This is a genomic window from Streptomyces sp. CNT360, assembly GCF_000424785.1.
In genome coordinates, this window is sequence record NZ_KE384246.1 from 46644 (window position 1) to 104314 (window position 57671).

Consider the following 57671-nt stretch of genomic DNA (forward strand, 5'->3'; position numbering starts at 1 on the left):
GCGGGGTGAGGTGGCCGAGGCGTTGGCGTCGGTGTCTGCGGAGCATCCGGTGCGGGCGGTCGTGCATGCGGCGGGTGTACTCGACGACGCCCTGATCACCTCCCTCACCCCGGACCGCGTCGACGACGTCCTCCGCGCGAAGGCCGACGCGGCATGGCACCTGCACGAGCTGACCCGTGACCTCGACCTGACCGCGTTCGTCCTGTTCTCCTCGGCGGCCGGCACCCTGGGCAGCGCCGGTCAGGGCAACTACGCGGCGGCCAACGTGTTCCTGGACGCCCTGGCGCAGCACCGCAGGGCGCACGGGCTGCCCGCACACTCGCTCGCCTGGGGGCTGTGGGCGGACCGGTCCGCGCTCACCGGTCAGCTCGACGACCACGAGCGGCAGCGGGTGTCCCGCAGCGGCATCCGCCCGCTGTCCGCGGACGAGGGCCTCGCCATGTTCGACGACGCCCTGGCCCGCGACGAGGCGCTGATCGTGCCGGTGGCCTTCACGGGCGCCGGGCTCCGTGACCGGGGCCGCGGCCCCGTCCCACCGCTGCTGCGCGGACTGATCCGTACGCCGGAACGCCGCACCGTCGACACCGCGGCCACCGGCGGGGACCCGCTGCGCGACAGGCTGGCGGGGCTCGGGGACAGGGACCGCCGCGAAACCGTCCTGGACCTGGTGCGGGCCCACGTGGGCGTCGTCCTGGGCCACGCCACCCCGGAAGCGGTGTCCGCCGAACGGTCCTTCACCGACCTGGGCTTCAGCTCGCTGTCCGCGGTGGAGCTGCGCAACCGGATCAGCTCGGCGACCGGCCTCACCCTGCCCGCCACGCTGGTCTTCGACCACCCCAGCGTCGCAGCGCTCACCGACTTCCTGCTGACGGAACTCGCCGACGACCGTACCCTGTCGTCCCGTTCGGCACCGACGGCCGTGCCGGCGTCCGCCGCGGGCCGCACCACGGCGGACGAACCGATCGCCATCGTGGCGATGAGCTGCCGCTACCCGGGCGGCGTCCGCTCCCCGGAGGACCTGTGGCGGGTGGCGGCCAACGGTCAGGACGTCATCTCCGCCTTCCCCGCCGACCGCGGCTGGGACCTGAACCGCCTCTTCGACCCCGACCGCAGTGTCCGGTCCGCTGCACGGGAGGGCGGCTTCCTCTACGACGTCGCGGACTTCGACGCGGAGTTCTTCGGGATCTCGCCGCGTGAGGCGCTGGCGATGGATCCGCAGCAGCGGCTGCTGCTGGAGACCTCCTGGGAGGCCTTCGAGCGCGCCGGCATCGTGCCGGAAACGCTGCGCGGCAGCCGCACCGGTGTCTTCACGGGCGTGATGACACACGACTACGCGGCACGGCTCCAGGACGACGTGCCCGGCGACCTCGTGGGGTACCTCGGCAACGGCAGCGCAGGCAGCGTGGCCTCCGGGCGCCTGTCGTACACGTTCGGTCTTGAGGGTCCTGCGGTGACGGTGGATACGGCGTGTTCGTCGTCGTTGGTGGCGTTGCATCTGGCGGCGCAGTCGTTGCGTCAGGGGGAGTGTTCGCTGGCGTTGGTGGGTGGTGTGACGGTGATGTCGACGCCTGCTGCGTTTGTCGAGTTCAGTCGTCAGGGTGGGCTGGCGCATGACGGCCGCTGCAAGTCGTATGCGGCGGGTGCGGATGGTACGGGGTGGTCCGAGGGTGTGGGTGTGTTGTTGGTGGAGCGGTTGTCGGATGCGGAGCGCAACGGGCATCGGGTGCTGGCGGTGGTGCGGGGTTCGGCGGTCAACCAGGATGGTGCCTCCAACGGTCTGACCGCACCCAACGGTCCGTCGCAGCAGCGGGTGATCCGGCAGGCGTTGGCGAATGCGCGGGTGGCGGCGTCCGGGGTGGATGTGGTGGAGGGGCATGGTACGGGGACGCGGTTGGGTGATCCGATCGAGGCGCAGGCGTTGTTGGCGACCTATGGTGCGGAGCGGGCGGCGGAGCGCCCGTTGTGGCTGGGTTCGGTGAAGTCGAATCTGGGGCATACGCAGGCGGCTGCGGGTGTGGCGGGTGTCATCAAGATGGTGATGGCGATGCGGCATGGTGTGCTTCCGGCGTCGTTGCATGTGGATGAGCCGTCGCCGCAGGTGGACTGGTCGGCGGGTGGCGTGCGGGTGCTGACGGAGTCGGTGGAGTGGCCGGATGTGGGGCGTCCCCGCCGCGCGGGCGTGTCCTCCTTCGGGGTCAGCGGTACCAACGCCCACGTCATCCTCGAAGCGACCGCCCCCGACGAGAACGCCGCCACTGTGCAGGCCCACTCCGGCAGCGGCGCCCCGGCCATGCCCTGGTTCCTCTCCGCCCGCAGCAGTGCCGCACTACGGGACCGGGCCACCCAACTCCACGGCCTCCTCGACCGGAACCCGCTGGACCTCGCCTACTCCCTGGCGACCACGCGGCCCGCCCTGGAGCAGCGGGCGGCCGTCGTCGCACCGGACCCCGAGGTGCTGGCCGCCGGGCTCGCCGCGCTCGCCGCCGGCGAGGACGCCCCCGGCGTGCTCACCGGCACAGCGCTGCCCCACCACCGGCTGGCCTTCCTCTTCTCCGGGCAGGGCGCCCAGCACGTCGGCATGGGGCGCGCCCTCCACGAGGCCTGCCCCGCGTTCGCCGACGCCTTCGACGCGGCGTGCGCCCAGCTCGACGCGCACCTGGACGTGCCCCTGCACAGCGTCGTCTTCGACGGTGCAGCCGCACTGGACGACACGCTGTGGACCCAGCCCGCCCTGTTCGCCGTCGAGGTCGCGCTCGCCCGGCTCTTCGAGCACTGGGGCCTCACGCCGTCCCGGTTGATCGGGCACTCCGTCGGTGAGTTGGCCGCAGCGCACGTCGCCGGTGTCTTCACCCTGGCTGACGCCTGCGCGCTGGTCGCCGCTCGGGGCCGCCTCATGCAGGAGCTCCCGGCGGGCGGGGCGATGGTCTCGCTCCAGGCCGGGCCCGAGGAGGTGCTGGCCTCGCTCTCCGGCGTCGAACACCTGGTGGGGATCGCCGCCGTCAACGGGCCGTCGGCGACAGTCGTCTCCGGCGACGCCGAGGCGGTCGACCGGCTGGCGGCGCTGTGGGCGGAGCGGGGCAGGCGGACCAAGCGGCTGGCCGTCAGCCACGCGTTCCACTCACCGCTGATGGAGCCGATGCTGGCAGAGTTCGAGCAGGTCGTCCGGGGGCTGCGCCCCGCGGCTCCGACGACACCGCTCGTCTCCGCGGTGACCGGAGAGCTGCTGACCGACGACCAGGCGTGCTCCGTGGAGCACTGGGTCGACCACGTGCGCTCGCCCGTGCGGTTCCTCGACGGAATCCGCACTCTGCACGAGCAGGGGGTGACGACGTATCTGGAGATCGGGCCCGGCGGCGTCCTGACCCCGATGGCGCGGGAGTGCCTCGCCGAGCAGGCGGATGCCGCCGCCGTCGTCCCCACCCTGCGGTCCGGCCGGGACGAGGTCACCGCTGTCCGCACCGCCGTCGCGGCGCTGCACGTCCGGGGCGCCGAGGTGGACCACGCCGCGCTGTTCGCCGGTACCGGGGCGCGCCGCGTGGAACTGCCCACCTACCCGTTCCAGCGGCGGCGGTACTGGCTGGAGCCGGCACAGGCGTCCCGGGCGCCCGTGGCAGAAGGCGGCGTCGAGGACGCCGAGTTCTGGGCGGCGGTCGAGCGCGAGGACGTCACCTCGCTGGCCACGACGCTGCGCCTCGACGCCGAGGCGCTCACCGGGATCGTGCCCGCACTGGAGGCGTGGCGGCGCCGCCGCGACGAGCAGTCCGCGCTCGACGCGCTGCGCTACCAGGAGACCTGGCGCCCCCTGCCGGATGCGGCGTCCGTCACCCTCGGCGGAACGTGGCTCGTGGCCGGCCAGGCGGACACCGCGCTCACCGAGGCGCTGACCACCCACGGAGCGCGGGTGCGTACCGTCGCGCTCGACGACGACCTGGTGGCGCACCTGCGCGCGGCGGCGGACGGCGACGGGATCGCCGGAGTGCTCTGCCCGACGACGGCACCCGGACGTGAGCTGCCGGACCGGCAGCCGTCCCGCTCGCAGCCGGCCGACCGGCAGCATTCCCAGCAGGAGCCGTCGGGGCCGGAAGCACATCTGACGGTGGGCGCCGCGGCAATCCTGCGGTTGCTGGCCGGGCTCGTCGAGGCGGAGGTCAGGGCACCACTGTGGTGCCTGACCTCCGGCGGCGTGACCCTCCAGGCGGCGGGCGGCTCCGTCGACCCCGCGCAGGCCGGGATCTGGGGCCTGGGCCGCGTACTGGCGCTGGAGCACCCCGACCGCTGGGGCGGCCTCGTCGACCTCCCGGACGACGCGGACGAGCGCTGCCGCACGCGCCTGGCGAGCGTGCTCGCCCGGCGCGACGAGGACCAGGTCGCGCTCCGCCCCGCCGGGGCCTTCGCCCGCAGGCTGACCCGTGCCCTGCCCGCGCCCGGCGACGGCGAGCGGCGGCCGTGGAACCCGCACGGCACCGTACTGATCACCGGTGGCAGCGGCGCCCTCGCCGCGCACGTCGCCCGGTACCTCGCGGAACGCGGCGCGCACCACCTCCTGCTGGTCAGCCGCCGCGGCCCGGACGCACCCGGCGCCGAAGCGCTCACAGCCGAACTCACCGGCCTGGGCGCCGTGGTGACCACGGTCGCCTGCGACATCCGCGACCGGGACGCCCTCGGTGACGTCCTGGCATCGGTACCGGCGGAGCACCCCCTCACGGCCGTCGTGCACACCGCCGGTGTCAGCGAGGTGCGAGCGGCAGCCGAGACGGAGCCGTCCGACTTCGCCGCCGTCACCTCGGCGAAGACCGCGGGCGCCGCCCACCTCGACGAACTGCTCGGCGACCGGCCGCTGGACGCCTTCGTGCTGTTCTCCTCGATCGCCGCCACCTGGGGCGCGGGCGGGCAGAGCGCCTACGCGGCCGGCAACGCGTTCCTCGACGGACTCGCCCGGCGCCGGGCGTCCCGCGGCCTCGTCGCCACCTCCCTCGCCTGGGGCGCCTGGGACGGCGAGGGCATCGTCGACGCCGACGGCCTGACCCGGCGCGGCATCCTCCCGATGCCGCCCACCCTGGCGCTGGAGGCCATGACGCGGGCGGTGGAGCACGCCGAGACCACGGTCACCGTCGCCGACGTCGACTGGCACCGGTTCGCCCCGCTGTTCACCGCGGTGCGGCCCGCGCCGCTGCTGGCGGACCTGCCCGAGGTCCGTGCCGCTTCGGACACGGAGGAACCCGGAGCCGGGGCCGAGGCATCCGTCGGGACGGCCGCGGAGTTCGCGGGGCTCCCGGCAGCCCAGCGGCGCCGCGCCCTGCTCGACCTCGTACGGGCCGTGGCGGGCCGGGTCCTCGGACACCCGGACGCCGACTCCGTGGACGCCGGCCGCGCCTTCCAGGAGCTCGGGTTCGACTCGCTGACCGCCATGGAGCTGCGGGACGGTCTCGCGACGGCCACGGGGCTGCGGCTGCCGGCGACGCTGGTCTTCGACTACCCGACGCCCACCGCGCTCGCCGACCACCTGGCCGACCTGCTGGCGGGCGACGGCGGTCGTGCAGCGGGTGCGGACGACTCCGCCGGGGACCGGCCGACCGAGGGCGGGGCGCCCCACGGCGTCGCGGACGAACCGATCGCCATCGTGGGCATGGCCTGCCGCTTCCCCGGCGGCGTACGGTCGCCGGAAGAGCTGTGGCGCATGGTCCACGACGGCGTGGACGCGATCACCCCGTTCCCCGAGGACCGTGGCTGGGACCTGTCCTCGCTGCACGACCCGGACCCCGAGCGGCCGGGCACCTCGTACACGAAGGAGGGCGGATTCCTCACCGGGGCCGGGGACTTCGACGCCGACTTCTTCCGGATCAGTCCCCGCGAGGCGCTGGCGATGGACCCGCAGCAGCGGCTGCTGCTGGAGACCTCCTGGGAGGCCGTCGAGCGCGCCGGAGTCGCCCCCGACACACTGCGGGGCAGCCGCACCGGGGTGTTCGTCGGCACGAACGGGCAGGACTACACGCTGCTGCTGCACGCCTCGGACGAGGACCTGGGCGGTCACGTGGGGACCGGCAACGGCGCCGCCGCGGTCTCCGGACGCATCGCCTACACCTTCGGGCTGGAAGGCCCCGCGATCACCGTCGACACGGCCTGCTCCTCGTCACTGGTGTCGCTGCACCTGGCCTGCAAGGCACTTCAGCGCTCGGAGTGTTCGCTCGCCCTGGCCGGAGGTGCTGCCGTGATGGCGACGCCGGCGGCCTTCGTCGAGTTCAGCCGCCAGCGGGCCCTGGCACCCGACGGCCGCTGCAAGCCGTTCGCGGACGGTGCGGACGGCACCGGCTGGGGCGAGGGCGTGGGCATGCTCGTCCTGGAACGGCTGTCCGACGCGCGCCGCAACGGTCACCGGGTGCTGGCCGTGGTGCGCGGCAGCTCCGTCAACCAGGACGGGGCCAGCAGCGGCTTCTCGGCACCCAACGGGCCCGCCCAGCAGCGGGTGATCCGCAGCGCGCTCGCCGAAGCCGGACTCCGCGGCGGGGACGTGGACGCCGTGGAGGCGCACGGTACCGGCACCTCGCTGGGCGACCCCATCGAGGCCCAGGCGGTGCTGGCCACCTACGGGCAGCACCGTGAGGAGCCGCTGTGGCTCGGTTCGGTCAAGTCCAACATCGGGCACACGCAGGCCGCCGCGGGCGTCGCCGGGGTCATCAAGATGGTGGAGGCGATGCGGAACGGCGTCCTGCCCGCGACGCTCCACGTGGACGAGCCGTCCGCACACGTCGACTGGTCGGCCGGGGCGGTCCGGGTACTGACCGGCACCGTCGCGTGGCCCCGGAAGGACCGGGCACGTCGCGCGGGCGTCTCCGCGTTCGGCGTGACCGGCACCAACGCGCACGTGATCCTCGAACAGCCCACGACCGGGGAACGCGGACGCGGGGAAGAAGCACCGCAGGGCGGGGCGGGTGAAGACGCCGGGATCGGCGGCGTGGCCGGTGACGACGGTTCCCGGGCGCCGACGGTGGTCCCCTGGGTGCTCTCGGCACGCTCCGAGGCCGCACTGCACGACCAGGCCGCCAGGCTGCTGTCCGCCGTCACGCACGGCACGGCGGTCGGGGCCGCGGACGACGGCACCCCGAGCGCCCTCGACGTCGGCCACAGTCTGGCGGCGGCCAGGGCGACGCTGGAACACCGCAGGGTGCTGCTCGGCGCCGACCGTGCCGAGTTGATGCGCACCTTGGCCGAGGGAGGCGGCGTCACCGGACGGGCCACCGCTCAGGCGCGGGTCGTCTTCGTCTTCCCCGGCCAGGGCGCCCAGTGGATCGGCATGGCAGACGACCTGATGAGGACGTCACCGGTCTTCGCCGCCCGCATGCGGGAGTGCGCGGCGGCCCTGAGCCCGTACGTCGACTGGTCGCTGTGCGACGTGCTCGCTGACGCCGAGGCGCTGGCGAGGGTCGACGTGGTGCAGTGCGTGCTGTTCGCGGTGCTGGTGTCGCTGGCCGAGGCGTGGCGCGCGCTGGGCGTCGAACCCGCCGCCGTCGTCGGCCACTCGCAGGGCGAGATCGCCGCGGCCTGCGTCGCCGGGGCCCTCAGCCTCCAGGACGCCGCCCGCGTGGTGGCGCTGCGCAGTCGCGCGCTGGTCCGGCTCGCCGGCAGCGGTGGCATGGTGTCGGTCGCGCTGTCCGCCGAGCGGGCCGAGGCGCTGCTGGCACGCTGGGAAGGGCGCCTCTCTCTGGCAGCGGTCAACGGGCCGGCCTCCGTCGTGGTCTCGGGCGACCGGCAGGCCGTGGACGAGCTGCTGACGGAGGCGCACCGGCAGGGCATCCGCGTCCGTGAGGTCGATGTCGACTACGCCTCCCACTCGGACCAGGTCGAGGCCGTACGGTATGAACTGCTCACCGCGCTGCGGGACATCCAGCCGCGCGCGGCCGGTGTCCCGGTGTACTCCACCGTCACCGGACAGCCGGCCGACACGACGACGTGGGGACCCGAGTACTGGTACCGGAACCTGCGCGGCACGGTGCGCTTCGAGGCAGCCGTGCGGGCCGCGCTGGGGGCGGGAGCCACCTGCTTCATCGAGGTCAGCCCGCACCCCGTGCTGTCCGGCGGCGTGCAGGAGACCATCGACGACGCGGAACGCCCCGCCGTCGCCGTGGGCACCCTGCGCCGCGACGAGGGCGGCATGCGACGTTTCCTCACCGCCGCAGCCGAGGCGTTCGCACACGGTGTCCCCGTCCGGTGGCAGGAGGTGTTCAGCACAACCGGCGCCCGGCACACCGATCTGCCGACCTACGCGTTCCAGCACACCCGCTACTGGCTGCGGCCCGCCGCGCGGCCCGCGACCGACCCCGCCGGGCTCGGCATGGCGGGGGCCGGCCACCCGTTCCTCGGGGCCGCCGTCGAACTCCCCGCCAGTGACGGGTACGTGTGCGTGGGCCGGATCACCCGGCACGGCTCGGCGTGGTTCGCCGACCACGAACTCCGCGGCGAGACCACGCTGCCGCACAGCACGTTCGTGGAGCTGGCCCTGCACGCGGGCGGCGAGGTGGGCGCGGACCACCTGGCCGAGCTCACCGTCGAGGCACCGCTGACCCTCCCCGAGGAGGCGGGTGTGCGGCTACAGGTCGAGGTCGGCGGTCCGGATGCGGCCGGTGCCCGCGCCGTCACGGTGCACGCCCGGCCCGACACGGACGACGCCGCGTGGACGACGCATGCGCGCGGCCTGTTGGCGCGCGCCCCGCGCGGTGACACGTCGCAGAGGCACCCCGCACCTCCAGCAGACAGCACCGACATCGACCTGGACGGCCTCTACGACAGGTTCGCCGCAGGCGGCGTGGGCTACGGACCCGCCTACCAGGCCCTGCGCGGGGTACGCCGGTCGGGCGGCGAGGTCTTCGCGGAGGTCGCCCTGCTGCCCGACACCGAGACCACCGGATACGGCACCCACCCGGTACTGCTGGACGCCGCCCTGCACGCCGTGCGGCTCACCGACGACGCCGGCAGCGTCCTGGCTCCGGTGTCGTGGCGCGGGGTGACACGTCATGCGGTCGGCGCCACCGCCGGACGCGTGCGGTTGACCCCCACGGGATCCGACGCGTACGCGATGGTGGTCGCCGACGAGTCCGGCCGCGCCGTGCTGACAGCCGAGGCGGTGACGCTGCGCCCGCTGCCCGCCGCCCGGCCGGACACCGGGGAGGCGCTGCGGCGCAACGGCCTGTTCCGACTCGACTGGCTCCCGGTGGCCGAGCCCGCCGCCTCCCCCTCGGGAGGTTGGGCCGTGCTGGGAGACGGCGCCGCACTCCTCGGCCCTGACCACGCGGACCTCGACGCCTACCCGGACATGGCGGCGCTCCGCGCGGCGCCCGCCGTGCCCGAGGTCGTCCTGGCGCCCGTCACCGGCTGCGGGGACGACGTCCACGCCACCGTCCGGCGGGCCCTTGAGGTGGTGTCCTCGTGGTCGGCCTGGGAACGGGCGGCCGGAGCCAAGCTCGTCGTGCTCACCCGGGGCGCGGTCTCCACCGCCTCCGGTGAGGACGTGAGGGACCTCGCGGCGGCCGCAGTCTGGGGCCTGGTGCGCTCCGCACAGTCGGAGGAGCCGGAGCGGATCGTGCTCCTGGACACGGCGCAACCGCCGACGCGTGAAGTCCTCGCCGCTGCTCTCGCCTCGGGCGAGCCCCAGCTCGCCGTCCGCGACGGGGGACTGCGGGTGCCCCGTCTGGCACGTGCGACCGCCCCCGCGGCGGGGGAGGGGGTGCGGTTCGATCCCGAGGGCACGGTGGTGGTGACTGGTGGGACGGGTGTGCTGGGTGGGTTGGTGGTGCGGCATCTGGTCGAGGTGCATGGTGTGCGGCATTTGTTGTTGTTGAGTCGTCGTGGGGGTGTGGCGCCCGAGGTGGGTGCGGGTGTGGATGTGGTGGTGCGGGCGTGTGATGTGGGGGTGCGGGGTGAGGTGGCCGAGGCGTTGGCGTCGGTGTCTGCGGAGCATCCGGTGCGGGCGGTCGTGCATGCGGCGGGTGTACTCGACGACGCCCTGACCGGCTCCCTCACCCCGGAGGCACTCACCCGGGTGCTGAAGCCGAAGGCCGACGGCGCACACCACCTGCACGAGCTGACCCGCGACCTCGACCTGACCGCGTTCGTCCTGTTCTCCGCGGCGGCCGGCACCCTGGGCAACCCGGGTCAGGGCAACTACGCGGCGGCCAACGCCTACTTGGACGCCCTGGCGCAGCACCGCAGGGCGCACGGGCTGCCCGCACAGTCCCTCGCGTGGGGCCTGTGGGCCGAGGCGACCGGAATGACGGGGCACCTCGACGCCGCCGAACTCGAACAGGTCGCACGGACCGGCGTCCTGCCGCTCGCCTCGGAGGACGGCCTGCACCTGTTCGACCTGGCCATGGAGAGCGGCGGCGCCACCATGGTGCCGATGCTGCTGGACACGGCGGCGCTCCGGGCCCGGTCCGCCTCCGAGCCGCCGCACCCGCTGTTCACCGGGCTCGTCCGCGGGCCGGTACGGCACGCCTCCGGACCGGCCCGCACCGTGGAGCAGGGGGAGACGATGGCCGAACGCCTGGCGGGGGCGCCGGAGGAGGAGCGGGACCGGGTGGCCCTCGACATGGTGCGGACCGCGACGGCGACGCTGCTCGGCCACCCCGGCCCGGAGAAGGTGGAGCCGGACCGGACGTTCGTCGAGCTGGGCATGGACTCGCTCGGCTCCGTACGGCTGCGCAACCAGCTCGCCGCGGTCTGCGGGGTGCACCTGCCCGCAAGCATGATCTTCGACCACCCCACTCCGGTGGCCCTCGCGGCCCATCTGCGCTCCCTGGTCGCGCCGCCCGTCGGCGAGGACGTCCCCGAGGACGTGAGCGCTGCCCTTCTGGTTCTGGAGGAGCTGAACAAACTGCAAGACACCGTTACGGCGTTGCCTGCCGACAGCGCGCCGCGCGTGCGGATCAACACGCTGCTGCGCACGCTGACGTCCAAGTGGGGGACCGACTGACATGGGGGAAGAGAACGTGTCCGTACACGAGACGCCGCAGGTCGTGGATGTCGCCGGGGTCGGCTTCGGGCCGTCCAACCTGGCGCTGGCCATCGCGCTGCGGGAACTGGGCGACGGTGACGACGCGGCACCGAGCGCGGCCTTCTTCGAACGCGGGCCGGCCTTCGGCTGGCACCGCGGCATGCTGATCGACGACGCGACGATGCAGATCTCCTTCCTCAAGGATCTCGTCACCCTGCGCAACCCCACGAGCCCGTTCAGCTTTCTGTGTTACCTCCACGACCGCGGCCGTCTCGCCGACTTCGTCAACCACCAGATCCTCGTGCCCTCCCGGGCCGAGTTCCACGACTACCTGGCCTGGGCCGCGGGGCGCGTGCCCGAGATGGTCAGCTACGGCAGCGAAGTGGTCGGCATCCGGCCGGTGTCCGGCGACGGCGTCGTCGACTGCCTCGAACTGCTGATCCGCGACACGGCGGACCCGGCGCTGACGCGGACCTGTCTGGCCCGTAACGTCGTCCTGGCCACCGGTCTGCGGCCCGCGCTGCCCGACGGCATCGAACAGTCCGACCGCGTCTGGCACAGCTCCGCGTATCTGCACCGGCTCGCGGAGCTGCCCCCGGCACCGGAGCGCAGCTTCACCGTGGTGGGGGCGGGCCAGAGCGCCGCCGAGATCACCAACGACCTGATGGGCAGGTTCCCCGACGCCCGTATCCACGCGGTCTACTCCCGCTACGGCTACAGCGTCGCCGACGACAGCCCGTTCGCGAACCGCATCTTCGACTCCGAGGCGGTGGACGACTACTACCTCGCCTCTCCCGAGATCCGGCAGTCCCTGATGCGGTACCACGGCAACGCCAACTACTCGGTGGTCGACCTCGATCTCATCAAGGAGCTCTACCGCCGCCAGTACCAGGAGAAGATCGCCGGCGTCGACCGGCTGCGTGTCGCGAACGTCTCCCGTGTCCGCGGGGTCACCGCCTCGGCGGACGGGGTGGAGACGGAGGTCGAGTTCCTGCCCACCGGCGAGACCGAGGCCCTCAAGTCGGATGTCGTCATCTTCGCCACCGGCTATCATCCAGCCGACCCGCTGCCGCTGCTGGGCGAGTTGAGCGACTTCGTCGAGCTGGACGACGACGGACTGGTGCGCGTCGACCGCGACTACCGGGTCACCGCCTCCGACAAGCTCGCCTGCGGCATCTACCTGCAAGGCGCGACCGAGCACACCCACGGCATCTCGTCGAGCCTGCTGTCCATGACCGCCCTGCGTGCCGGGGAGATCGCCGCGTCCCTGCGGGCGGAACGAGACGGACACGACCCCGGAACGCCCGCGGCACCCGACGCCCGGTGAGTGCCGATTCAGACATGCGCAACGAGGAGGAACACATGAGCGCCAACGAGACGGTGCCCGGCACCACCCTGCCGCAGTTGGACTACTACGAGCTGGTGGGCCCGATGCTGCGCCGCGAGTGGGACGACAACTTCCACTTCGCCTACTGGCTCGGGCCCGACGACGAGGCCACCGTCGAGGAGGCGACCGACCGGTTCACGGACCTGCTGATCCCGAAGCTGGAGGCGGGCACCGGCAAGCGGGTGCTCGACGTCGGCTGCGGCCTCGGCAAGCCGGCCGTCCGCGTCGCCAGGGCCACCGGTGCCGCCGTGCTCGGCATCACCATCAGCCCCTACCAGATCGGCCTGGCCACCGAGCGTGCCAAGGCCGAAGGTCTCACCGGGCAGGTCGAGTTCCAGCAGGCCGACGGGACGGACATGCCCTTCGACGACGGCTCGTTCGACGCCGTACTCGCCTTCGAGTCGATCGTGCACATGGACCGGCGCCGGGCGCTCGCCGAGATGGCCCGCGTCGTCGCCCCGGGCGGGCGCGTGGTCCTGACCGACCTGTTCGACCGGGAGGACGTCAGCGACGAGGAGGCCGCTGAGCGGGCCGGGCGGCCCGGCGCGCTGCCCCGGCTGGCCGACTACACCGCCCTGCTGAGCGAGTGCGGGCTGGTGGCCGACGAGATCACCGACATCTCCCGCAACGTGAGCCCTTCCTTCACGATGATGAACGACATCACCGTCGCCAACAAGGACGAACTGGCGAAGCTGTTCGGCTTCACGCCGGAGCAGTCGGCGGAGGCGGAGAGCATGGTCGGCCAGATGACCGGCGAGCTCGGCTGCGTCCTTCTCGTGGCGCACCGCGCGGCCTGAACACACTCTTCCGGGCACGCCCGAGCACCGGCGGACGTGCACCGGAGGAGTGTCGGAACGCGCCTCCGAGGAGGAAAGGGGCCCGGTTCGGCGCGGTGGGACAGGAACAGCGACGCCGGGAGCCCCGTCACGGACCCCGGCGCACCGACACAGATTTCCGGCTGGACGGGAACGGAGTGCATGTATGGCACAACAAGAGATTCCTCGGCTGCGCAGGATCTCCGTCTTCGACGCGACTCTCCGGGACGGTGAACAGGCGCCGGGCAACGCGATGACCCCCCGCCAGAAGACCGCGCTGGCACTGGAGGCGGAGGCCTACGGGGCGGACACCATCGAGGCGGGCTTCCCCGGCTCCTCCCCCGAGGACTACGAGGCCACCCGGCTCGTCGCCGAGACCGTGCGCCCCACCACGCGCTTCGCCACCTTCAACCGTGCGTTCCGCGAGGACGTGCGGCTGTCGATGGAGGCGGGCGGCGCACGCCCCAACCACCAGGTGCAGATCTGCGGTACGGGCAGCGACCTGCACCTGGAGTACAAGCGCGGCATCACCCGCCGCGAAGCGGTCGAAGAGGCCAAGGACGCGATCGCCTACGCCCACTCCCTCGGCGCCCAGGACATCTCCTTCGGCGTCGAGGACGCCAGCCGGGGCGAGAAGGACCTGATCGAGGCGCTCGTCACCGGGGCACTGGAAGCCGGTGTCACCACCGTCATCCTGGCCGACACCACCGGCTGCGCGACCCCGCAGGAGTACGGGGACCTGTGCGCCATGGTCCACTCCTGGCTCCCGAACGACGTGAAACTGGCCACCCACTGCCACGACGACCTCGGCCTGTCCCTGGCCAACGCGCTGGCGGGCATCCAGGCGGGCGCGAGCGAGGTTCAGGCCACGCTGGCCGGCATCGGCGAACGCGCGGGCAACACCCCGCTGGAGGAGCTCGCCGCGACACTGGCGTACAAGAGCGAACAGTTCGGCGCGACGACCGGCATCAAGCTGGAGCGGCTCTACGAGGCCTTCCGGAAGCTGTCGGACGTCATCTCCATGCCGCCGCTGCGCAACAAGGCGGTCCTCGGTGACAACGCCTTCGCCACCGAGGCCGGCATCCACCAGAACGGCATCCTGAAGAACCCGGCGACCTACGAGTTCATCAACCCCGAACGCTTCGACCGCAAGCGCTCGCTGCTGGTCGGCCGCCACTCCGGCCGGGCCGTCTTCCGCTATGTGCTCGAACAGCTCGGCAGAGAGCCCGACGACGCACTGGTGGACCGGCTCTACACGGAGTACGTCACCGCACGACCGGACGGCCGGTGCGACGAACTCGACACGGTCCGGGAACGGCTGGCCGCCGACTTCGGCATCGCCGGCGCGAACATACCCGTGGGGGAGGACAGCCACCGATGACGGACCCGAACCCGGGACCGGCGACACCACCGGCACCACCGAAGGACCGCCCCAGGACCCTGGTCGAGAAGATCTGGGACGGCCACCGCGTGTCAGGCGGCCCCGCGACGGGGCCGGACCTGCTCTACGTCGACCTGCACCTGGTGCACGAGGCCACCTCGGCGCAGGCGTTCGACGGGCTGCGGCTCGCCCGGCGGCCGGTCCGCAGACCCGAGCTGACGCTCGCCGTCGAGGACCACAACGTGCCCACCGACAGCCTGGTCATCACCGACCCGGTCAGCGTGGAGCAGGTCACCACAGTGCGCCGCAACTGCGCCGAGCACGGCATCGAACTCTTCCGGCACGGCGACGGCCAACAGGGCATCGTGCACGTGGTCGGTCCCGAACTCGGCGCCGTCCAGCCGGGCATGACCGTGGTGTGCGGCGACAGCCACACCTCGACGCACGGGGCGTTCGGCGCCCTCGCCTTCGGCATCGGCACCAGCGACGTCGAGCACGTGCTCGCCACCCAGACCCTGGCGCTGGAACGCCCCCGCACCATGGCCGTCGACTTCGTCGGCGAGCCCGCTCCGGACGTCACCGCCAAGGACCTGATGCTCACCCTGCTCGCGCGCATCGGTGCGAACGGTGCGCACGGCCACGTCCTGGAGTACCGCGGCCCCGCGGTCAGCTCGCTCTCCATGGAGGGCCGGATGACCATGTGCAACCTCAGCATCGAGGCGGGGGCGCGGGCCGGTCTGGTCGCACCGGACGAAACCACCCTCGCCTACCTCGCCGACCGCCCTCGCCGTCCGAGGGGCCGGGCCTGGCAGGACGCGGTGGCGTACTGGCAAACCATGCGCTCCGACCCGGACGCAGTCTTCGACCGCACCGTGACCGTCGACGTCAGCGGGCTGACCCCCGTGGTCACCTGGGGCACCAACCCCGGCCAGGCCGTGCCCCTGCACGCGCGCGTGCCGGACCCGGAGGCGTGCACCGACCCCGCCGAGCAGGCCGCCGCCCGCCGCGCACTGGACTACATGGGCCTCGCCCCCGGGACCGCGATGCGCGACATCCAGGTCGACACCGTCTTCCTGGGGTCCTGCACCAACGGCCGACTGGAGGACCTGCGCGCGGCGGCCGAGGTGCTCCGCGGCCGGAGCGTCTCGGACCAGGTGCAGATGCTGGTCGTGCCCGGCTCCATGCAGGTGCGCGAACAGGCCGAGAAGGAGGGACTGCACGAGGTGTTCACCGCCGCGGGCGCCGAGTGGCGGTTCTCCGGCTGCTCCATGTGCCTGGGCATGAACGCCGACCGGCTCCCCGGCCGGCAGCGCTGTGCCTCGACGTCCAACCGCAACTACGAGGGACGGCAGGGGCGCACCGCGCGCACCCACCTGGTGTCCCCGGCCGTGGCGGCGGCGACCGCCGTCACCGGCCGTCTCGCCGCGCCGTCCGACCTGGCGAGCCGGTGACCGACCAGAGCAAGGAGGTGCCAGGGTGGAACCGCTGACCAGCCACTTGGGCAAGGTGCTGCCGCTGCGCCGCAGCGACGTGGACACCGACCAGATCATCCCCAGCGAGTACTGCCGTCGGCTCACCAAGACCGGCTACGAGGACGCCCTGTTCGCGCGCTGGCGCGAACAGCCGGACTTCGTCCTCAACGACCCGGCACGCGCCGGGGGCACCATCCTGGTGGCCGGCGCGAACTTCGGCACCGGCAGCTCCCGCGAACACGCGGTGTGGGCGCTGCGGGACTGGGGGATCGCCGCGGTGATCGCCCCCAGCTTCGGCGACATCTTCCGCCGCAACGCCCTGAAGAACGGCCTGCTGGTCGCGTCGCTGCCCGAGGACGACGTGGCGCACCTGATGGCGCGGGCCGAGCAGGACGTGTCGTACGAGATCACCGTCGATCTCCAGGAGTGCACCGTGCGCTGGCCCGAGGGGCAGCGCGGCTTCGAGATCGACAGCCGGGCGCGCAGCCTGCTGCTCGACGGCCTGGACGACATCGCCATGACACTGGAGAGGCAGGACGACATCAGCGACTACGAGAGCGGCCGGCCCGGCTGGCTGCCCACCTTCTCTCCCGCGGGCGGGGTGAGCTGAGCACGATGCCGCCCATCACCGTCATCCCCGGGGACGGCATCGGCCCCGAGGTGACCGAGCAAGCCCTCCTCGTTCTCGACAGCCTGGGCCTCGGCCTGGACTTCGACGTGCTCGACCACGTCAACGCCGACACCTTCCTGGACACCGGTGTGGCCCTCGCCGACGACGACCTGGCGCGGGCCGGCCGCAGCTCCGGCATCCTCCTCGGGGCCATCGGCGACGCCCGCGCCGCGGGCACGCGCTACGCCAGGGACGTGCTGCTACGGCTGCGGTCCGAGCTGGACCTGTATGCCAACTACCGCCCCGTGCGGCTCCTGCACGACCGGCTCAGCCCGCTGCGGGACCCCGCGCGGCGGGCCGTGGACTGTGCCATCGTCCGCGAGAACACCGAGGGCCTCTACGCGGGCGTCGGCGGCGCACTGCACCAGGACACGGAGGCCGAGGTGGCCGTCGACACCGAGATGAGCACCCACCAGGGTGTGCGCCGCGTGATCGACTTCGCCCTCGCCACGGCGACCCGCGCGGTGTGCATGGTCGACAAGTCCAACGCGGTGCCCAACGGCGGGCGGCTGTGGCAGCGCTGCTGGCGCCAGGCCGCCGCGACCCGCCCCGACCTGGCCACCTCGCACCTGTACGCGGACGCCGCCGCCATGCGGCTGGTCGCCGACCCGCAGGAGTTCGACGTCATCGTCACCAACAACTCCTACGGCGACCTGCTGTCCGACCTTGCCGCGCAGCTGGCCGGCGGCATGGGCACCGCCGCCTCGGCCAACCTCAACCCGGACACCGGGTTCGGCCTGTACGAGCCGGTGCACGGCAGCGCCCCGGACCTCGCCGGCACCGGCACCGCCAACCCCGTCGGCGCGATCCTCTCCGCGGCGCTGCTCCTGGAGCGGACCGGCCACCCGGCGCAGGCGGCGGCGGTCCGGGCAGCGGTGGACCGTGCCGTGGCGGACCGGCGCTGCACCCCCGACATCGGCGGCACGCTCACCACCAAGGCAGCGGGGGAGGCCGTCCGTGCGGCACTCGACTGATCCGGCGGCCCGTCCGCGGCCCGACCACCGCGCCGAGGTGACCCCGTGACGCCGTCCCCGGCCCGGCTGTCCCGCCGGGCCGCACAGGTCGGGTCCATGGAACTGGCCGGGCTCCTGCGGCTGGCGCACGAGGTGGGCGCCATCGACATCGCCCTCGGCATCCCGCCGGGCAACCCGCCCGCGGCCGCGATCGAGGCGGCCACCGCGGCGCTCACCTCGGGCCGCAACCAGTACGCGCCCCCGGAGGGGCTGTTGGAGCTGCGGCGGACGATCGCTGCGGAGATCCGGCTCACCCGCGGCGTCACCGTCGACCCGGTCGAGGAGATCACGGTCACCTGCGGCGCGACCGAGGGCGTGCTCGACGCGGTCCTGACCGTCACCGACCCCGGCGACGAGGTGCTGCTGCCCGAGCCGTTCTACGAGAACTACCCGGGCGTGATCGGACTGGCCGGTGCGGTGCCCCGCCCGGTGCCGCTGACCGGCCCGGACTGGCGGCTTGACCTGGCGGCGATGCGGGCCGCGGTCACGCCGCGCACCCGCGCCGTCCTGCTCAACACCCCGCACAACCCGACTGGTCGCTCCTTCGACGAGACCGAGGTGCGGGGTCTGCTCGACCTGTGCGCCGAACACGGGCTGACCCTGATCACCGACGAGGTCTACGCGGGCTACGTCTACGACGGCCGGGCACACGCCTCGCCGCTGGGCATGCCGCGCGCGGCGGGGCGCGCGGTGGTCGTCGGCAGCCTCTCCAAGTCGCTGCACATGTCCGGCTGGCGTGTCGGCTACTGCGTCGCGTCCCCGGAGCTGACCGCGGGCCTGCGGCGGGTGCACGAGCGCACCACGGTGGGCGCCGCGCGGCCCCTCCAGGAAGGTGTGGCCGCGGCCCGGACCGCGGACGCCCCCGACGACCGGGAGCACTTCCAGGAGCGCCGCGACCACCTGGTGCGGCACCTGCGCGAGATGGGGTTCGAGGTGTTCGCACCGGAAGGGGGCTGGTTCGTCCTGGCGGGTACGGCGCGTCTGGCACCGCGCAGCGACGCACTGGTGGCCGATCTGGTGGAGTCGGCCGGCGTCCTGCTCGCCCCCGCGACGAGCTTCTTCAGCGACCGCGACGACGGCCTGCGCTGGGTGCGCGCCACCTTCGTCCGCGACCCGGACCGCACCGTCGAGGCGCTGGAGCGGATGCGGCGGTTCCTACGCGGGACCCCGCACCCGGCACAGCCGGGCCCACCGGCACATACACAGGCATGACGACAGAAGGGATGAGAGAAGTGAGCACCGAGAGCAAGTCCGTGGAAGTCCTCGACGACGAGGTGCAGCAGACCTGGAAGTCCGTGGCCGAGGCCGGCGCAGGCGAACTCGCCTCCTCCTACGTCCTGACCACCGCGATCGTCGGACTGTCCAACTCCGGCGTCGCACAGAAGCTGTCCGGCGAGTGGACACCGCTCGGACAGCTGGCCCCGAAGCCGGAACTGGCCGACCGGATCGGCAAGGTCCTGCGCTTCCTGGAGCTGCGCGGCGTCGTCGAGTCCCAGGGCGACGCGTGGCGCACCACCCGGCGTGGGGCCCAGCTCTTCGACGAGGTGGCCGAATCGCTGCTCGGCTACTACGTGGACGCGTACGGCCCTGTCCTGCACGACATGGGCGGGCTGCTGGACGGCAGCAAGGTCTACGAGACCGATGTCAGCCGTGACACCGAGGCGCTCGGACTGCGCTGCGAGGTGCTCTTCCGCAGCTTCGGCGGCAACCTGGTGCGCGACCTGGTCCGCTCACGGGGCGCGCGCGGCGTTCTCGACCTCGGCTGCGGCACCGGCGGCCTGCTGCTCGACCTCGTGCGGGAGAACCCCGAACTGCACGGCTACGGACTCGACATCGCCGAGGACGCCATCGCGTACGCGGGCCGGCGTGCCGCGGACGCGGGCCTGGCCGACCGGCTCTCCTTCGCGGTCGCGGACGCCTTCCGGCCGCAGGACTGGCCCGCCGAGGTCGTCGAAGGCGCCGACTTCCTGGTGGCGGTCGGCGCGCTGCACGAGCACTTCCGCAACGGCGAGGCCGCGGTGGTCGACATGCTCAGCCGGTACGCGGACCTGCTGCGCGCGGGGGAGAACCGCACGCTGCTGCTGTGCGAGCCGGAGCTGTTCGTGGACACCGAGGACGCCAACTTCTACCTCATCCACGTGCTGACCGAGCAGGGCTTCCCGCAGCCGCGGGAGAGCTGGCTCAAGGTGATCGAGGCGGCCGGCCTCACCTGCAACCGGGTCTTCTCCGCGCCCAACACGGCGTTCCGCTTCGCCTACTACGAGATCGTGGCCGACCCCGCCTCCTGAGCCGGCCGTCCTCCCACCCAAGGAGACACCCACCATGTCCGCACCACCGCCCGAGTCGGCTCCCGGGCTCGAAATGCTCGACCTGTGCCGCACCATGAGGGAGACCACCCCCGTCGTCCAGGACCCGGCGAGCGGCGCGTACCAGGTCTTCCGGTACGAGGACGCGGTCTCCGTCCTCATGGACCACGACACCTTCTCCTCGGACTTCAGCACCGTCTTCCCCGACGCCACCCAGCTCATGGAGGGCCACATCGGGACCCTGGACCCGCCGCGGCACTCCCAGTTGCGCAGGCTCGTCAGCCAGGCGTTCACCTCCCGCGCGGTCGCCCAGCTGGAGAACCGGATCGAGCGCATCGCCGGGGAACTGCTGGACCAGGCGCCCAGCAGCACCGCACTCGAACTCGTCGACGACTTCGCCTACGCCCTGCCGCTGACGGTCATCACCGAGATGCTCGGGGTGCCGTCGCAGGACCGGCGGCTGTTCAAGGACTGGGCCGACCAGCTCTACGCCAACGGCGCGTTCGACCCGAACAACGAGGCGTCCGCCGGGGCGGCGAAGTCGTTCCACGACTACCTGCTCGACCTGGTCGTCCAGCGCCGGAAGCAGCCGAGCCCCGGCCTGCTCACCGACCTGGCGGTGGCCGAGGTGGACGGCGAACGGCTCACCGACCGGGAGATCGCCGGGTTCGCGACCGTCCTGCTGCTCGCCGGGCACGTGACGGTGACCCTGTGGCTGGGCAACGCGATGCTGTGCCTCCGGGAGCACCCGGAGGCCGAACGGGCCCTCCGCGCCGACCCGGCCGCCATCCCCGGCGCGTTGGAGGAGGTACTGCGCTACCGCAGCCCGGTGGGCATCGTGCCGCGCGTGGCCAGGAAGGAGGTCGAGCTGGGCGGGACCACGATCGAAGCCGGGAAGATCGTGGTGTGCTCGGTCTTCTCGGCCAACCACGACGAGCGGCAGTTCGACGACCCCGACACCTTCCGCATCGACCGGAGCCCCAACCCGCACCTCGCGTTCAGCAAGGGCATCCACTTCTGTTTCGGGGCGCCGCTGGCACGTCTGGAGGCCCGCGTCGCCTTCGGCGTCCTGCTGCGCCGGTTCGCGAGTTTCCGGCCGGATCCGGACCGCCCGATGGAGTGGCACCCGGACCCGACGATGAGCGGCCCGAAGAGCCTGCCGCTGCTCGTCGAGCCCGCCTGAACCGAAAGCCGGACGCCCGGCACCCGCACCGGCCGACGAGGAACGCGATGCGCTCGTCGCCGACCGGTGCGGGTGCCGGGCGACCCGTGTGATCAGCGGGCCGGGGGTGCCGGGGGTGCCGGGAGAGAGGTCACTCCCCGTCGGCCACCCGCTCCGCGGAGTTGATCACGATCTGCTGCTTGGGCACGTCCTGCGCGCCCGTCTCGACCTGCGCGATCCTGTCGACGACATCGTGACCCTCGACGACCTCACCGAAGACCGTGTAACCCCAGCCGTCCTGCCCCGGGTGGTTCAGGAAGTCGTTGTCCACGGTGTTGATGAAGAACTGGGCGCTGGCCGAGTGCGGGTCGGACGTGCGGGCCATGGCCAGGCTGTACTTCACGTTCTTCAACCCGTTGCTCGCCTCGTTCTCCACCGTGCGCGGAGCGGGCTTGATGCGCATGTCCGTGCCGACACCGCCACCCTGGATCATGAACCCGCTGATCACCCGGTGGAAGATCGTGCCCTGGAAGTGCCCGTCGTCGAGGTAGCTCTCGAAGTTGGCGACCGTCTTGGGGGCCTTCTCAGGATGGAGGGCGAGCACGATGTCGCCCATCGTCGTGGAAAGGCGAACCTTGGTCATGAGATCTCCACTCGGCATACCGTCATGTCTTCCTTGGCCGAACAGAGCACGGAAAGCGACCAAGAGGTGACACCGCCAGGGGCCACACATCTGGGGCGGTCCCGGCCCCGCTGAGCCAAGGCAGTCTCTCACAGGCCCCGCTGCCGCGACGCGAACGCCCGTCCACCCCGCTGACCTGCCCGGCTCCCGCGGTGCCACCCGCGCCCACCCCTCCACACCGGTCCTCGGGCGCGGCCCGGGGCCGGGTGCGGAAGACGCTCAGCTCCGCTTGCCGAGGCCGTCGCCGGGGTGCCCGTGCTGCTCGGAGCGCCCGGAGTCGTCCTCCTGCGCCGCCGGCTTCCGTGGTCCGGACCGGGAACGGCGGCGGTGGCTGGTGTCGCACCAGGGGTACGTCCGGCTGCGGCGGCAGGTGCACAGCGCCACGACGAAACGGTCGGAGGTGACCGTCCGCCCGTCGTCCAGGCGTACCTCCACGGGGCCCTCGACCAGCACGGGCCCGCCGCTTTCGAGGCTCACGCGCCGCGCGGTGGGCGTACCCTCCGCGGAGTCGTCACCGGGCGGCTCGCACTCCGGGGGGCCACTGCTGCGCGGGGCCGGTTCGTTCCGTCGAGGGGACGAGGTCGGCACGGATGACCACCAGTTCCTCGTGTCGCTGTCCGGGGGAGATCAGGTCCTGTTCCTCCAGCCACTGCGCACGCGCGCGCAGGACAGGGCCGAAGGGCTGGGTGCGGCGGGCGGTCACGCGGGCTTCGAGTCCGGACCTGCCCAGCAGTTCCAGCGTCCGGTCGGGGTCGCACAGGGTGGAGTGCACCATCAGCAGCACACCGTCCCTGGTGAGCAGCCGCGGTGCCGCCTCGCACAGCCGGTCCAGGAACCGGCGACCATCCCGGCCCGCGTTCCATGCCCGCGACCGCCGCCCGCAGCGCTCGCCGGTTCCGGAGTACGGCACGTACGGCGGGTTCGCCGTGACGACGTCGAAGCGGCCGGTGGCGCGCTCCAGGAAGTCTCCGCGGTGTGCGCGGACCGGCAAGGCCCGCAGCCGGGCGTTCCAGGTGGCTGCCAGGGCGGCCCGTGCGGAGATGTCCACGGCGTGGACCTCGCGGGCACCCAGGCGTGCTCCGGTCAGCGCGACCACACCGGTGCCGGTGCACACGTCCAGCATCCGCGCGCCGCGGGGGACGGCAGCGCCGACCAGTGCGTCGAGCAACAGTTCGGAATCGCCCTGCGGGGCGTACACCCCGGGCGGTCTCAGAAGCCACACGCGCCGACGAGTACCGGGAGAAATGCGCGATAAACGCTGTTCGGGAAGAAATGTATCGCCCGATACGGGGCACCCGCTCCCGACGGACGGGGAGATCGCTGCCGATGCGGAAGGGAAGGGCGGCGCCATGGGACACGGTGGCACAGTCGTCGAGGAACTCACCGCGGACCACCGCGAGGTCGAGGAACTCTTCGCCAGGATCGAGGCACTGCCTCCCGGCGAGGAGAAGCGCAAGCTGTACGCCGATCAAGTCACCATCGAACTGGTGCGGCACTCCATCGCGGAGGAGGAGTACCTCTTCCCGGCCGTCCGCGCCCACGTGCCCGGCGGGGGTCCGCTCGCGGACAAGGAGCTGGCGGACCTGGAAGGGGCCGAGCGGCTGCTGAAGGACCTCGAAGGGCTCGGCGCAGCCGACCCGGCCTTCGACCGCACGCTCACCCGCCTCATCCACGAGCTCCGCTCCCACATGAGCGACGAGGAAGGCAACCTCTTCCCGCGACTGCGGGACGTGATGCCGGACCAGGAGCTGACCGAGCTGGGCGACAAGGTCCGGCAGGCGAAGAAGACGGCGCCCACCCGCCCGCACCCCCACGCCCCGAGCGAGCCGCCCGCCAACAAGCTCCTCGCCCCCGGCGCGGGTCTCGTCGACCGCGCCCGCGACGCCCTCACCGAACGTGGCAGGGAAAAGGACTGACGCCTCACAGGCGTACCCCCTGTTGCGTCGCGGGGGAGCCGTGTCGTAGGCGACGCCCTCCTGGGCCGCGTGGCCGGCGTTCCGCTCCCGGCAGATCTCCAGGGGCGGGGCCGGCGTGACGAACGGGACCGGCCGCGGTCGTGGCTTCGCGCGAAGTACCTTCAGCAGCGCGCGGGTGCCCGGGTGCCCCGGGTCGGGGAAGACGCCGCTCTCGGCGAATTCGTCGGCCGAAGGCGGCCATGTCGCGGGAATGCAGCCGCAGTTGCCGTCGGGTCTCCGCCGTGCCGCTCAGCGGGCCGCTCGTCCCTGTACGGCCATGAAGGAGAGCACATCACCATCGACGTGCGCCCCGCGGGCGTGGTGGGCCGCGACGAGCGGCGCCACCGTGCTCGCGCCCGCGCCAGGCATCTCTGACGGCACCAGACATCCGGTCGCCTCCACCGCACGGCCCCCTGTCCGGGCTCGGGCTGTCCCCCGTTTCCGACGGGCGTCGTGGCAACCGGCGCCGCGCCGCGCACCCGGATTCCGGGCGCGCGCATGCGGGTCTCTCGGCCGTCGGGTTCCCGTGCCCTGTCAGCGGCGGCTGGGACGATCGCTCGCATGACTGACTCCGCCGCCGTCACGGCCTACTGGGCTGCCGCCGCAGCCTCGTTCGACGAGGAGCCGGATCACGGGCTGCGTGACGAGGGGACCCGTGAGGCGTGGCGGAAGCGGCTGGCTGTATTGATCACGAGCGTTGTTGACAGTCGTGGGTCTTGATCATGGCGAAGACCTCCGGTGTGGTGGAGGTGTCTACGCTGCACCGCACGGAGGTCTTCGTGTCCCACCGTAATGCCCGCCTGACCGTTTTCGGCAGGCGGCTGCTGGTCGATCGCATCCGCTCGGGTCGTCCGGTGGCCCATGTCGCGGCCGAGACGGGTGTCTCCCGGACCACCGCCCATAAGTGGGTGCGCCGGTTTGCGGCCGAGGGTGAGGCCGCCCTGCTCGCCGGTGCGGGCCACCGGGTCACCGGCGTCGACCTGTCGCCCCGCATGGTCGAGCGGGCCAGGGCGAAGCTGAAGGCGGCGGGGCTGGACGGTCACTTCCTGGTGGGGGACGCCGCCGCTCCCCCCACGGGGGACGCGCGCTTCGACGTAGTGCTGTGCCGGCACCTGCTGTGGACCCTGCCCGATCCCGGCGCTGCGCTGCGCCAGTGGATACGCCGGCTGCGCCGGGGCGGCACGCTGGTGCTGGTCGAGGGGCGCTGGGCGCAGGCGGACCGGTGCGGGGTGCCGTACGGGTCCGGGGCCGAGGCGCTGCCGTGGGGTGGCGGGGTCGGCGCCGAGGAGCTGGCCGGTGTGCTCGACCCCCTGGTGACTCAGGTGCGTGTGGAGCCACTGGGGGAGGACGCCGCGCTGTGGGGCGGGACCGTCACCGATGAGCGGTACGCACTCCTCGCGCGTCTGTGAACTGCGCGGCCGCGCGGACGTAGCAGGCGTGCCCGCCCCTCCCTCCGCCACACCGGTACGACAGCGCCACGCTCGCACCACAAGGGCGAGCAAATCCGAAAAAAGGGTGCAAATATGGACGCCGGTGTGCGAGGAAGCGCGCCAGTGGCGGCGACCGGGAGGCGTGGCAGTGGACGAAGCGGCTCGGACGGAGCCCGGCACGCGGCCCGGAGGTGACCGGTTCGCGCAGGTCCGCGCCGTGGCGGACGCCATCTGCTACGAGGGCTACCTGCTCTACCCCTACCGCCGCTCCTCGCCCAAGAACCGGGTGCGTTGGCAGTTCGGCATCCTCGCGCCCCGCGCCTGGGTGAAGGCGGACGGACCCGTTCCGCCGAGCGTCGCCGGGTCGGCCGAGTCCTGGCGGCAGCGGACCGACTGCCTGCTGGTGGCCGACCCCGCCCTGGACCCCGCCCTGGACCCCGCCCTGGACCCCGCCCTGGACCCCGCCGTGGTACGCGTCCGGGTGCGCTACCTCCAGGTCCAGGGCAAGCAGGTGGAGCACCGCGCCGGCCCCGCGGACACGGACGACGGCAGTGCCGAGGGCGGAGTCGGTGCCTGGGAGCCCGTGGAGTCCGTGGAACTGGACGGCGAACTGCACCTGTCCTTCGACGAGGCGGTACCGCACGAGTGCGACATCGAGGTGCCGCTGGGCGACCTGCTCGCGGGGGAGCGCTCCTTCCCGGTGGGCGCGCCCGGTGGTACCGAGGTCACCCCGCTCGCGGGGCAGGGCGCGGAGACCTTCCGTGTCGTGCGGCGCCGCCGCCCCCTCGCGGCCCGCACCGTCGTGTCCGCCGAGCCCCTCGACGGCCGTCCCGGCCTGCACCGCCTGACGGTGCGTACGGAGAACACCGACGACACCCTGCCAGCGGAGACGCCCCGCGACGAGGCGCTGCGGCACGCTCTGGTCGCCACCCACACGCTGCTGGGCGGCGAGGGGCTGGAGTTCGTCTCCCTCATCGACCCGCCCGCCTGGGCGGCCCCGCACGCGCAGGACTGCGACAACGTGCACACCTTCCCGGTCCTGGCGGGCGAGGAGGGCAGCCGGCACATGATGTTCTCCTCACCGATCCTGCTCGGCGACCATCCCCGCATCGCCCCGGAGAGCCCCGGCGACCTGCACGACGCCGCCGAGATCGACGAGATCCTCTCGCTGCGGACGTACCTGCTGACCGACGAGGAGAAGCGGGAGGCGCGGGCCACCGATCCGCGTGCCGCCTCGATCCTGGACCAGATCGAGAACATGCCCGAGGAGGTCTTCGCCCAACTGCACGGCGCGATCCGCTCACTGGAGCCCGCCGAAGAGCCGGTGCCGCTTGCGGAGCCCGCCGTCGATCCGGCGCCGCCTTCCCGTCCGGGCCCCGGCACCGGCCCGGTTCCCGCCCGTGCCGCCGCCCCGTGGTGGGAGGAGGCCGCGGAGGAGGGCGTGTCCCCGGCGACGGACAGTGTGCTGGTCGCGGGCGTGCCGGTGCGGCGCGGTCACCGGGTACGGCTGTGCCCGCGGGCCCGCGCGGATGCGCACGACATGTTCCTGACCGGCCGCACGGCCCGGGTCGCGGGGGTCTTCCACGACGTGGACGGCAGCGTCCACCTGGCCGTGACGCTCGACGACGATCCCGCGGCCGACCTGAACGCCTGGTACGGCCGCTACTTCTACTTCCGTACGGACGAGGTCCAACCGCTGCCCGACGAGGCCCGGCACCACTCGCAGGAGGAGAGGCCCGATGCGTGCCCTCGCACTGTCGAAGCGTGACCGCCGGCCGGCCGAGCGGCTCTCCTGCGACCACCACGCGGCCGAGGACGAGGTCCGGCCGCTGCTCGAACTGCCCGAGGCGGTCGACCAGCCGGCTCTCCACGAGTCGGGCCGGGCGCCGGAGCAGGCCGCAAGGACCACCCCGACCCGGCTGCGCCCCGGCACTCCGGGCCGGCCACCGGCCCCGGCGGCCCGGGTCGCCGGCGTCCACGACCGACTGCGGGACCGGCTGCAAGGGAGGCCGAGAACATGACCATCGAGAGCGGCACCACCTCTGTGAGCGAGGATCCGAGCAGGGCGGACCAGCGCAAGGGGCTCGGGGAGATCGACATCCTGTGGATCTCCGAAGGCATGAGCTGCGACGGCGACACCGTCTCGGTGACGGCTGCGGGCCAGCCCGCCATCGAGGACGTCGTCCTCGGGCTCGTCCCCGGACTGCCCAAGGTCAACCTGCACAACAAGGTCCTCTCGCCCACCCTGGGCGGCGAGGAGTTCCTGGCACCGTTCAGGGCGGCCGCCCGCGGCGAGGCCGAGAACCCCTTCATCCTCGTCATCGAGGGGTCGATCCCCAACCAGAACATCATCGAGGGCGACGGCTACTGGACGTCCTTCGGCAACGACGAGGAGACCGGTGAGCCGCTCACCCTCAACTGGTGGCTCGACCGGTTGGCGCCCCGGGCCTGGGCGGTGGTCGCCGTGGGCACCTGCGCCACGTACGGCGGCATCCACGCCATGGCGGGCAACCCGACCGGTTCCATGGGGCTGGCGGACTACCTGGGCTGGGACTTCACGTCGCAGGGCGCCCTGCCGATCGTGAACGTGCCGGGCTGCCCGGTCCAGCCGGAGAACTTCATGGAGACCCTGACCTGGGTGCTCTACCACGCGGCCGGTGCGGCTCCGCCGCCCCCGCTGGACCACATGCTGCGGCCGCAGTGGCTGTTCGGGAAGACGGTGCACGAGGGCTGCGACCGGGCGGCGTACTACGAGCAGGGCGACTTCGCGAAGGACTACAACTCGCCCAAGTGCCAGGTGAAGATCGGCTGCTGGGGCCCCGTCGTCAACTGCAACGTGCCCAAACGCGGCTGGATGGGGGGCATCGGCGGCTGCCCCAACGTGGGCGGCATCTGCATCGGCTGCACCATGCCGGGCTTCCCCGACGCCTTCATGCCGTTCATGGACGAGCCGACCGGCGGCAGCCTCTCCGCCGTCCTCGTCCGCCCCTACGGCGCCTTCATCCGGCGGATGCGCGGAATCACCAACATCGCCGTCAACCGGGAACCGAAATGGCGCCACAACGAGCCCGCCCTGACCAGCGGCTACGACCCCCACTGGCGCTCCTGACGGCGCGGCCCGGCCCGGAGCTGCCGGGCCGCGCCGCCCCACCGTGCGGGCACCGAGCCACCACACACCGCGACCGACGAGGTGAGGACTGAGATGACGGCAACCGCGGCCCGGCCACAGGCAGGGCGCAAGCCACCCCAAGTGGTGGACATGTCCTGGGACCCGATCACCCGGATCATCGGCAATCTGGGGATCTACACGAAGATCGACTTCGCCAACCGCGAGGTGACGGAGTGCCGTAGCACCTCGTCGCTCTTCCGCGGTTACTCGGTCTTCATGCGCGGCAAGGACCCGCGGGACGCCGGCTTCATCACCAGCCGCATCTGCGGCATCTGCGGGGACAACCACACCACCTGTTCCAACTACGCGCAGCAGATGGCCTACGGGGTCAAGCCGCCGCCGCTGGCCGAGCACATCACCAACCTCGGGGAAGCCGCCGAGTACCTGTTCGACCACACCATCTTCCAGGACAACCTCGTCTTCGTGGACTTCTGCGAGGCGATGGTCAAGGCCACCAACCCCGGTGTCCTGGCGAAGGCCGAGCAGACGGCCGCCCCCAACGGGCACATCCACGGCTACCGCACCATCGCCGACATCATGCGCGCCTTCAACCCCTTCGAGGGGGAGGTCTACAAGGAGGCGCTCCAGGTCAGCCGCATCACCCGGGAGATGTTCTGCCTGATGGAGGGGCGCCATGTGCATCCCTCCACGCTGTACCCGGGCGGGGTGGGCACGATGCCCTCGCCCTCCACGTTCACCGACTACCTTTCCCGCCTGATGCGGGTCCTCGACTTCGTCAAGAAGGCCGTCGGCATGAACGACGACGTCTTCGACTTCTTCTACGACGCGCTGCCCGGCTACGAGGAGGTGGGCAAGCGGCGCATCCTGCTGGGCTGCTGGGGCGCGTGGCAGAACTACGAGGCGTGCGACTACCGCTACGAGAACATGGCCGACTGGGGCCGCCAGATGTTCGTCACGCCGGGCGTCATCGTCGACGGCGAGCTGGTCACCAACAGCCTCGTCGACATCAACCTGGGCATGCGCATCCTGCTGGGCAGCTCGTACTACGAGGACTGGGTGAACGAGGAGCCCTTCGTCACGCACGACCCGCTGGGCAACCCCGTGGACATGCGCCACCCGTGGAACCAGACGACCGTCCCGGTGCCGCAGAAGCGCGACTTCGCCGACAAGTACAGCTGGGTGATGAGCCCGCGCTGGCACGACAAGCGCACCGGCGACCATCTGGCGCTGGACACCGGCGGCGGTCCGCTGGCGCGGCTGTGGTCCACGGCGCTCAACGGGCTGGTGGAGACCCCCTACATCAAGGCCACCGGACACAGCGTGCGGATCTCGCTGCCCAAGAGCGAGAAGCTGCCCGAGATGACGTTCGAGTGGAAGATCCCCAAGTGGTCCAACACCCTGGAACGGGACCGGGCCCGCCCCTACTTCGTGGCCTACTCGGCGGCCATGGCGTTCGAGTTCGTCAACCGGGCCCTGGACCTGGTGCGGGCCGGCGACACCAAGATCTTCCAGGACTACGAGCTGCCCGAGGAGGGCATCGGCTGCGGCTTCCACGAGGCCGTCCGCGGCGTGCTCTCGCACCACCTGGTGATCAAGGACAAGAAGATCGCCAACTACCACCCGTACCCGCCCACTCCCTGGAACGCCAGCCCCCAGGACCACTACGGGACGCCGGGCCCCTACGAGGACGCCGTCACCGGCCAGCCGGTCTTCGAGGAGAACGGGCCGGACGAGTTCAAGGGAATCGACGTCATGCGCACCGTCCGCAGCTTCGACCCCTGCCTGCCGTGCGGCGTCCACATGTACCTGGGCAAGGGCAAGGAGCTGCGGCAGATCCACTCGCCCACCTTCGGTGCGGGGGCGGGAGCGGGCCATGGCTGAGGAGCGGACAGCGGAGGGGCACCGGCTGGCGGACGCGGACGTCGAGGCGCGGCTGGCCCGCCTCGACGAGCTGCTCGAACGCGTCGAGGGCGTACCGGGTCCCACCGCCGATGCCGCGCTGGAGGCCGTACGGGCCCTGACGGAGGTGTACGGCGAGGCACTGGCCCGGTTCCGCGACCTCGCCGGGCCCGAGCTGATCCGTGCCGTCACCGACGACGACCTGCTGAGCCACCTTCTGGTGCTCCATCAGCTGCACCCCCACCCGGTGGAGCAGCGCGCCGCCGACGCCGTCACCGGACTGCGAGACGTGCTGCGCGAGCGCGGTGCCGACGTCGAACTGGTCGGCGTGGAAGACGGTGTGGTCTCGGTGCGGGTCACGGCCAAGGGGTGCGGCTCCACCGCTTCCGCCGTCGAGGAGGCGGTGCGCGAGACGGTGCTGGCGGCCGCCCCCGAGCTGCACGCCGTCGAGCGGGTGGCCGACCGCAAGCCCCCCGCCTTCGTCCCCCTGGATACGCTGCGGCCGGCCGCAGCGCAGTCCACCGCCGCCCGGCCGGCTGCCGCACCCACCGCGGGGACGCCGTGACCTCCGGGGCCCTCGCCCGCGTCATCCGCGGGGCACACGGTGCTTCCGCGGCGCGGATCGAACGCTGCGACCTGTGCGGCGCCGGTGTGCCGGACGAGCACCGGCACCTGCTGGACACCGCGTCCGAGGAGTCCGCGGACGGGCGCGCCGCCCCGGTGCTGTGCGCCTGTCGGCCGTGCTCGGTGCTCTTCGTGCACGAGGCGGCAGGCGAGGGCCGCTACCGGCTGATCCCGCGGCGGCGGGTGCGGCTGGCCCCGGTGCCGACCGCCGCACTCGGCGTGCCCGTCGGGCTCGCGTTCTTCGTGGTGCGCGGCGACGGAGAGGTCCGGGCCCACTACCCGAGCCCGGCCGGCGCCACCCGGTGGGAGCTCGAACCGGAGGCGTGGCGGTCCGCTGCGGCGGAGTGCCCCGCGCTGGGGACGCTCGCTCCCGATGTCGAGGCGCTGCTGGTCAACACGGTGCGGGGGAACGCACAGCACTGGATCGTCCCGGTGGACGACTGCTTCCGCATGGTGGCCGTCGTCCGACGGGAGTGGCGGGGCCTGTCCGGCGGAAGCCGGGTGTGGCCTGAGCTCGAACGCTTCTTCGCCGAGCTGGCCGAACAGCCCGGTTGAGGACCGAGGGGGCGAGGAGAAGGAGGACGCCATGGGACGGATCCGCGTCGGCAAGCCTGCCGCACGGCCGGACACACCCGCGCACGTCAAGGGGCAGCACCAGGGCAACACGGGCCCCTACGACCGGCAGCCGGGCCATCACGAGGACGGCACCGCCGATGCCCGGCGCTCGACAGGCATCCACTGGAAGAAGCACGACACCCTCCTGAAGATCATGCCGAACATCCCACCCGGCTGAGGAGCACTTCATGCAGCGACGTTGCAACCGACAGCCCGTGCGGCGGGCCGAGCGGGAAGCGGTGAGACACCCGGCCTGTCTGGCCAGGCGGGTTCTGGCCGGCCAGCTCGCGCTCGCCGGCACCCTCGTACTGGCCGTGCTCGTACGGGAGTTCCCCGGCCTTGTGCGCGAGGTGCGGATCTGGCGGATGGTCGGCTTCGGCTCGGGCTCCCGCTATCCGCACTGAGCCCCCGCGGGCCACGGCACGCGCCGGACGGCCACGCCGGGTACCCCGTGGCCGTCCGGCGGGCCGTCAGGCCGACGGGGCGCGTGAGGCGTCGTCCGGCGGACGGTCCGGGGGATCGTCCGGGGGAGGGCGCTGGTCGAACTCGACGGTGACCGTCTCGAAGCTCTTGAACGTTTCGGTGGTGGCGTAGGAGGTGTACGCCTTCCGGTCGGCCCGGTTCAGCCACACCCGGTCGGTGAACGGCGTCATCAGACTGCGGGGCCACAGCCGGTGGGTGCGCACCACACTCACCTCGGCCGCCAGGACGAAGATCAGGGCACCCAGGTAGATCCAGCCGAGCAGCCCCAGCACGATGCCGAACATGCCGTAGGTCGCACTCGCACCCCGCAGCACGTGGGTGGCGTAGTACCCGCCGCCCCACTGCAGCCCCTGCCACGCGCAGGCGGCACCCAGCGCCTCGGCCCACAGGCACCGCAGCGGCACCTGGTGGTGGGTGAGGAACGTGTAGGTGGCCAGCAGCAGTGCCGTGTTGACGGCGACGGCCACGGCGGTGATCGCCGTCCGCAGGCCGGTGCCCAGCTCCGTACCGAAGGTCTCCACCTCGGAGGCGGCCACGGACAGCAGCAGCGTCACGCACAGCCCTGCTGCCACCGTCGTCAGGAAGAGCACGCCCTTGGCACGGGACCTGAACGGGTCGTGCCGCTGGTGGCGGGGGACCGCCCACATCTTGTTGAGGCTGTACTGCGCGGCCTGCGCCGCCCCCAGGCTGCCGTAGAGGCTGCCGATCACCCCGATGGCCAGCGCGACGCCGTTGCTGCGGAACGGGTGGATCCGCCCCCGCAACTGGTCCCCGAGCACCGGGAACTCGCCGAGCACCGAGTCCAGGAGATGCCGCTGGAGGTCCGGGTTGTCCTCCAGGAACGCGCCGAGGCCCGAGACGAACAGCAGCAGCACCGGGAAGATCGACAGGAAGGTGTAGTACGTCAGCAGCGCCACCAGGTAGAGAGCCTGGTCGTCGAAGACCTTGTAGACGACGGCAAGGGGCCCGCCCACCCAGCGGTGCCGCTGCTGGAAGGCGTCGATCCGCTGTGCCGTGCCCCTGCCCATGGGTGCCCAGCCGCCTCCTCCCTGGCCGTCGGCGGTCTCACCGCTCACCCCAGCCAATCCCAGCGCACCCGGTCGCGCACGCGCTGTGTGCCATCCGGCGGCGCTCCCGGCCCCGACAGCCCTACGGGCCCGCGACCGGTGTGCGGGCCCGCGCCGGGCGTACGGGACGGGCGGAGCGGGGTCGGTACCGCTCCGCCCGTCACCGTCGGGCTCGGGTGGCTGTCACCCCTTTCGTTTCCTGCCCATCGCCAGCCCCATGACCGCCAGTCCGCACAGTGCTGCGACACCGCCGGCGATCACGTTGCTGAGGACGATCGACGTCGTGTCCGGCGCGCCGTTGATCACCCACTGCGAGATGATCACCCAGATCCCCAGCAGCGGTGCCGTCCACCCCAGCAGGTGCGTCCGCTCGTAGGCGGAACCGAAACCGAAGGCGAGCACCGCGAACGCCAGACCGACGACGAGATTGCTCACCGCCAGGCTCGTCGAGGTGTTGAAGCCGACGACCCAGGGTGAGATCGCGATGTAGAGCCCTGCGAGAAAGCTCAGGCCCTCCACGATCTGTGCGGTCGGAGTGGATCCGGCCTTCTCGTACCGTGCGCGCATCTCCACCAGATCGGGGTGGTGCTCGATGCTGCGGCCGGTAGTAGGCACTGCCATGGTTGTCCTCCTCCTTCCAGAGAGCGCCTCTGGTGGGCGAGCGAACTCACCCGCCAGTTGTCCGGGTGAACAGTGACGGGGTGGCATTCACGGCGATATGCGTAAATTTCTGTGATGTGCGTCACATTGCCCCGTTCGGGTTCCCGCGCGGTACCCGCCGATCCGCACCGTGAGAGCGCGAGCGCACCACGTGGCTGAGGGCGCACCACCTGGCGTAGTGTCGCTGCTCTCTGTGATCCATAGGGGAGGGCATGGAACCGCTACGCCAGGACGATCCGCGACGGCTCGGGCCGTACGCCCTGGTCGGACGGCTGGACGTCGAAACGCGTGAGGTCGGGCCCGCGGACCGCCGCTTCCTCGGCCTCGCACCCGGCGACGGGCGGGCCGCCCTGGTCAGCACCCTGCCGCTGGAGCACGCGGACGACGCCGCTCACCTACGACGCTTCCGTACCGAAGCCCTCGCGGCGCAGCACGCCGCTCCCGGCGGTGACGCGCGCACCCCGTGGCTCCTGCCCGTCACCGAGGTGAGCGGCCCGGACGCCGTCACTGTCTGGTGCGCCGCGCCCTACCGCCCGGCGCTGCCGCTGCCGGCCGTGCTGGAGCGGTACGGCCCGCTCCCCGCCCGCACCCTGCTCGTCGTCGGCACGGCACTCGGCGAAGCCCTCGCCGCGCTGCACGCCGCTGGGACGGCCCATGCGGGCGTCACCGCCGACGCCGTCCTCCTCACCGGGGCCGGCCCGCGGCTGACCGGCTACGGAGCGGCCCGCGTCACCGCTCCCGACGGCGCTCCCCGCCCGCCCCACCCCTTCCTCGCCCCCGAGCAGATCACCGGCGGCCGCCCCCGTCCCCTCGGTGACCTCTACGGTCTCGCCGCCGTCCTCGCCTACGCGGCGACCGGACGCCTCGGAGGCCGTACCGACAGCGACGGCCCCGCACTTCCCGACGGCCCCCTCGGCTCCCTCCTGGCCGCCTGCCTGTCCCAGGACCCTGCGGCACGCCCCTCGGCGCCCGCCTTCCTCCGCACGCTGGCCGCGTGCGCACCGGCCCCCGCCCGAGCGGCGGCCCCGGGCGCCGGTCCGGGCGCGACAGTGCTCGACGGCGCCGCCACACCCCACGCTCCTGCCCCACCCACCGCCCCCGGCGCTCCCCTCACCCCCTCCGCCGCGGCTCTCCTGACTCCCGGCTGGCTGCCCCGCCGTGTGAGCGCGGCCCTCGCCGTGCAGGCCGCGGCCGTCCTCGCCGCGGAGGCCGACGAGGACGCACCGGCCGCAGCCGGGACACCGGCTCCGGTGCCCACCACGGTCGACGGGGTCCCCTCGCCGGGCCCGCCCTCCGCGTCCCGGCCCGTCCCCGCCGGGGCCCGGGGCCTCCTCGCCCCCTCGCGGCGTTCCCTGCTCACCGCCGCCGGGGCCGGAGCCGCCGGTGTCGCCGTCGGCGGCTCCGTCGCATGGGCCGTCACCCTCGAACCCGCGCCGAACCTGTCCCCGGCCGCAGAGCTCGCCACCCGGCGCAAGAGCGACCGACGCCTCGCCGGTGCCCCGCCGCACCCGAAGTGGCGCCACCGACTGGCCGCGCCCGCCCAGGACTTCGCGGCCTTCATGGGGAAGGACGACATCGCGTTGCTCGCCGACGGCGCTGCGACGATCGGCCTCGACATGCACACAGGTCAGGAGGTCTGGCGCCACAAGGACACCCACGCCTCCGGCCACGTCCGGCCCCTCGAAGACGGTCTCGTCCTGCTTGCCGGCACCGACCTCCTCGCCGTCGACCCCCGCGACGGAAAGATCCACCGGCGCTCCGAGCGCTACCGCAAAGGCGGTCGCCGACCGTACGCAACCGTGCTCGCCGCGCAGGGCACCGTCGTCTGGCTGACGGTCGACGACCGGCGCTCCTCCGCTGCCGGTGGCCGCACCCTCGTCGCGTACGACATCGCGGCCGACCGAGAGCTGTGGACCGGCCCCCTCCCCGCCGGGTACCGGACCAGTCACCTGCTCCCCGACGCGCTCCTCGTCGTCACGGCGGAGAAGGACGGGCCCCAGCACTTTGCCGCCTTCGCCCCCAGGAGCGGGAAGAAGAAGTGGACGCGCACGTACAAGTCCGTCAGGGCAGGCCAGTTCACCGCGGTGGCCGATCCGGCCACCCTCGTCGCGGTGGACGGTGCGGAGGTGAGGGGTTTCGCGCTGACGGAGAAGCCCGGCAAGGCGCAGTGGAAGACCACCGTGTGGAACGACTACGCAGTGGGGCACAGGTACGCCGGGCCTCCGCTCACCCGCGACGGGACGGTGTACGTCAGCGACAGCGACCACGGGACGAGCCGCATCCAGGCGCGCACAGGCAAGCGCACCTGGCGCTCCGACTCCGTCCCCGATCTCCGTGCGACCGGGCGGAAGTCCACTCCTGACCTCGCACTGACGCCGAACGGGCAGGTGCTGGTCTCCGCGGGGGACTCGGAGGTCGACGCCTACGACACGAGCGACGGCACCATGCTCTGGCGTTTTCTCGATCTGCCGGGAAGCTCCGAGAAGGTGCTGGTCCGGCGCAAGGTGGCGGTCGGTGACGCGTCCGTCCTGGTCGTCAGCGGGCAGAGCGCCTACGCCCTGCCCCTGCGTTGAGACGAGCTGATACGTCGTGCCGACAGCGGATGACGCGATACAGGCTGCCGGGGGGAGCCGGATGAAGACAGCAGAGCGAACGGCCCCCGCACTGGAGGGGTACCGCACCGTCACGCTCCTGGACACGGAACGCGGCGGGGTGAACCGATGGCTCGTCGTAGGGACGGACGGCGCCCCGTGCGTGGTGATGGCTCCCGACGAGCAGTGGGCCCAGGACGCGGGCTACCGCCTGCGGTTCTGGGCGGAGGCCGACAACTCACGACGGCTCAGCGGCCGCGGCACGGCGCCCGTCAAGGACATTTCGGCAGCACGTGCGGAGGTCCCCTGGGTCGCCTACGACTGTTTCCCCGCCCTTCCGCTCGCCACCGCCGTGGCCACGCACGAAGGTCCGCTGCCGGCCGAGACGGTGGCGCGGCTCGGTGTCGTGCTGGCCGAGGCGGTGCTGAGCGCCCACCGCCAGGGCCTCGTACATGCGGGGATCTCTCCCCGTTCCGTGCTGCTCACGCGCCAGGGGCCGCTTTTGACCGGCTACGGACTGGTGCGGGCTGCTTGCGCGGAGGGCGTGGGGCGACACGCCGTACCCGGCGTGGACGAGGAGAGCCTGCCTCCCGAACAGCGTGCGGGCGACAGGCCGCAACCCGCAGGAGACGTCTACGCGTTGGCCTCCGTCCTGCTCTTCGCCCAGCGGGCAGGGACGCCATCGGGTGGCCCGGCACCGGCGGCAGAGGGGAAGACGGCACCTTGCCTGGAACGCTGCCTGGCGACGGACCCGGCGCGACGGCCGCGGGTGGAGGAGCTGCTCGACGCGCTGCGTGCCGCGCTGCCCGGCACGGGAGGCGGGCTTCCCGACGGCATCGTCGCCGCGCTGGACCGGCAGCGGACGAGCCTGCCTCCCCCTCCACCACCCGGCACCACGGCAGACCCGGCGGACGCCGGAACGGCCCCCGGCAAGACCAAGCCACCCCGGCGGAGCGGGACGTCGGCTTCGTCACCGACGCGTCGCGCCCTGCTCACCGCGAGCGCCACGGCGGCGGCCGGAGCAGTGCTGGGCGCCACCGGGGTCACCTCGTGGCGGCACTTCGGCTCGACGGAACGGGCGCACGACGATGGCGGCCTCTTCCGCTTGGCACCCGCACCGCTGTGGCGGCACCCGCTGCCGCGGAAGAAATCGTCCCTGAAAGTCTCCCTGCTCGTCGGGAAGCGCCTGCTCGTCTCCCGCGAGAAGGGCTTGTTCGCCGTCGATGTCCATAACGGAAAACAGCTGTGGTCACGCGACGACGTGACGGCGAGTCAACTCCTGCGCGTCGGACAGGACGACGTCCTGGTGGGTTCGGGTGAGGGAGGGGGAGGTTTCTCCCTGCTCTCCACCCGGTCGGGAAAGGTCAAGTGGCACGAGGACTCGTACGTGGACAGCCCCACGATGGAGTACGTACTCGCCCTGGAGAACGGGACGGTGTGGTGCTTCACCGAAGACTACGGCGAGGCCGACGGGGACGATCCGGCACAGGGCGTCATCGCCTACGACCTCCGGCGGCGGAAGGAACTGTGGCGCACCCGCCTGCCCAAGAGCTTCCTCAGCACCTGGGGGGAACCCAGACCTGGTGCCCCCGGGGCCGCGCTGGCAGGCTCCAAGCTCCTCATAGCCAACACGGGAAAGAACGTCCAGGAGAAGGGCGTCACGTACCTCGCACTCGACCGGAGAAACGGCAAGCGTCAGTGGAAGAAGAAGTACCCCGAGGCCACAGGGGGAGAGGACGATCTCGCTCTTCCGGTCGGGAAGGACCTTCTCCTGGCCGGTACCGACGACGGCCTGCGCGGCATGTCTCTTACCAGTGGGAAGGAACGGTGGACGGTGCCGACCGACGGTCGTGTTCCCTCCCGCCATGCCATACGGAAACAGACCGTGTACGTCACCGACGCGAAATCGTCCACCTATGCCGTGGACATCGAGTCCGGGAAGGTGCGATGGAAGCGCAAGCGGGCCAATTCCGTCAGCGCGCCCGGAGGGATCAGGCGCATGGCGCTCAGTGCGTCGGGACGGACGCTGATCCGGTCGGACCTCAGCGAGATCGACGCCTTGGACACCCGTGACGGCTCGCTGAGGTGGAGGCTCGCAGTGGTGGGCACCGGCAAGGACCCCGAGCTGACAGGTGCGGTGGTGGCCGGCACCACCGGTCTGGTCGTCGTCGACAACGACAGCAGCATCTACGCGCTCCCGGTGGACTGATTCCGTGGCCTCCTACCCGCTCGAACACGACGATCCGCAACGCCTGGGCGGCTATCGGCTCCTCGCGAGACTCGGCAGCGGCGGCATGGGCTCCGTCTACCTCGGCCGGTCACCGCGCGGGCGCACGGTGGCGCTCAAGACGATGTACCCGGGCCTCGCCGCTCAGCCGGAGTTCCGCACCCGGTTCCAACTGGAGGTCGACGCCGCCCGGGTGATGGGCGCACACCACGGGGCCGAGGTCGTGGACGCGGACCCGCTGGCGGAGACGCCGTGGATGGCGACCGAGTACGTGCTCGGACCTCCGCTGGACGTCGTCGTGACGCTGTGCGGCACGCTGCCCGAGAACGCGGTGCGGGGCCTCGGCGCGCGGCTCTGCGCCGCCCTGGCGCAGCTCCACGCCTCCGATGTCGTGCACCGCGACCTGAAGCCCTCGAACATCCTGCTGTCCGCCACCGGCCCCAAGGTCATCGACTTCGGTATCGCACGGGCGGCCGGTGACGACCGGCTCACCCGCACGGGCGCCGCGGCAGGTACCCCCGCTTTCATGTCCCCGGAGCAGGCGACCGGTCGCGAACACACCCCGGCCGGTGACGTCTTCGCCCTGGCGGGAGTGCTCGTCTTCGCCAGCACGGGGCGCGGGCCGTTCGGTACGGGGCAGGCGGCCGACCTGCTCTACCGCGTCCGGTACGGCGAACCGGACCTCTCCCAGGTACCGGACGGACTCGTGGACGACCTGGCGCGGTGCCTGTCCAAGAATCCCGACGAGCGCCCCACGACGCCGGACCTCGCCGACCGACTCGGCGGAGACGGGGAGGAGTTCGCGGATCTGCTGCCCGACACGGTGCATCAGGAGATCCTGCGGCGTTCCGAGCTGGTCTGGGAAGCCCCGCCGCCCCGCCTGGCCGCCCCGACGGGCGAGCCCGGCGGGCGGACGACGGCCTCGGAACGCCGCGCGCCGGCACGCCGACGCGTCCTGGCTCTGGGAGGCGCCGGGCTCGCGGTGGCCGCTACCGGGGCCGGCGCCTGGCTGATGACACGCCCCGGAAGCACCCCGAGGGCAGGCACTCCCGCTCCGCCGTCGAAGACGGCTGCCGCAGCCGGCCCGACACCCGTGTGGCAGGCCCCGTTCGACGACGGCGGTACCGACATCGCGCTGGCCGGGGACCACGTGGCCGTTGCCGCGGAGGGCAACCTCGTCACGATCGACTCGAAGGGGAACAGCAGCAGGAAGAGGGAGGTGCTGAACACCGACGGTGCCGTCTCGGACGGCGACCACCTGTTCATGGCCCCCGAAGAGGATGCCGTCTACCGCATCGACCCGAAGACGGGCAAGAACGCCGACCGCATAGCCGCCGCGAAGGACATGAAACTGCGGGAAACCTTCGGCGTCACCGTTCGCGCCGCCTACCAGGGCGTGGTCGCGGTGGAGGGGAAGCCGGAAGGGAGCGCGAAAAGCGACACGGGCACCCACTACCTGGGCGTCGAGGTCAAGACGGGGAAGATCCTGTGGCGTCGCGCTGTGAGGGACCCGGAGCGGACGAGCATTCTGGCGGCGACCGACGGCAAGCTCATCCTCTTCCGCCTGGGGGACCTGTGGGCGCTCGACGTCACGACGGGCGAAGTGGCCTGGTCCCGAACGTTCCTGAAGAACATGGAGCAGGGCTGGTCGTCGATCTGCGTGGACGGGAAGGGCCACCTGTACCTGGGCCTGCGCGAGATCGTCGCGCTGCGCACATCGGACGGCAGGACGGTGTGGCGCTTCGGCAAGGACAGGAAACTCCCCCGCAGACCTCCCGGGGTCGAGGTGTGGACCTACGGCATGCCGGCCTACCGGGACGGTTCCCTCTACACCTGGGAGCCCGGAGGCACCGTCGTGGCGCTGGACGCCGGGAGCGGCCACCTTCGCTGGGAGGCGAAGGACATGTTCCCGACCGCTCAGAGTCCCTCTTTCCCCGCTCCCGTCGCCGGGGACAGGTACGTGTACTTTCCCGCCGAGGACTCCCGTGTGCTCACCGCCGTCGACCGGAAGAAGCGCCAGGTCGCGTGGGTCACCACCGCGTGGAAGAGGGAAGAGCTGGTGGACATGGCCCCCCATCGGGGCTCGCACCAACTCGTCGTCGCCACCTCCAAGCGGGTGTTCGCGCTCCCCATGAAGTGACCCCCGTCGCGCCGCCGTCCGCGACGACGGACCGCACAGCACGTCCGCAACCGCCCCGTCACCCCACCAGGAGCAGCCCCATGAACCCCCTCGGCGTCGGCGACCCCCTTCGTCTCGGGCCCTACCGCCTGGTGGGCGTGCTGGGCAGCGGCGGCATGGGCAAGGTGTACCTGGGGCGGGACGGGCGGGGCAGGCCGGCCGCGCTGAAGATGCTCCGCCCCGAGCTGGCACACGACCCCATGATGGCGCAGCGCTTCGTGCGGGAGGCCCAGGCCGCGAGTGCGGTGCGCAGCAAGGGGGTCGCCCGGGTGCTGGAGGCGCAGACGGAGGGGGGACGCCCGTGGATCGCCAGTGAGTTCCTGGCCGGCCCCACACTGCACGAGGCGGTGGAGCGGTACGGCCGGTTCGACGAGCCGGCCGTCCGCGCACTCGGCGCCATGCTGGGCCGTACCCTCCACGAGATCCACGCCTGCGGCCTCGTGCACCGGGACCTCAAGCCCGCCAACATCGTGCTGACGTCACGCGGTCCGCGCGTCATCGACTTCGGTATCGCACGGCCCGAGCACGGACTGACCCTCACCACCACGGGGCAGGTGCCCGTCACCCCGGGCTACGGGCCGCCCGAGCAGGTACTCGGCGAGCGGGTCGGCCCGGCCGCGGACGTCTTCGCGCTGGGAGCGGTCCTCACCTTCGCGGCGACGGGGGAGCGGGCGTTCCCGGGTGAGCACGTGGCGGCCGTGCAGTACGAGGTGGTGCACGGACGGCCACGGCTGGAGGCGTTGCCGAGCGGGCTGCCGGCGCTGATCGAGCCCTGTCTGGACAAGCAGGCGGCCCGGCGGCCTGGGCCGGAGGAGGTGGCCCGGGTGGCGGCGCCGCCCCGGGGAGCGGACGGCGCCTGGCGGCGTGGTCCGCTCGCTGACCGGATCGCCGAACGCGAGCGGGCCGCCGCCCGCATGACGGCGCTCCCCGCCGCGGGGGACACCGACCCTGCCGCCGGCGCCTCCCGGCGGCGTGTACTGACGGCGCTCGCGGGAGGGGCCGTCCTGGTCGCCGGCGGCGGAGGCGGCGCCTGGTACCTGCTGAACCGTGACGACGAGGACGGCAGCCACCAGTGGGACGCCGAACCGCTGGGCACCTACGAGGCGGGCAAGGCGCCCGCACCGCTGTGGGGCCCCTTCGACGTGGCCCGCGAGGAGGCCCCCGCGCCGGTGACGCTGCGGAACGTGGTGGTGGTCGCCGCGCAGGGCGGGGGGCTGCACGGCTACGACGTGCGCAGCGGAGGACGCAGGTGGAAGGCCGCGATCTCCCTGGGCGACGGGCCGCTGCTGGTCGCTCCCGGGGCGGACGGGGACGAAGGAGCCGTCCTTGTCGGTGCCGGACCCACGGGCGAGGTCTTCGGCCTCGGCGCCGACGGCAGGGGCCGCTGGACCGCCTCCGCCGGCGCGGCCGTCCTGCTTGCGGCCGACAGCAAGGCGGTCTACCTGGTGACGAGGAACAACAGGCTCCGTGCCGTCAGTCTCAGCACGCACAAACCGCTGTGGACCGCGAAACTGCCCGTCGACTCCACGGCCGAACACCCGGCGCGAGCGGCCGTCGCCGGGAACCGCATGGTCGTCCACGGGGCCGACGGCAACGTCGCCGGGGTCGAGGTGGCCGGTGGCAGAACCGTGTGGGGACCGCGGCGGCAGAGTTTTGCGGGAGCCGCGCTCGTGCCCGCCGTGGACGGGCGCGCCGACGGTGTGGTCTACCTGGGAGGCCGCCGCCTGACGGCCCTCTCCACCGCGGACGGTTCGCAGAAGTGGACGCAGCCGGCAGCCGAGGGCGCCGGCTGGAGCTCCCCGGCGCTGCACGGCAAGGGACTGTACGCCGCGAACGCGGGTGATCTGGAGGCCCGCGCCGTCGCCGACGGGCAAGCGGTCTGGACGGTGACCGTCGCCGGTGAACGCGTCACCGAGCCGCCGACGGTCCAGAGGAACACTGCCTGGGTGCCCATGGACGACACCGGCACCGAGGGCATCACCGCCGTGGACACCCGCAAAGGCGCCGAGGCCTGGACCTGGGTCCAAGGCGCCAGCGGGCCCTGGCAGTCCACCGGCGCAGGCAACCGTGTCTTCCTGCTGCAGGGCGGCGCCCTGACCGCCATGCCGGTCGTCTGAACCCGTCCGCGGCGGGAGGGACTGCCGGGGCGCGACTGTTCCGTGAGGGCCCCGACTGCCTGCGGTCACCCCCCTGTTGAGGGGCTGTGACACGAACGGGGCCCGGGGGAAGGTGATGTGCGTTACCGTGCTGCGAGACGTGTCGAACCGGACAACGGGGAGGGTTTCCTATGGGAATGAACGGTGCCGACCTGGCACGGCTGCGTGAGCTGGCGGGGAAGTTCGACGGTGACGCGAACCAGCTCCAGGGCCTGATCACCAGCCTGCAGTCGGCCTGCAACGACAGCGGTGGCTACTGGACCGGCGGCAAGGCGCAGCAGTTCCGTACCGAGTGGGAGGGTCTCAAGCCGACCTTCGACCGCTTCGTCGAGACGCTCCGCGACGCCGGGCGCGCCGCGCGGACCAACGCGGACAACATCGACCACGCCACCAACTGACGTGCCCGCGTCGGCGACGCGGATGCGGAGCTGACGCACCTTCCGTCACCAGCGGCGGGCCGCACCCACACCGGGAGCGGCCCGCCGCTGGTGTGTCAGCGGCAGGTTGCCGTCAGATGTCGGTGACCGCCTGGACGGGCATCATGTCGCCGTTGAGCACCAGCAGCCCGCGCCCCGCCACTCCGGGAGCGGCGGCGCGGGGGAGGCGGATGGTGAACAGTTCTCCCTCGGCGTTGTTCTGCGGCGACAGCAGCAGGCCGCTGCGTGCCCGGCGGGCCTCCTTCACGAAGCCGCGGTACTGCGAGGTGAGGGAGTCCGTGGTGCCGGCGGCCACCAGCCCGTGGCCGCCGTCGACACCGCTGCGGACGACGGCCTCCAGGACGGAGTCCAGCGGTGTGTCGTACGCCAGCTCGGCATCGTCGACGACGACCGCGTACCGTCCGCCGTCCGCCGCCTGGTCGACCAGCTCCTGCAGCGCGGCCGGGTCGCCCGTCTCGCGGACCGCTCCGACGACGCCCGGTTCCGCCTCCAGGTCGCGCAGCGGGGAGCGCTTGGGAGTGACGAGGACGAGCGGTACCCCGGAGCGCAGCAGGGACCGGGCCGCCGCGCACACGGTCGTGGAGCGGCCGGACTTGGGCGGGCCGGCGATGACGAAACCGGGGCCGTGCTGGGACAGGTCGGGGCCGATGGGGGCGAGCTCGTCACCGCCGACGCCCACCAGCGCCCACAGCGGACCCGGCGGGGCGAAGTCCGGGTCGAGCGCCAGGGCCTCTGCCGTGGTGATGCGGCCCGGGAGAGCGTCCACCCGCATCGGGCGCAGGGCGCGCGGCGGACGGCCGTGCAAGGAGACGGCCCGCTCGGCGACGCGGTGGACGGCACCCACCTGGGCCTGGCCCGAGGGATCGGCGTCCAGCAGGGCGATCTGGCTCTCCAGCACCCCGTCGTCGCCGGGACGCAGGGTACGCCCCGGCGGCAGGTGCGAGGGCACGTCGCGTGGGGTCATGCCGGCCGTGGTGTAGTCGTTGGGGTCGGCCAGACGCAGGATGAGCCGGTCGCCGAAGGCCGAGGAGACGGTGCCCGCCAGACCGCTGCGCCCCGCGGTCATCACCACCCGCAGCCCCACGGAGGGCCCTTCGCGGAAGAGCTGTGTCATGCCGTCGATGAGCTTGCCGTAGTCGTAGGACTCGAAGGTGGCTGTGTAGCTCTCCCAGCTGTCGAGCAGCAGCACCATCCACGGCAGCCGCTCCTCGGGGGAGGCCGCGGTGGCCCGCTGTTCGGCGACGTTCGCGGTACCCGCCCGGGCGAGGATCTGCTGGCGGCGGGTGATCTCGGCCTGCATCCTGCCCAGCAGCCGGGTGAGCCGGTCGGCCTGGTCGCGGGTGGCGATGGCGCCGCAGTGCGGCAGTGCGGACAGCGGGGCCAGCGCGTTGGAGCCGCAGTCGACGCCGTACAGGTGGACGTCGGCGGGGGAGGCCACGTCGGCGAGGGAGGCGGCGACGGTCCGCAGCGCCGTCGAGCGGCCCGAGCGGGGCCCGCCGACCAGCAGCAGATGATCCCCGTCCACCAGGTCGAGCGTCAGCGGCTCGCGGGCCTGCCGTGCCGGCACGTCGGTGATCCCGAAGACGGCGGGCGGCACGTCGCCCGGGCGGCTCGTTGCCGGGCGCGGCACGTCGGCGACCGTCACCAGGTCCGCCAGCGGCGCCAGCCAGGGCCGGTAGGGCGCGGCGAAGCGCATCGCGGCGGCGCTCTCGGTCACCGCTTCGACCAGCAGCGCGAGGTCCGTCAGCGGGTCGTCGTCGCCCTGCCCCGCCGAGCGGGGCCGGGCAGGCGCGGGGTGGCCCAGGTTCGCCCACTCCACCGGCGCGGCCCACGGCTCGACGGTGTGCGCGGCGACCGTCTGCGGCCTGCGTCCGCCGACCCGGCCGGACTGGAACGGCAGCAACGACGAGGCTCCCAGCCGCACCAGGGCGCGGCCCGGGGTGCTCTTGGAGATGTACGCCGAGTCGGGGGCGTCGATGACGTCCTGGCTCTCGGCGTTGTCGGTCACCCGCAGTGCGATGCGCAGGTTGGTGTTGGCGCGGATCTCCGGCGAGACGACGCCGCTGGGCCGCTGGGTGGCCAGGATGAGGTGGATGCCCAGGGAGCGGCCGCGCTGCGCGATGTTGACCAGGCCGGTGACGAAGTCCGGCAGCTCCCTGGCCATGGAGGCGAACTCGTCGACGACGATCAGCAGGCGGGGCAGCGGCGCCAGGGACGCGTCCCGCCGGGTGGCCAGTTCGTAGGCCTCCAGGTCCTTGGCGCCGACCGCCTCCAGGATGCGCTCGCGGCGGCGCAGCTCCGCGCTGAGCGAGACCAGGGCCCGCTCCACCAGGTGGGAGTCCAGGTCGGTCACCATGCCCACGGTGTGGGGCAGTTTCTCGCAGTCCTTGAAGGCGGCGCCGCCCTTGTAGTCGACGAGTACGAAGTTCATCGCGTCCGGCCGGTTGGCCACCGCCAGCGACGCCACCACCGTCTGGAGCAGCTCCGACTTGCCGGATCCTGTGGTGCCCGCGACCAGCCCGTGCGGCCCGTCCCGCACCAGGTCGATGGTGAACGGGCCGTCGAACGAGACGCCGACCACCGCCCCCGTCGACCGGCCGCCCGCCACCCAGTGTGCCGTGACGGCCTGCGCCGACGGCGGCTCCAGATCCAGCAGGTCCAGCAGCCGGCAGGTGTCCGGCAGCGCGCCGGCCTCCTTCTCGCTCACGTCCCGGATCGGCGCCATCGCGCGGGCCACCGTCTCGCACCAGGCGGGCTCCACGCAGTCGGGACGTACGGACTGCACGGGGCGCTCGCCGAACTGCGAGACCTGCAACAGGCCGAAGTGGTCCTCCTCCACCAGCGCCCGGCACTCCTCGGGCAGCAGCCCCCGGTCCGCGTCCAGGCACACCAGGTGGATGCCGAAACGCGGGCCCTCGCGCAGGAGCTGGGTGAGTCCGGGCAGCGCGCGCAGCTTGCGGGACCCGTCGAGGACGACGAGGGACGTGGGGCCCCGCCACTGGCTGCTGTCGGCCGGCGGACGCTCACCCGCGGCTTCCTGGCGGGCCGCCAGCAGGGCCAGCAGTTCGCTGATCCGCCGGGCGACGCTCTCCATGTCGGTGCCCAGCAGTGCCACCGCGCTGTGCCCCGCGCGGCCCCGCGCGTGCGGCAGCCAGCGCACCCACTCCCACGCCTCGCGGCCGGACGGGTCGGTCAGGACGCAGATGCTCAGATCAGCCGGACTGTGCAGCACCGCCGCCTGCGCGACGAGCCAGCGCCCGATCGCACGAGGCAGCTCGCCGCGGCCCGCCACACCGAGGATGCCGTGCGTGCGCAGCGGCACCGGAACGGGCACGTCCGATAGCACGCGCGGCTCGGAGCGGCGGTGCTCCTGCTGGTTGGGGTCGCTCACCTCCACCTCGGAGGGCAACGCACCGGTGCCGACGCGGAGCACGCCGACGTCGTCGTCCTCCGCCCGCCGCTCCCACAGCCGCTGGCCGGGACCGGTGGCAGTCACGTACAGCTCGGCCGGGTCGGGACAGGCCATCCTGCGCGCCGCCGTCTCCTCGGCCATCGCCTTGCGCGCCTGGTACTCGATGGAGACGGTGTGCTGCTCGTACTCGCGGCGTTTGCGGCGGTGCGTGCTGCGGCCCTGCCGCCGGTCGTAGAAGTGGTTGGCGACGAGTGTGACGGGCGTGAGCACCGCCATGATCAGATAGATCGCGCTGCCCAGCAGCACCACCATGGCGATCGCCGCCAGCAGCGGCGCCAGCGCCACGGCCCAGGGCATGGGCCGGGCCTCCGACTGGGTGGGACGCGGCGGCAGTTGGAACTGCGTCTTGCGGGCCGCCGGCCTGATCCGCGGTGGCCGGTTGTAGTCCAGCCCGGTGCCGTCCTGGGAGGGCTTGAGCGCGGTGTCGGGGAAGGCGGGCTCGCGCAGCTCGAACAGCGAGTGCCCGGCAGCGACCACGCCGCGGCGCCGCCAGACCCTGGGCTGCTCCAACGCGGTGCCGTCCATCGTGACCTTGCTGCCGAAGGCCGGAGTGACCGTCACGGCGCCGTCGAGCGCCACGTCGATCTCGAACGCGGAACTGGGGAGCGCGCCGTCCTGCGGCCGTACCCACGCCTCGGCCCCGCTGCCGACGACGGCGACGCCGGGCCCCAGCCGGTGGACCCGCCCCGCATCGGGCCCGCCCACGACCCGTACCTCCACCGTGCCCTGCGCCTGCGGTGGCGGCCCGGCCCCGGGCGCCCCGAGGGAGAGAGTCGCCCCGTCCCGCACCGGTGAGTCCGCCAGGGGCAGCGCCGGGTCCAGGAGGTAGCCGCCCACATGCAGGGCGGGCACACCGCCGCCGGGCCCGCCGCCCAACTGCCGGGCGAGTTCCTGGGCGACCGAGCCGACGGCGGCCTCGGGCTCCGCGTCCACCAGCAGGTCCGCGCGTCGTCCGCCCACGGCGTCGACGGCGGTGAGCCGCAGTTCCATGTCAGGTCCCCCGGTCGGCCGGCATCCAGTGCATCCCCAGGCTCGCGGGGCCGTGCACCGATGCGCTCTGCACTGCGTAGCAATCATGCAACAGCGCGACCGGTCGGGACAGTTCGTCCTAGGATCGGAAGGGCAGGCGGGTCGGCAGCACCGGAGGACCGGCGGGCGTCGTGGCGCCCCGTCGAGGAACCAGGGCACGAGGACGCACGGCACGTGACGAGGAACCGTCACGCGGAACGGGGGACCGGGGACGATGGGCGAGCACGGCGACGCCGGCAAGAAGATGGTGGACAGTCCGCTGCATGCGGACCTGGAGGAGCTGCGCCGCAGCGTGGCCTCCCAGCACGACCACATCGCCACCACCCTGGACCGGGCAGCGCGGGACATGGGGGGCGGCGGGGTCTGGGAGGGACCGGTGGCGCAGATCTTCGAGTCGGAGGTCGACGGGCGCAAGCGCGAGGTGCACCGGCTGGCCGACGAGATCGTGGAAGCCGTCGACGCGGTGCTGCGGCGCACCCCGAAACAGGTGACACTCGCCCAGGCCCAGGCCTACCGCCATATGCGGTGACCGAGACGGCCGCCGGCCGGCCGTGGGCCGGGCCGTGGACCGGCCGCATCGCGCAGGCCGTACCGAACAAGCCGCACCGAGCAGGTCGAACGAGGGGGAGACGGCGATGAGTACTCCGCCGCCAGGGGGCGGTCCGGGATCGGGGACGTTCAGCGGGATCGACCCGGGGCGGCTCAAGGGCCTGATCGATTCCCTGGGCGACGCCGCGCGCATCCTCAAGAGCGCGAACGGCTGGAACGGCCGGTTCGCCGAGCACGGTGTGGACACCGGCGGCCTGACCCGCCTGGTGGGCGTCGGCAACTGGGCCGAGAGGCAGCTTCCCACCCTCAAACGCCGGTTCGACCTGGCTGCCGCCTACGAGCGCAACCACCCGGAACCGGGCCGCAAGATGGTGCGCATCCCGGACAACTTCCGTTCCCTCCAGGAGGCGCAGCGCCTCGGGAGGGAGCTGGCCGGCCGGATGAACCGCGTCAACCGCACCGACCAGGGGGGCGCACAGGAGATCCACCGCATCGCCGGTGAACTGGAGCGCTACCAGGACGACCCCGAGCTCATGGCGGCGTTCTACGCGTCGGTGAACCCCAACTGGCTGTCCACGCTGCCCTCGTACATGACGCAGTCGGGCAGCACCACCGCGGGCGGGGACCTCAAGATCTTCAGCCGGGCCCTGGGCACGGCCACCAGCGCCAAGTACCTCGCCACCCCCGGCTTCGACAAGGTGAACCAGGCGATGCTCCGCCCCTCGGAGCACCCCTCGGACGCCTGGAGCCGCCTCGCACTGATGCAGTACGGGCACTTCCCGACCGAATACCTCAAGACGGCCGCGAAGAACCTCGCACTCGACCAGTTCGACAAGGAGCCCGACGGCAGGGACTGGCGCGGCGGCAACGGGTTCGACGCCACGAAGTACGGGCTCTCCGACGACAACCTGGCACTCGCGCTCAACCTGCTCGGCAAGGACGGCGCCGCGGCCCGGCAGGTGCTGGGCGGCATGCAGCACGGAGACATCAAGAAGACCTACGACCTCTTCCTCGACTACGCCAAGGGCTACGGCACCGGGGACCAGGTCGCCGCCGGGCTGGGCAAGGCCGTCGAGGCAGGGTCGGGGGTGGGTTCCGAGAAGCCCGGCCACCACAGCCTGGAAGCCTCGCGGTTCGCTTTCGACGCCTTGACCCACCTGGGCAGCAAGGGCAAGGACATCCCCTGGTCGATGAAGGTCTCCATGGGGAATCTGGGAGCTTCCTACATCCACGAGCTGACCAGTGGCGCCCGGGACGACATCGAGCAGGGGCGTTCGTCGAGTATGAGCAGGCCGGCCATGTGGGACGACGTGGCAGGAATCAACCCCGCTTTCTACCTCAGCCGAAACGATGTCGACAACTTCATGCGGACGTTCGCGGGCAGCCGGCCGGCGATCGATGCGTTCGACAGGGGTGCCGGGCAGTTCAGCGACCATGTGCTCACCCATGCGGCGAAAACCGACTCCGGTGCTGTGCGCGCGGGGCAGGACGATCCCGAGGAGCTGGAACACGCCGCTGCGGCGCTCGGCCAACTGGCCGCGGCAGAGTACAGGGCGCAGCGCGATGCCGGAAGAGACATGGACAAGCAGGCCGCGGCCGTCAGGGGCGTCATGAAGGACGTGTTCACCCTCGGGCTCGGAGAAGTCCCGATCGCCTCGAAGGCAGGAGAATACGCGTGGAAGGGCGCTCTGTTCGGCCTCGGCAAGCTGACGGGTGCGTGGGCGCAGGGGAACAATCCGAACGAGAAGCGAGCGGACCAGGAGTTCGACAACTTCCAGCTTCTTCAGCAGTTCCGCATCACGAAATACCTGTACGACGCCGGTTACCCGGTGTCTTCGCCGCCTCCCGAGGAGCTCCTGAACCCGGACGGCACCATCAAGTCTTTCGAGCAGCTTCGCCAGGACGCGCAACAAGAAGGCGGTAGGGACGCCGGTGCCGCCTTCCGGAAGAAGCTCAATGCGCTGGCCACCTGGTCGGACAGCACCAGGGATCCGAACACGCACAACGGCTTCGACTGGAAGGCCTATCAAGCCGGCAAAAACCTCGGCGACACGGACCCCCACTAACCCACCGGCTCGCCCGACTCGTTGCGGTCGCACGCCGGTTCCGCCGAAGCCAGGCCCACACTGCCCTTGGCGGTCTGCACCAGTGAGGTCACCACATAGCAGGAGCCGGGTTTCACGGGTGGAGAGGAGAAGACGACACTCGGCTCGTCCGCGCCGGTGTTCTTCACCTTCACCGTCTCACCGTCGGCGGACTGCGCCGTGATGGCGTACCCGTAGACGGGCTGCGGCTTCTTCGGCTTGTCCCACACGACCTGGACCTGCCGCCCGACGCGGGTGACCTTCACCTCCTGGGCCTGGAAGTCGGGAACCTGCCCCTTGGGCAGCGGGTGCGCCGATGCGGCGGGCTTCCTGGCCGGCCGGTCCTTGGCCTCGGGCCCCTCGTCACCGGCGTTCCGCACCAGGAACAGCGCCAGCCCGGCGCCGGCCACCAGCAGCAGTGCTCCGCATGCGGCCAGGATCCGGTTGCGGGTGCGGCGACGCCGGGCGAGCGCCTCGGGTGAGTCGGGGTCGTCGTCCACGACCGGTGGGGGCTCGGTCAGCGCGTCGTCGGCCGGATCCCAGCCGGGCAGCGGCACCTCGGGTTCGGCCTCCGGTTGCAGGTCCGGAACCCGCCCGGCACAGGAGACGGGCAACAGCGTCCGCAGGGCGCGGTGCACCTCCGTCAGCGGCGGCCGCCCCTCCGCGTGCGGCGCCGTCATCCGGTGCAGCAACGTGACCAGTGGCTCGGGCACGTCACCGCGGGGCAACCGGGGGAGGCCGCCCGCCAGCACCGCCGTGTAGGTGGCCGCCCCGCCCTCTGCCAGGGCACCCGCACGCGGTGGCTCACCCGCCAGCAGCGCGTACAGGGTCATGCCCAGCGCGTACACGTCGGCTGCGGGCCCGGGTGCCTCCCAGCCGAACAACTCACGCGCCGCGTACGCCGGATCGAAGACCGCCCCCGCGGGCGGCACCGCGCGTTGCAGCACCCGGCCGAGCGCGTGCCCGGTCAGGAGGGCGGCGCCCTCCGCGTCGTACAGGACGGTTCCCGGGCGCACGTCCAGGTGCAGCACCCCGCGCCGGTGCGCGGAGTGCAGGGCCAGAGCCAGCCGCACACCGAGCACCAGGACGTCCTCCACCGGCAACGGGCCCGAGGCGGTCAGCCTGTCCTGCGCGGAGCCGCCCGCACAGTACTCGGCGACCACGTACAGCTGACCGGCATCGGTGCACCCGGCGTCCAGGACGGTGACGGCACACGGGTGCCGCGCCGCGGCGCCGGCCGCGAGCAGCTCGGAGTGCGCGGCCAGTCGGCGTGCCGGATCCTCCACGGCCGGTGGCAGCACGGTGACGGCCACCTCGCGGCCGCTCGGCGCCTCCCGGCACAGCACCACCGTCCCGCGCGGGCCCGCGTGCAGGACGCGCTGCGGCTGACAGCCCTCGGGCAGCACGGGGACGGGGGCGGAGGCAGGGGCCGGGACGGAGAAGGGGCCGCCACCAGCCTTAGCGACCGGCCCCCAGCTCGACTTCGCGTTCACTGGCCTGCTCCTGATCCGTCGGGGCGTCCGGTCACGCCGGTCCGGCCGGCCGCTGCCGACAGCCCCGGAGCGCTTCCCAGGGCGCGCAGTCGGCTGTGCCGCAGTACCGCACGGGGGCGCAGCGCCCGCCTGACCCGCTCGCGCCGCGGCACGGTCAGTGCCACGATCCGCTCGACCGCATCGACGTGCCGCCAGGCGGCGTCCGCGGCGGCGTCGTCCGGGACCCGGCCGCCGTACCCGACCTCGTTGACGAGGCGGGCCAGCGCGGGGAGTTGTTCGCTGCCCCGGCCGCCGACCCGCTCCACCCCGAACGCCGCCACCTCGGTGGCGGTGTGCGCCGCTGTGGCGGGCAGCCCGATCTCGGTGAGCCGGTCGACGATCTGCTGCCACGCCCCCAGGACCCGCCGGCCCGGGTCGGGGGCGCCGCGTCGCCGCCGACGGGTGCGGTAAGGAGCCCAGGCCGCGTATCCGCAGTAGGCCCCGGCCAGCAGCAGCACGGCCAGGGGGGCGAGCACCCATGCGGGCAGGCCGCTGTCCGCGGAGGGCGCGGACCGGTCGGCGTGCTTGTCCTTCTCGTCCGGCTGCTCAGGCGGCACGGAGGGCCGGGGCCGTTCGGCTATGTCCCGGTCGGTCTTCTCCCGCTCCTTGGGCTGCCCCGCGGGCGGCACCGAGGAGCCTTCCTGGGAGGCATGCCCCGGCGTGGGATAGAACGGCACCCAGCCGACACCCCGGAACCGCACCTCCGGCCAGGCCAGCGCGTCCTGCCCGGTCACCTGGGTGGCGCCTGTCCGGCCGCCGCCCTGCCCGGTGCCACCGTCGGACCGGAAACCGACCGCGACCCGGGCCGGCAGCCCCAGCGTGCGCGCCATGACGGCGAACGAGGCGGCGAACTGCTCCGAGGTGCCGTGCTTGCCCGTCGTCAGGAAGAACTCCAGGTTGCGGTAGGCGTGCCCGGGCACCGACTTGGGGTCGAACCGGTAGTGCTCGCGCAACCAGTTGGCGAGCTTGTACGCCTGCTGGTACGGGTAGCTGCTGCCCGCCGTGGCGGTCGCCGCCAGCTTCTGGAACGTCTCCAGAGCCTTGATCGGCTTGCCGGCCGCATCGGTACGGGGCAGCGACTTGTAGGCACCCCCGTCCGTCACGGCCGCGTACTGCAGGCGCTTCGCGTCGTACACCGGCGCCTGCGAGACCGCCGTGTACGACAGCCCCCGGTTGACGCGGGTGCCGGTGGCGCCGCCCTCGCCCGCGGCCACCACACCGCTGGCCGGGTCCACCGTGAGCCGCTCCGCCCGAGCACCGCCGCCGCCCCCACCGGTGACCGTCACCGAGGTGGGACGGTCGGCCGCGGGCAGCCAGATGCCGGACAGGTCCTCGATGGTGACCCGCTGCTCGATCCGCTGGTGACGACCGGGACCGGCCTCCCGCGCGGGCGGCACGCGCCCGCCCGAGCGGGCCAGTTCGGCACCGGAGGTCCACTTCACGCCGTCGTAGCGGTCCAGCACGGCGAGCCGCCAGTTGTGACCCGCCGTCGTCCGTGCGGTGAACAGCCGCGTCTCCGGGTGCTGGAGCCAGGCGGCCACCTGGTCCAGCGGGCTGGTGGACTGCGGGTGCACGGTGGGCGGCCGTACCTCCTCCCGCAGGTCGTAGGGCTCGCGTCCGGACATCCCCGGCAGCTTCGGCCCGAGCAGCGAAGCCGCCAGCGCCAGCACCGCCACCACCGGCAGCCCCGTGCTCAGCATGCGCACCGTGCCGCGCCCGGCGGTCCGCGACCGCAGCAGCACCAGCAGCGCCCCGCACGCCACCATGCACGCGGCCGGGAGCGTGTTCGAGCCGGGCCCTGCCACCCCGAGCAGCAGCGGGAAGCCGAACGCCAGGACAGGCGGCAGCGCCGGCAGCAGCGGCCCCCGGGTGCGCAGCGCCAACTCCGTGGCCGCGAGCGAGGCCGCCCACACCACGGCGTGCGGCAGTACCAGGAAGTCCCGCCCCGCGGGGGAGGGGAGGATCGTGGTGAGAATCGCGTGCGGCGAGTCCAGCAGCGCTGCCCACACCTCGGCCACCGCCTTGCCCGTCGGCAGCCCGCCCGCCGCATCCCGGAACAGCGTCCCGCACACCGCCACCAGCCACAGCACGACGCTCAGCACCAGCGACGGCCACAGCGGCGCCGTACGCCCCTTGCGGCCCTGCCCCAGATACAGGCCCGTCGCCACCGCCATGGGCACCAGCACCGCCACCGCCAGCACCGGCAGCAGCGGGCCCGTACCGAAGACCCGGTGGAAGCCCAGCCCGGAGCCGGCCGTCAGCCCGGCGACGGGCAGCAACGACCACAGTCGGTGGCTCAGCGTCAGCCGAGGACGCGCGGACGGCGCCGCGACGACCCGGCCGCCCGCACCGTCTCCGTCCTGGCTGCCGCCTGCGGACGGCGCGCCCGGGTCCGGCAACGGGCCTGGAAGGCCGCCCGCGGCAGCGCCCGGAGCGTTCGGCCGGGGCGGAGCCCAGGACGGCCCGTCGTGCCCGCCCGGGCCGGCGCCCGAGCCCGGCGGCATTCCCCGGCGGGCCCCGGCACCTGCCGCGGGCCTGCCGCCCGGGACCCCTGCACCGGCGCGCGGTCGCGGCACGGGACTCATCGCACCGCCTCCCGACGCCAGGCGGCCAGCAGGGAGTCCAGGCCCGTCACCCGCGCCTGCGGCACATCACTGCCGTAACTCTCCGGCAGATGCGCCCCGTTCGACGGGCGCTCCAAGCGCTCTGGTCGCTCCGGCCGCTCACGATGGTCCGGCTGGTGCGCGTGCTGGGCGTGCTCCGGCTCCGCGCCGGCCCGCAACAGCACCGTACGGTCGAAACGGCGGCGTACCCGTTCCATCGCGGTCAGCCCCGTAGGGTCGCCCGTACCGGTGACGACGACGAGGGAACCGCGGCGGCGGGACCGCTCCAGATCGTCGAACGCCGCGCCCGCCGAGGCACGTTCCGAGCGGCGGACCAGCGCGAGCCGGTCCAGCAGCGCCTCCGCGTCGTGGCCGCCCGCCCCGTCCGTGCGCAGCACCGGGCCCGTCTCGGCGATCACGTCCACGGGGAAGTGGGAGCGGGCGGCGGCGAACGCCACGGACGCGGCGCAGTCCACCGCCAGCTCGAAGTCGTCCTCCGTGCGGTAGGCCCTCGCGCGCGTGTCCAGCACCACCGTGGTGTGCGGCAGGGAGACGTCCACGAGCTGCTTCACCATCAGCGTGCCGGTGCGTGCCGAGGACCGCCAGTGCACCCGGCGCAGGTCGTCCCCCAGCACGTATTCGCGCAGGGCGTGGAAGGTCAGCGAACCCTCGTCGGCGGTGTCCGAGGTGGGCCCCTCCACGTGATGTGCCGTACCCGAAGGAAGGACCGGCAGCAGACACACCCGCGGCCGCACCAGCAGCGTGTCCGTCCCGCCTTCGCGCGGCCCGAACACCCGCACCCGGCGGGCGAGACCCAGCGGATCGGTACGCTCCAGCCGCAGCGGGCCCAGGGCGATGCGGCCCCGCCGACCGGTCGGCAGCCCGTACCGCACCGTGTGTGCGGCACCGGCGGCGAGCGGCGGCACGTGCAGCGTCAGCGGCGTCTCGCCGCACCGGTCGGTCAGGTCCACGCCACGCCGGCTGCGGCCCCCCGAGTTGGTGAGGGTGACGGAGCCTTCCGCGCCGTCCCCCCGCGCCACCTTCCGCGGAGCGACCCGGCGGCTGGCCGCCAGCTTCGGTGAGCGTCCCGTCCACAGCAGGGCCACGAGCACCGCCAACAGGCAGGCCGACCCCAGGACCGCCGCCTCCGGGTAGCCGAACCCGTACCCGGCTCCCATGAGCGCCGCGCCGCCGACCAGTGCCCCCCAACCCGTCGGCGACAGCATCAGACTGCGGCTCCCGCCTGCGGGACGGGCACCGTGGCCAGGGCCTCCGCGACGACGTCGAGGCCGCTGCGGCCGCTCAGCTCCGCCTCCGGAGTGAGGATGAGCCGGTGTGCCAGCACAGGGCCCGCGAGCGCCTTGACGTCCTCCGGCAGGGCGTACGTGCGCCCCTGCGACGCGGCCCGCACCCGCACCGCACGCAGCAGCGCCACCGAACCGCGCGGACTCGCGCCCAGCCGGACCTCCGGCAGCTCCCGGGTGGCCGCCACCACCCGCACCAGGTAGTCGTACAGCTGCGGCGCCACCTGGATCTGCCGGGCCACCTGGATGAACTCCGCCACGTGCTTGCCCGTGGCGATCGTCGGCAGCTGCTCGATACTCGTCTGCGACGCGGCACCCGACAACACGGCGACCTCGGACGCGTGATCCGGGTAGCCGAGGGTCACCTGCATCAGGAAACGGTCGAGCTGCGCCTCGGGCAGCGGATACGTGCCGCCCATGTCCACCGAGTTCTGGGTGGCGATCACCATGAAGGGCCGCGGCACCGGGTGGGTCCTGCCGTCCGCGGTGACCTGCCGCTCCTCCATCACCTCCAGCATCGCGGACTGCGTCTTGGGCGAGGCCCGGTTGATCTCGTCACCCAGCACGATGCTGGCGAACACCGGACCCGGCAGGAACTCGAACGCACCCGTGTTCTGGCGGTAGATGGTCACCCCGGTGATGTCCGAGGGCAGCAGGTCGGGCGTGAACTGCACCCGGTGCCAGCTCGCCTCCAGCGAGGCCGCCAGACAGCGCGCCAGCGTCGTCTTGCCCGTGCCGGGCACGTCCTCGATGAGCAGATGCCCCTCGGAGAACAGGCACACCAGGGCGAGTTCCACGGTGTCGCGCTTGCCCTTGACGACGCGTTCGACGTTGTCACCGAGCGCGTGGAAGCACTGGGCGAGCAGCGCGACGGACTCCCGCGACGCGGACGGGGCAGCCGGTTGCTGCGGATCTAGTCGCACTGCCAGACCTCCGGGGAGAACTTTCCTTCTTTGTGCTTGCTGGTGTCCATCCACAGGTCACTGACGTAGCCGGTCTGGCCGTTGTAGTCGATGCGGTCCCACTTGTCGCTGCGCCACTTGTAGGTGTCGTGGGTCTCCATGGAGCCCGTGACCTGGCAGATGAACTTCATGGTGGGCGTCTGTCCGCCGGGCACGGCCCCCAGGCGCCGTCCGGCCTTGGTGGACGGCTCGGTACGGATGCCGACCTCCTCGCCGTCGTCGGCGTTGTCGGCGATCTTGATGTCCTTGCGGTTCGACAGGTCGACCCGCACCGGCGTGCTGCCGCCCGACCCCGCCGCGTTGGTGGCGGCGACCGACAGGTTGTACGTCCGGTTGTTCTTCAGGCCCGTCAGGCTGACGTGAGTGGCGGCGAAGGGCTGCTTCGGGTCGTTTCCACTGCCGGTGACCGTGTAGCGGGTGCCCTTGCCCGCGATGCCGGGCGCCTGCCACGTCAGGTTGATACCACGGCCGCCCTGCGGGAACGAGTGCGTGACCTTCTGCGGCGCCCCGGGCGCCACGCAGGGGCGGGTCGGCGCCGAGCGGCCCGACTCCGCCGTCTTGCCGCCCGCGAACTCGGCCACCACCGAGAAGCTGTACTGCTGGTCGCACGAGCCGCCGGACACCTCGAAGGTGAACGGCCCGTCGGCACCGACCTTCTGCGGCTTCACCTCGGCGCCGCCGGGCGCACCCGTCAGCCGGTACCCGGTCGGTTTCACGCCGGGGGACGGGGCGAAGGAGATGCGGATGCTGCCCGCACCGGACTGGGTCTGCGGGGTACCCGGCGGCCGCGGCGCGGGCTTCTTCTCCTCGC

At 72.7% G+C, this 57671-nt stretch carries 38 protein-coding genes and 1 pseudogene (1 of these 39 only partly in view); 28 read left to right on the forward strand and 11 right to left on the reverse strand.

Translation table 11 applies throughout. From position 1 onward, the window contains the following. The 10 genes from H297_RS43040 to H297_RS0131030 form a co-directional block, all read left to right on the forward strand. Positions 1-10963 (forward strand): type I polyketide synthase (locus H297_RS43040; RefSeq protein WP_199787294.1); only part of this gene is annotated, 10963 nt, incomplete at its 5' end. A 16-nt stretch (positions 10964-10979) separates the two neighbouring features. After that, entirely contained in the window at positions 10980-12311 is a 1332-nt protein-coding gene (locus tag H297_RS39420) for a lysine N(6)-hydroxylase/L-ornithine N(5)-oxygenase family protein (RefSeq protein ID WP_486589739.1), read from the forward strand. 35 nt (positions 12312-12346) lie between these two features. Beyond that, positions 12347-13168, forward strand: a complete 822-nt coding sequence (locus H297_RS0130995; protein ID WP_027740218.1) for a methyltransferase domain-containing protein — start codon at positions 12347-12349, stop codon at positions 13166-13168. A 184-nt stretch (positions 13169-13352) separates the two neighbouring features. Further along, on the forward strand, positions 13353-14567 hold the full coding sequence (locus H297_RS39425; RefSeq protein WP_037795802.1) for a homocitrate synthase/isopropylmalate synthase family protein: 1215 nt from the start codon (positions 13353-13355) through the stop codon (positions 14565-14567). After that, positions 14564-16018 carry a 3-isopropylmalate dehydratase large subunit gene (gene leuC / locus H297_RS0131005; RefSeq protein ID WP_106959736.1) on the forward strand — a complete coding sequence of 485 codons (1455 nt, stop codon included), beginning with the start codon at positions 14564-14566 and terminating at the stop codon, positions 16016-16018. Before H297_RS39425 ends, leuC begins: the two co-directional genes overlap by 4 nt. Positions 16019-16043: 25 nt before the next feature. Next, complete coding sequence (gene leuD / locus H297_RS0131010; RefSeq protein ID WP_027740220.1) at positions 16044-16649, forward strand: 3-isopropylmalate dehydratase small subunit; 606 nt, start codon at positions 16044-16046, stop codon at positions 16647-16649. 5 nt (positions 16650-16654) lie between these two features. After that, positions 16655-17683 carry an isocitrate/isopropylmalate family dehydrogenase gene (locus H297_RS0131015; RefSeq protein ID WP_027740221.1) on the forward strand — a complete coding sequence of 343 codons (1029 nt, stop codon included), beginning with the start codon at positions 16655-16657 and terminating at the stop codon, positions 17681-17683. A 45-nt stretch (positions 17684-17728) separates the two neighbouring features. Continuing rightward, a complete protein-coding gene (locus tag H297_RS39430) occupies positions 17729-18934 on the forward strand; it encodes a pyridoxal phosphate-dependent aminotransferase (protein WP_486589740.1) in 1206 nt (401 codons plus the stop codon). Between the two features lie 20 nt (positions 18935-18954). Then, on the forward strand, positions 18955-20010 hold the full coding sequence (locus H297_RS0131025) for a methyltransferase domain-containing protein (protein WP_051352323.1): 1056 nt from the start codon (positions 18955-18957) through the stop codon (positions 20008-20010). Positions 20011-20044: 34 nt separating this feature from the next. Beyond that, entirely contained in the window at positions 20045-21211 is a 1167-nt protein-coding gene (locus tag H297_RS0131030; protein WP_027740223.1) for a cytochrome P450, read from the forward strand. Between the two features lie 130 nt (positions 21212-21341). On the opposite strand, the gene H297_RS0131035 is transcribed toward H297_RS0131030, so the two are convergent. The 3 genes from H297_RS0131035 to H297_RS39435 form a co-directional block, all read right to left on the reverse strand. Then, on the reverse strand, positions 21342-21833 hold the full coding sequence (locus H297_RS0131035; protein WP_027740224.1) for a peptidylprolyl isomerase: 492 nt from the start codon (positions 21831-21833) through the stop codon (positions 21342-21344). A 258-nt stretch (positions 21834-22091) separates the two neighbouring features. Then, positions 22092-22349, reverse strand: a complete 258-nt coding sequence (locus H297_RS0131040; protein WP_027740225.1) for a CDGSH iron-sulfur domain-containing protein — start codon at positions 22347-22349, stop codon at positions 22092-22094. Between the two features lie 34 nt (positions 22350-22383). Further along, positions 22384-23094, reverse strand: coding sequence for a HemK2/MTQ2 family protein methyltransferase (locus H297_RS39435; protein ID WP_051352324.1), 711 nt, complete (start codon positions 23092-23094; stop codon positions 22384-22386). Between the two features lie 127 nt (positions 23095-23221). On the opposite strand from H297_RS39435, the gene H297_RS0131050 reads away from it, so the two are divergent. The 11 genes and pseudogenes from H297_RS0131050 (at position 23222) to H297_RS39460 (ending at position 31929) form a co-directional block, all read left to right on the forward strand. Next, a complete protein-coding gene (locus H297_RS0131050; RefSeq protein WP_027740226.1) occupies positions 23222-23788 on the forward strand; it encodes a hemerythrin domain-containing protein in 567 nt (188 codons plus the stop codon). A 600-nt stretch (positions 23789-24388) separates the two neighbouring features. Continuing rightward, the gene (locus tag H297_RS43045; RefSeq protein ID WP_486589741.1) at positions 24389-24547 is read left to right on the forward strand and encodes a hypothetical protein; all 159 of its coding nucleotides are present in this window, start codon (positions 24389-24391) and stop codon (positions 24545-24547) included. A gap of 59 nt (positions 24548-24606) precedes the next feature. Further along, positions 24607-25233 (forward strand): annotated as a pseudogene (locus H297_RS39440) (methyltransferase domain-containing protein); the annotation flags it as partial. A gap of 166 nt (positions 25234-25399) precedes the next feature. Further along, positions 25400-27025, forward strand: coding sequence for a hypothetical protein (locus H297_RS39445; protein ID WP_486589742.1), 1626 nt, complete (start codon positions 25400-25402; stop codon positions 27023-27025). Continuing rightward, a complete protein-coding gene (locus H297_RS39450) occupies positions 26997-27278 on the forward strand; it encodes a hypothetical protein (RefSeq protein WP_027740227.1) in 282 nt (93 codons plus the stop codon). Before H297_RS39445 ends, H297_RS39450 begins: the two co-directional genes overlap by 29 nt. Continuing rightward, a complete protein-coding gene (locus tag H297_RS0131070) occupies positions 27275-28366 on the forward strand; it encodes an NADH-quinone oxidoreductase subunit B family protein (RefSeq protein ID WP_027740228.1) in 1092 nt (363 codons plus the stop codon). Before H297_RS39450 ends, H297_RS0131070 begins: the two co-directional genes overlap by 4 nt. A 93-nt stretch (positions 28367-28459) precedes the next feature. Further along, positions 28460-30268: a nickel-dependent hydrogenase large subunit gene (locus H297_RS0131075; protein ID WP_027740229.1), complete on the forward strand. Its 1809-nt coding sequence runs from the start codon at positions 28460-28462 to the stop codon at positions 30266-30268. After that, the gene (locus H297_RS39455) at positions 30261-30851 is read left to right on the forward strand and encodes a NifU family protein (RefSeq protein WP_051352346.1); all 591 of its coding nucleotides are present in this window, start codon (positions 30261-30263) and stop codon (positions 30849-30851) included. Before H297_RS0131075 ends, H297_RS39455 begins: the two co-directional genes overlap by 8 nt. Beyond that, positions 30848-31465, forward strand: a complete 618-nt coding sequence (locus tag H297_RS0131085) for a DUF5947 family protein (RefSeq protein WP_027740230.1) — start codon at positions 30848-30850, stop codon at positions 31463-31465. Before H297_RS39455 ends, H297_RS0131085 begins: the two co-directional genes overlap by 4 nt. A gap of 31 nt (positions 31466-31496) precedes the next feature. After that, positions 31497-31703, forward strand: coding sequence for a hypothetical protein (locus H297_RS0131090; RefSeq protein ID WP_027740231.1), 207 nt, complete (start codon positions 31497-31499; stop codon positions 31701-31703). A 10-nt stretch (positions 31704-31713) separates the two neighbouring features. Beyond that, positions 31714-31929 carry a hypothetical protein gene (locus tag H297_RS39460; protein WP_158693781.1) on the forward strand — a complete coding sequence of 72 codons (216 nt, stop codon included), beginning with the start codon at positions 31714-31716 and terminating at the stop codon, positions 31927-31929. Between the two features lie 66 nt (positions 31930-31995). Here H297_RS39460 and H297_RS39465 read toward each other — a convergent pair whose 3' ends face one another. Both H297_RS39465 and H297_RS0131105 read right to left on the reverse strand, forming a co-directional pair. Continuing rightward, positions 31996-33084, reverse strand: coding sequence for a YihY/virulence factor BrkB family protein (locus H297_RS39465; RefSeq protein ID WP_486589743.1), 1089 nt, complete (start codon positions 33082-33084; stop codon positions 31996-31998). Positions 33085-33258: 174 nt separating this feature from the next. After that, a complete protein-coding gene (locus H297_RS0131105; protein ID WP_027740232.1) occupies positions 33259-33696 on the reverse strand; it encodes an SPW repeat protein in 438 nt (145 codons plus the stop codon). A 251-nt stretch (positions 33697-33947) separates the two neighbouring features. Here H297_RS0131105 and H297_RS40625 point away from each other — a divergent pair, with 251 nt between their 5' ends. From H297_RS40625 to H297_RS0131135, 5 genes are all read left to right on the forward strand, one after another. Then, complete coding sequence (locus H297_RS40625) at positions 33948-36308, forward strand: outer membrane protein assembly factor BamB family protein (protein ID WP_051352326.1); 2361 nt, start codon at positions 33948-33950, stop codon at positions 36306-36308. Between the two features lie 61 nt (positions 36309-36369). Then, positions 36370-38535 (forward strand): outer membrane protein assembly factor BamB family protein, encoded by a 2166-nt coding sequence (locus H297_RS40630; protein ID WP_051352327.1) that lies wholly within the window; start codon positions 36370-36372, stop codon positions 38533-38535. Positions 38536-38539: 4 nt separating this feature from the next. Continuing rightward, positions 38540-40693, forward strand: coding sequence for a protein kinase domain-containing protein (locus H297_RS39480; protein WP_051352328.1), 2154 nt, complete (start codon positions 38540-38542; stop codon positions 40691-40693). Between the two features lie 80 nt (positions 40694-40773). Next, complete coding sequence (locus H297_RS0131130) at positions 40774-42849, forward strand: serine/threonine-protein kinase (protein WP_027740233.1); 2076 nt, start codon at positions 40774-40776, stop codon at positions 42847-42849. Between the two features lie 170 nt (positions 42850-43019). Further along, positions 43020-43286: a WXG100 family type VII secretion target gene (locus tag H297_RS0131135; RefSeq protein ID WP_037795805.1), complete on the forward strand. Its 267-nt coding sequence runs from the start codon at positions 43020-43022 to the stop codon at positions 43284-43286. Between the two features lie 112 nt (positions 43287-43398). Here the strand turns inward: H297_RS0131135 and H297_RS0131140 are convergent, their stop codons facing one another. Further along, positions 43399-47787, reverse strand: coding sequence for an FtsK/SpoIIIE domain-containing protein (locus tag H297_RS0131140; RefSeq protein WP_027740235.1), 4389 nt, complete (start codon positions 47785-47787; stop codon positions 43399-43401). 253 nt (positions 47788-48040) lie between these two features. Here H297_RS0131140 and H297_RS0131145 point away from each other — a divergent pair, with 253 nt between their 5' ends. Together H297_RS0131145 and H297_RS0131150 are read left to right on the forward strand one after the other, a co-directional pair. After that, positions 48041-48355, forward strand: a complete 315-nt coding sequence (locus tag H297_RS0131145; RefSeq protein WP_027740236.1) for a hypothetical protein — start codon at positions 48041-48043, stop codon at positions 48353-48355. Positions 48356-48461: 106 nt separating this feature from the next. After that, positions 48462-50441, forward strand: coding sequence for a hypothetical protein (locus tag H297_RS0131150; protein WP_027740237.1), 1980 nt, complete (start codon positions 48462-48464; stop codon positions 50439-50441). Here the strand turns inward: H297_RS0131150 and H297_RS39485 are convergent. The 5 genes from H297_RS39485 to H297_RS0131175 all read right to left on the reverse strand — a co-directional run. Further along, entirely contained in the window at positions 50438-51952 is a 1515-nt protein-coding gene (locus H297_RS39485) for a protein kinase domain-containing protein (protein WP_051352329.1), read from the reverse strand. The two genes, H297_RS0131150 and H297_RS39485, sit on opposite strands and share 4 nt — an antisense overlap. Then, on the reverse strand, positions 51949-54390 hold the full coding sequence (locus H297_RS39490) for a transglutaminase TgpA family protein (protein WP_486589744.1): 2442 nt from the start codon (positions 54388-54390) through the stop codon (positions 51949-51951). Before H297_RS39490 ends, H297_RS39485 begins: the two co-directional genes overlap by 4 nt. A 182-nt stretch (positions 54391-54572) precedes the next feature. After that, entirely contained in the window at positions 54573-55820 is a 1248-nt protein-coding gene (locus H297_RS0131165; RefSeq protein WP_027740238.1) for a DUF58 domain-containing protein, read from the reverse strand. Further along, on the reverse strand, positions 55820-56821 hold the full coding sequence (locus H297_RS0131170; RefSeq protein WP_027740239.1) for an AAA family ATPase: 1002 nt from the start codon (positions 56819-56821) through the stop codon (positions 55820-55822). Before H297_RS0131170 ends, H297_RS0131165 begins: the two co-directional genes overlap by 1 nt. Continuing rightward, a protein-coding gene (locus H297_RS0131175) for a fibronectin type III domain-containing protein (protein ID WP_051352330.1) crosses the window boundary here: on the reverse strand, positions 56812-57671 show its 3' end. The gene runs 1465 nt beyond the window's last position; 860 of the gene's 2325 nt are visible here — the last part of the coding sequence; its start codon lies beyond the right edge, outside the window; it ends in the stop codon at positions 56812-56814. The genes H297_RS0131170 and H297_RS0131175 overlap by 10 nt, the downstream gene beginning before the upstream one ends.

Excerpts from the sequence above, each read along its gene's own strand:
- H297_RS0131035 (WP_027740224.1), bottom strand. The coding sequence starts at position 21,833 with ATGACCAAGGTTCGCCTTTCCACGACGATGGGCGACATCGTGCTCGCC.
- H297_RS0131050 (WP_027740226.1), top strand. The coding sequence starts at position 23,222 with ATGGGACACGGTGGCACAGTCGTCGAGGAACTCACCGCGGACCACCGC.
- H297_RS0131150 (WP_027740237.1), top strand. The coding sequence starts at position 48,462 with ATGAGTACTCCGCCGCCAGGGGGCGGTCCGGGATCGGGGACGTTCAGC.
- H297_RS0130995 (WP_027740218.1), top strand. The coding sequence starts at position 12,347 with ATGAGCGCCAACGAGACGGTGCCCGGCACCACCCTGCCGCAGTTGGAC.
- H297_RS39455 (WP_051352346.1), top strand. The coding sequence starts at position 30,261 with ATGGCTGAGGAGCGGACAGCGGAGGGGCACCGGCTGGCGGACGCGGAC.
- H297_RS43045 (WP_486589741.1), top strand. The coding sequence starts at position 24,389 with ATGACTGACTCCGCCGCCGTCACGGCCTACTGGGCTGCCGCCGCAGCC.
- H297_RS39425 (WP_037795802.1), top strand. The coding sequence starts at position 13,353 with ATGGCACAACAAGAGATTCCTCGGCTGCGCAGGATCTCCGTCTTCGAC.
- leuC (WP_106959736.1), top strand. The coding sequence starts at position 14,564 with ATGACGGACCCGAACCCGGGACCGGCGACACCACCGGCACCACCGAAG.
- H297_RS0131105 (WP_027740232.1), bottom strand. The coding sequence starts at position 33,696 with ATGGCAGTGCCTACTACCGGCCGCAGCATCGAGCACCACCCCGATCTG.
- H297_RS39450 (WP_027740227.1), top strand. The coding sequence starts at position 26,997 with ATGCGTGCCCTCGCACTGTCGAAGCGTGACCGCCGGCCGGCCGAGCGG.
- H297_RS0131075 (WP_027740229.1), top strand. The coding sequence starts at position 28,460 with ATGACGGCAACCGCGGCCCGGCCACAGGCAGGGCGCAAGCCACCCCAA.
- H297_RS0131130 (WP_027740233.1), top strand. The coding sequence starts at position 40,774 with ATGAACCCCCTCGGCGTCGGCGACCCCCTTCGTCTCGGGCCCTACCGC.
- H297_RS0131135 (WP_037795805.1), top strand. The coding sequence starts at position 43,020 with ATGGGAATGAACGGTGCCGACCTGGCACGGCTGCGTGAGCTGGCGGGG.
- H297_RS0131140 (WP_027740235.1), bottom strand. The coding sequence starts at position 47,787 with ATGGAACTGCGGCTCACCGCCGTCGACGCCGTGGGCGGACGACGCGCG.
- H297_RS0131070 (WP_027740228.1), top strand. The coding sequence starts at position 27,275 with ATGACCATCGAGAGCGGCACCACCTCTGTGAGCGAGGATCCGAGCAGG.
- H297_RS0131030 (WP_027740223.1), top strand. The coding sequence starts at position 20,045 with ATGTCCGCACCACCGCCCGAGTCGGCTCCCGGGCTCGAAATGCTCGAC.
- H297_RS39460 (WP_158693781.1), top strand. The coding sequence starts at position 31,714 with ATGCAGCGACGTTGCAACCGACAGCCCGTGCGGCGGGCCGAGCGGGAA.
- H297_RS0131015 (WP_027740221.1), top strand. The coding sequence starts at position 16,655 with ATGCCGCCCATCACCGTCATCCCCGGGGACGGCATCGGCCCCGAGGTG.
- H297_RS0131090 (WP_027740231.1), top strand. The coding sequence starts at position 31,497 with ATGGGACGGATCCGCGTCGGCAAGCCTGCCGCACGGCCGGACACACCC.
- H297_RS0131165 (WP_027740238.1), bottom strand. The coding sequence starts at position 55,820 with ATGCTGTCGCCGACGGGTTGGGGGGCACTGGTCGGCGGCGCGGCGCTC.
- H297_RS40630 (WP_051352327.1), top strand. The coding sequence starts at position 36,370 with ATGAAGACAGCAGAGCGAACGGCCCCCGCACTGGAGGGGTACCGCACC.
- H297_RS40625 (WP_051352326.1), top strand. The coding sequence starts at position 33,948 with ATGGAACCGCTACGCCAGGACGATCCGCGACGGCTCGGGCCGTACGCC.
- H297_RS0131145 (WP_027740236.1), top strand. The coding sequence starts at position 48,041 with ATGGGCGAGCACGGCGACGCCGGCAAGAAGATGGTGGACAGTCCGCTG.